This is a genomic window from Chryseobacterium sp. SIMBA_028 (assembly GCF_046535285.1).
Taxonomy (GTDB): domain Bacteria; phylum Bacteroidota; class Bacteroidia; order Flavobacteriales; family Weeksellaceae; genus Chryseobacterium.
In genome coordinates this window covers 1-57,671 of the sequence record NZ_JAWRWZ010000004.1, presented here as the reverse complement: position 1 = coordinate 57,671, position 57,671 = coordinate 1, and the positions used below count along the sequence as shown (strand labels likewise).

53 protein-coding genes (1 of these 53 running past the window's edge) are annotated in these 57,671 nt (G+C 36.2%); 14 read left to right on the top strand and 39 right to left on the bottom strand.

Going from position 1 to position 57,671, the window contains the following annotated elements; all coding sequences use genetic code 11:
- From SCA31_RS06165 to SCA31_RS06145, 5 genes are all read left to right on the top strand, one after another.
- Positions 1–577 carry the 3' portion of a rhomboid family intramembrane serine protease gene (locus SCA31_RS06165; protein ID WP_410696054.1) on the top strand. 152 nt of this gene lie to the left of the window's left edge, so 577 of the gene's 729 nt are visible here — the last part of the coding sequence; the start codon falls outside the window, past its left edge; its stop codon occupies positions 575–577.
- 9 nt (positions 578–586) lie between these two features.
- Positions 587–1,576 (top strand): endonuclease/exonuclease/phosphatase family protein, encoded by a 990-nt coding sequence (locus SCA31_RS06160; protein ID WP_410696052.1) that lies wholly within the window; start codon positions 587–589, stop codon positions 1,574–1,576.
- Between the two features lie 74 nt (positions 1,577–1,650).
- On the top strand, positions 1,651–2,622 hold the full coding sequence (locus tag SCA31_RS06155; protein WP_410696050.1) for an endonuclease/exonuclease/phosphatase family protein: 972 nt from the start codon (positions 1,651–1,653) through the stop codon (positions 2,620–2,622).
- Positions 2,623–2,626: 4 nt separating this feature from the next.
- Complete coding sequence (locus SCA31_RS06150) at positions 2,627–2,989, top strand: hypothetical protein (RefSeq protein ID WP_410696048.1); 363 nt, start codon at positions 2,627–2,629, stop codon at positions 2,987–2,989.
- 24 nt (positions 2,990–3,013) lie between these two features.
- The gene (locus SCA31_RS06145; RefSeq protein ID WP_410696046.1) at positions 3,014–3,460 is read left to right on the top strand and encodes a hypothetical protein; all 447 of its coding nucleotides are present in this window, start codon (positions 3,014–3,016) and stop codon (positions 3,458–3,460) included.
- Between the two features lie 100 nt (positions 3,461–3,560).
- On the opposite strand, the gene SCA31_RS06140 is transcribed toward SCA31_RS06145, so the two are convergent.
- The 16 genes from SCA31_RS06140 to mraZ all read right to left on the bottom strand — a co-directional run bounded on the left by SCA31_RS06140 (position 3,561) and on the right by mraZ (position 22,962).
- Positions 3,561–5,075, bottom strand: a complete 1,515-nt coding sequence (locus tag SCA31_RS06140) for a GH3 auxin-responsive promoter family protein (protein WP_410696044.1) — start codon at positions 5,073–5,075, stop codon at positions 3,561–3,563.
- Between the two features lie 106 nt (positions 5,076–5,181).
- Entirely contained in the window at positions 5,182–5,592 is a 411-nt protein-coding gene (locus tag SCA31_RS06135) for a BrxA/BrxB family bacilliredoxin (protein ID WP_410696042.1), read from the bottom strand.
- A 458-nt stretch (positions 5,593–6,050) separates the two neighbouring features.
- Positions 6,051–6,497 carry a GatB/YqeY domain-containing protein gene (locus tag SCA31_RS06130; RefSeq protein WP_410696040.1) on the bottom strand — a complete coding sequence of 149 codons (447 nt, stop codon included), beginning with the start codon at positions 6,495–6,497 and terminating at the stop codon, positions 6,051–6,053.
- Positions 6,498–6,592: 95 nt separating this feature from the next.
- Positions 6,593–8,506, bottom strand: coding sequence for a cell division protein FtsZ (gene ftsZ / locus SCA31_RS06125; protein ID WP_410696038.1), 1,914 nt, complete (start codon positions 8,504–8,506; stop codon positions 6,593–6,595).
- A 78-nt stretch (positions 8,507–8,584) separates the two neighbouring features.
- The gene (ftsA, locus tag SCA31_RS06120) at positions 8,585–9,970 is read right to left on the bottom strand and encodes a cell division protein FtsA (RefSeq protein ID WP_410696037.1); all 1,386 of its coding nucleotides are present in this window, start codon (positions 9,968–9,970) and stop codon (positions 8,585–8,587) included.
- 87 nt (positions 9,971–10,057) lie between these two features.
- A complete protein-coding gene (locus tag SCA31_RS06115; protein WP_410696035.1) occupies positions 10,058–11,035 on the bottom strand; it encodes a cell division protein FtsQ/DivIB in 978 nt (325 codons plus the stop codon).
- Positions 11,036–11,100: 65 nt separating this feature from the next.
- Positions 11,101–12,459 (bottom strand): UDP-N-acetylmuramate--L-alanine ligase, encoded by a 1,359-nt coding sequence (murC, locus tag SCA31_RS06110; RefSeq protein ID WP_410696359.1) that lies wholly within the window; start codon positions 12,457–12,459, stop codon positions 11,101–11,103.
- Between the two features lie 75 nt (positions 12,460–12,534).
- On the bottom strand, positions 12,535–13,632 hold the full coding sequence (murG, locus tag SCA31_RS06105; protein ID WP_410696033.1) for an undecaprenyldiphospho-muramoylpentapeptide beta-N-acetylglucosaminyltransferase: 1,098 nt from the start codon (positions 13,630–13,632) through the stop codon (positions 12,535–12,537).
- A 31-nt stretch (positions 13,633–13,663) separates the two neighbouring features.
- Positions 13,664–14,902: an FtsW/RodA/SpoVE family cell cycle protein gene (locus SCA31_RS06100; RefSeq protein WP_410696032.1), complete on the bottom strand. Its 1,239-nt coding sequence runs from the start codon at positions 14,900–14,902 to the stop codon at positions 13,664–13,666.
- Positions 14,903–14,959: 57 nt separating this feature from the next.
- Entirely contained in the window at positions 14,960–16,285 is a 1,326-nt protein-coding gene (murD, locus tag SCA31_RS06095) for a UDP-N-acetylmuramoyl-L-alanine--D-glutamate ligase (RefSeq protein ID WP_076352803.1), read from the bottom strand.
- Between the two features lie 86 nt (positions 16,286–16,371).
- Complete coding sequence (gene mraY, locus SCA31_RS06090) at positions 16,372–17,613, bottom strand: phospho-N-acetylmuramoyl-pentapeptide-transferase (protein WP_410696030.1); 1,242 nt, start codon at positions 17,611–17,613, stop codon at positions 16,372–16,374.
- A gap of 44 nt (positions 17,614–17,657) precedes the next feature.
- The gene (locus SCA31_RS06085; RefSeq protein ID WP_410696029.1) at positions 17,658–19,118 is read right to left on the bottom strand and encodes a UDP-N-acetylmuramoyl-L-alanyl-D-glutamate--2,6-diaminopimelate ligase; all 1,461 of its coding nucleotides are present in this window, start codon (positions 19,116–19,118) and stop codon (positions 17,658–17,660) included.
- A 64-nt stretch (positions 19,119–19,182) separates the two neighbouring features.
- On the bottom strand, positions 19,183–21,174 hold the full coding sequence (locus SCA31_RS06080; RefSeq protein ID WP_410696027.1) for a penicillin-binding transpeptidase domain-containing protein: 1,992 nt from the start codon (positions 21,172–21,174) through the stop codon (positions 19,183–19,185).
- Positions 21,158–21,523 carry an FtsL-like putative cell division protein gene (locus SCA31_RS06075; RefSeq protein ID WP_106917715.1) on the bottom strand — a complete coding sequence of 122 codons (366 nt, stop codon included), beginning with the start codon at positions 21,521–21,523 and terminating at the stop codon, positions 21,158–21,160. The genes SCA31_RS06080 and SCA31_RS06075 overlap by 17 nt, the downstream gene beginning before the upstream one ends.
- A 40-nt stretch (positions 21,524–21,563) precedes the next feature.
- Positions 21,564–22,457, bottom strand: a complete 894-nt coding sequence (gene rsmH, locus SCA31_RS06070; protein ID WP_410696025.1) for a 16S rRNA (cytosine(1402)-N(4))-methyltransferase RsmH — start codon at positions 22,455–22,457, stop codon at positions 21,564–21,566.
- Positions 22,458–22,503: 46 nt separating this feature from the next.
- Positions 22,504–22,962: a division/cell wall cluster transcriptional repressor MraZ gene (gene mraZ, locus SCA31_RS06065; RefSeq protein WP_410696023.1), complete on the bottom strand. Its 459-nt coding sequence runs from the start codon at positions 22,960–22,962 to the stop codon at positions 22,504–22,506.
- A gap of 272 nt (positions 22,963–23,234) precedes the next feature.
- On the opposite strand from mraZ, the gene SCA31_RS06060 reads away from it, so the two are divergent.
- The 3 genes from SCA31_RS06060 to SCA31_RS06050 all read left to right on the top strand — a co-directional run bounded on the left by SCA31_RS06060 (position 23,235) and on the right by SCA31_RS06050 (position 25,128).
- A complete protein-coding gene (locus SCA31_RS06060; RefSeq protein WP_076352796.1) occupies positions 23,235–23,996 on the top strand; it encodes an alpha/beta fold hydrolase in 762 nt (253 codons plus the stop codon).
- 63 nt (positions 23,997–24,059) lie between these two features.
- Entirely contained in the window at positions 24,060–24,686 is a 627-nt protein-coding gene (yihA, locus tag SCA31_RS06055; protein ID WP_106917712.1) for a ribosome biogenesis GTP-binding protein YihA/YsxC, read from the top strand.
- The gene (locus SCA31_RS06050) at positions 24,676–25,128 is read left to right on the top strand and encodes a GNAT family N-acetyltransferase (protein WP_410696021.1); all 453 of its coding nucleotides are present in this window, start codon (positions 24,676–24,678) and stop codon (positions 25,126–25,128) included. The genes yihA and SCA31_RS06050 overlap by 11 nt, the downstream gene beginning before the upstream one ends.
- Before the next feature lie 43 nt (positions 25,129–25,171).
- On the opposite strand, the gene SCA31_RS06045 is transcribed toward SCA31_RS06050, so the two are convergent.
- From SCA31_RS06045 to SCA31_RS06025, 5 genes are all read right to left on the bottom strand, one after another.
- The gene (locus SCA31_RS06045) at positions 25,172–25,333 is read right to left on the bottom strand and encodes a hypothetical protein (RefSeq protein ID WP_410696019.1); all 162 of its coding nucleotides are present in this window, start codon (positions 25,331–25,333) and stop codon (positions 25,172–25,174) included.
- Between the two features lie 191 nt (positions 25,334–25,524).
- Positions 25,525–25,683, bottom strand: coding sequence for a hypothetical protein (locus SCA31_RS06040; protein WP_410696017.1), 159 nt, complete (start codon positions 25,681–25,683; stop codon positions 25,525–25,527).
- 310 nt (positions 25,684–25,993) lie between these two features.
- Positions 25,994–26,305 (bottom strand): hypothetical protein, encoded by a 312-nt coding sequence (locus SCA31_RS06035; RefSeq protein WP_410696016.1) that lies wholly within the window; start codon positions 26,303–26,305, stop codon positions 25,994–25,996.
- Between the two features lie 67 nt (positions 26,306–26,372).
- On the bottom strand, positions 26,373–27,440 hold the full coding sequence (locus tag SCA31_RS06030; protein ID WP_410696014.1) for a type I restriction endonuclease: 1,068 nt from the start codon (positions 27,438–27,440) through the stop codon (positions 26,373–26,375).
- Positions 27,441–27,450: 10 nt separating this feature from the next.
- On the bottom strand, positions 27,451–27,783 hold the full coding sequence (locus SCA31_RS06025; RefSeq protein ID WP_410696012.1) for a YegP family protein: 333 nt from the start codon (positions 27,781–27,783) through the stop codon (positions 27,451–27,453).
- Positions 27,784–27,943: 160 nt separating this feature from the next.
- Between SCA31_RS06025 and SCA31_RS06020 the strand changes: the two genes are divergently transcribed.
- Positions 27,944–29,356 (top strand): glycosyl hydrolase family 28-related protein, encoded by a 1,413-nt coding sequence (locus tag SCA31_RS06020; RefSeq protein WP_410696010.1) that lies wholly within the window; start codon positions 27,944–27,946, stop codon positions 29,354–29,356.
- A gap of 89 nt (positions 29,357–29,445) precedes the next feature.
- Here the strand turns inward: SCA31_RS06020 and yidD are convergent, their stop codons facing one another.
- The 7 genes from yidD to SCA31_RS05985 form a co-directional block, all read right to left on the bottom strand.
- Positions 29,446–29,754, bottom strand: a complete 309-nt coding sequence (gene yidD, locus SCA31_RS06015; protein WP_410696008.1) for a membrane protein insertion efficiency factor YidD — start codon at positions 29,752–29,754, stop codon at positions 29,446–29,448.
- Positions 29,726–29,995 carry a hypothetical protein gene (locus SCA31_RS06010; protein WP_410696006.1) on the bottom strand — a complete coding sequence of 90 codons (270 nt, stop codon included), beginning with the start codon at positions 29,993–29,995 and terminating at the stop codon, positions 29,726–29,728. The genes yidD and SCA31_RS06010 overlap by 29 nt, the downstream gene beginning before the upstream one ends.
- Before the next feature lie 147 nt (positions 29,996–30,142).
- Positions 30,143–30,295 (bottom strand): hypothetical protein, encoded by a 153-nt coding sequence (locus SCA31_RS06005; RefSeq protein ID WP_410696004.1) that lies wholly within the window; start codon positions 30,293–30,295, stop codon positions 30,143–30,145.
- Positions 30,296–30,312: 17 nt separating this feature from the next.
- Entirely contained in the window at positions 30,313–32,031 is a 1,719-nt protein-coding gene (locus SCA31_RS06000) for a hypothetical protein (RefSeq protein ID WP_410696003.1), read from the bottom strand.
- A gap of 69 nt (positions 32,032–32,100) precedes the next feature.
- Positions 32,101–32,766 carry a response regulator gene (locus SCA31_RS05995; protein WP_410696001.1) on the bottom strand — a complete coding sequence of 222 codons (666 nt, stop codon included), beginning with the start codon at positions 32,764–32,766 and terminating at the stop codon, positions 32,101–32,103.
- 12 nt (positions 32,767–32,778) lie between these two features.
- Positions 32,779–34,419, bottom strand: coding sequence for an ATP-binding protein (locus SCA31_RS05990; protein WP_410695999.1), 1,641 nt, complete (start codon positions 34,417–34,419; stop codon positions 32,779–32,781).
- Positions 34,420–34,473: 54 nt separating this feature from the next.
- The gene (locus SCA31_RS05985; RefSeq protein WP_410695997.1) at positions 34,474–34,653 is read right to left on the bottom strand and encodes a hypothetical protein; all 180 of its coding nucleotides are present in this window, start codon (positions 34,651–34,653) and stop codon (positions 34,474–34,476) included.
- 381 nt (positions 34,654–35,034) lie between these two features.
- Here SCA31_RS05985 and SCA31_RS05980 point away from each other — a divergent pair, with 381 nt between their 5' ends.
- On the top strand, positions 35,035–35,871 hold the full coding sequence (locus SCA31_RS05980) for a hypothetical protein (protein WP_410695996.1): 837 nt from the start codon (positions 35,035–35,037) through the stop codon (positions 35,869–35,871).
- 40 nt (positions 35,872–35,911) lie between these two features.
- On the opposite strand, the gene msrA is transcribed toward SCA31_RS05980, so the two are convergent.
- The 10 genes from msrA to SCA31_RS05930 all read right to left on the bottom strand — a co-directional run bounded on the left by msrA (position 35,912) and on the right by SCA31_RS05930 (position 51,590).
- Complete coding sequence (gene msrA, locus SCA31_RS05975; protein WP_410695995.1) at positions 35,912–36,466, bottom strand: peptide-methionine (S)-S-oxide reductase MsrA; 555 nt, start codon at positions 36,464–36,466, stop codon at positions 35,912–35,914.
- Positions 36,467–36,741: 275 nt separating this feature from the next.
- Positions 36,742–37,710 (bottom strand): ROK family protein, encoded by a 969-nt coding sequence (locus tag SCA31_RS05970; protein WP_410695994.1) that lies wholly within the window; start codon positions 37,708–37,710, stop codon positions 36,742–36,744.
- Between the two features lie 81 nt (positions 37,711–37,791).
- The gene (locus SCA31_RS05965; RefSeq protein ID WP_410695993.1) at positions 37,792–39,000 is read right to left on the bottom strand and encodes a PepSY-associated TM helix domain-containing protein; all 1,209 of its coding nucleotides are present in this window, start codon (positions 38,998–39,000) and stop codon (positions 37,792–37,794) included.
- A gap of 51 nt (positions 39,001–39,051) precedes the next feature.
- A complete protein-coding gene (locus SCA31_RS05960; RefSeq protein ID WP_410695992.1) occupies positions 39,052–41,166 on the bottom strand; it encodes a TonB-dependent receptor in 2,115 nt (704 codons plus the stop codon).
- Positions 41,166–42,368 (bottom strand): PepSY-associated TM helix domain-containing protein, encoded by a 1,203-nt coding sequence (locus SCA31_RS05955; RefSeq protein WP_410695991.1) that lies wholly within the window; start codon positions 42,366–42,368, stop codon positions 41,166–41,168. The genes SCA31_RS05960 and SCA31_RS05955 overlap by 1 nt, the downstream gene beginning before the upstream one ends.
- Before the next feature lie 39 nt (positions 42,369–42,407).
- On the bottom strand, positions 42,408–44,621 hold the full coding sequence (locus tag SCA31_RS05950) for a TonB-dependent siderophore receptor (protein WP_410695990.1): 2,214 nt from the start codon (positions 44,619–44,621) through the stop codon (positions 42,408–42,410).
- A 35-nt stretch (positions 44,622–44,656) separates the two neighbouring features.
- The gene (locus SCA31_RS05945; RefSeq protein WP_410695989.1) at positions 44,657–46,852 is read right to left on the bottom strand and encodes a TonB-dependent siderophore receptor; all 2,196 of its coding nucleotides are present in this window, start codon (positions 46,850–46,852) and stop codon (positions 44,657–44,659) included.
- Positions 46,853–47,002: 150 nt separating this feature from the next.
- Entirely contained in the window at positions 47,003–50,077 is a 3,075-nt protein-coding gene (gene secA, locus SCA31_RS05940; protein WP_410695988.1) for a preprotein translocase subunit SecA, read from the bottom strand.
- 126 nt (positions 50,078–50,203) lie between these two features.
- On the bottom strand, positions 50,204–50,425 hold the full coding sequence (locus SCA31_RS05935; RefSeq protein WP_002662059.1) for a DUF2795 domain-containing protein: 222 nt from the start codon (positions 50,423–50,425) through the stop codon (positions 50,204–50,206).
- A gap of 136 nt (positions 50,426–50,561) precedes the next feature.
- Complete coding sequence (locus tag SCA31_RS05930) at positions 50,562–51,590, bottom strand: GDP-mannose 4,6-dehydratase (protein ID WP_410695987.1); 1,029 nt, start codon at positions 51,588–51,590, stop codon at positions 50,562–50,564.
- An 89-nt stretch (positions 51,591–51,679) separates the two neighbouring features.
- On the opposite strand from SCA31_RS05930, the gene SCA31_RS05925 reads away from it, so the two are divergent.
- Both SCA31_RS05925 and SCA31_RS05920 read left to right on the top strand, forming a co-directional pair.
- Positions 51,680–52,477, top strand: coding sequence for a DUF2797 domain-containing protein (locus SCA31_RS05925; RefSeq protein ID WP_410695985.1), 798 nt, complete (start codon positions 51,680–51,682; stop codon positions 52,475–52,477).
- 34 nt (positions 52,478–52,511) lie between these two features.
- Positions 52,512–55,178 carry a hypothetical protein gene (locus SCA31_RS05920; protein ID WP_410695984.1) on the top strand — a complete coding sequence of 889 codons (2,667 nt, stop codon included), beginning with the start codon at positions 52,512–52,514 and terminating at the stop codon, positions 55,176–55,178.
- A gap of 128 nt (positions 55,179–55,306) precedes the next feature.
- On the opposite strand, the gene SCA31_RS05915 is transcribed toward SCA31_RS05920, so the two are convergent.
- Entirely contained in the window at positions 55,307–55,657 is a 351-nt protein-coding gene (locus SCA31_RS05915; RefSeq protein WP_410695982.1) for a hypothetical protein, read from the bottom strand.
- A gap of 174 nt (positions 55,658–55,831) precedes the next feature.
- On the opposite strand from SCA31_RS05915, the gene SCA31_RS05910 reads away from it, so the two are divergent.
- Together SCA31_RS05910 and SCA31_RS05905 are read left to right on the top strand one after the other, a co-directional pair.
- A complete protein-coding gene (locus tag SCA31_RS05910; protein ID WP_076352774.1) occupies positions 55,832–56,026 on the top strand; it encodes a hypothetical protein in 195 nt (64 codons plus the stop codon).
- Positions 56,027–56,147: 121 nt separating this feature from the next.
- A complete protein-coding gene (locus tag SCA31_RS05905) occupies positions 56,148–57,194 on the top strand; it encodes a PA0069 family radical SAM protein (protein WP_410695980.1) in 1,047 nt (348 codons plus the stop codon).
- Positions 57,195–57,671: the final 477 nt, after the last annotated feature.

Below are 57,671 nucleotides of genomic sequence, written 5' to 3'. Positions count from 1 at the left end.
CCATATGTTTATGCATGGAAGCATTATGCATATTTTATTTAACATGCTGACTTTATACAGTTTTGGACCTGTTCTTGAGCAAACATTAGGTGAAAGAAGATATCTGATCATGTATTTTTTAAGTGGTTTAGGCGCTTTTTTCCTTTTTAATCTTTGGAACTTTGTGGAAGTCCAACAGCTTTCCAATGAATTGCAGGAACTAGGTTTCAATGTAGGAGCTTATCTTTCCGGTGCCAGTGTAGAGTTTAGTGGAAATACAGCCGCTGTTCTTAAACAGAAAGAATTGTTAGAGAGTTTAAAGGGTATTGTGGCGACACCTATGGTTGGGGCTTCCGGAGCTATCTTTGGAGTAGTGGCTGCTTTTGCAACATTATATCCTGATTCCAAGATTATGATGATGTTTATTCCTATTCCCATAAAGGTAAAATACCTGATGCCTATTGTCATTGTTGTTTCCGTATACTTGGGAATTTCAGGTAACGGAGGAGGAATTGCTCACCTCGCACACGTTGGTGGAGCTTTGGTAGGGTGGATTTTAGCAAGAAGCTGGAAGAAACATTTATATAGATTCAATTAATTTTTTTTTGTGAAGATTTTCCGACTTATACTCTTGATCCTGCATCTGGGAATCCTTTTTCTATTGCTGGGAACCTTATTAAACGCCTATATTCCGCCTAAAATATTTCCGTGGTTTAATTTGCTTTCCCTAGGCTTTCCAATTCTGATCGTTTCTTACATTGTATTAACCGTTTTCTGGGTTTTCAGTTGGAAAAAAAGAGCTTTTGTCTTCATGTTTGCAGGACTAGCTTTTATAAACCCAGTAAAACGATGGGTTAATTTTTCTTCCGATAAAAAAGAAGAGGGAGATATAAAAATGGTTTCTTTTAATACTAAAAATGGCATTTTAGGACGTCTGGAAGTAGAAAAATATCTTAGATCTCAGAATGCAGATGTGATCCTCTTACAAGAAGATGCTGGAGATGGTTATGATTTTGAGGGATATAAAAAAGTAAGTCCTCTAAGTGGATTTTCTGTTTTTTCCAAGCATAAAGTAATCGGGGAGAAAATAATAGAATCGAATGATAAAGAAAGGGTTCCTGCTATTCAGGTTGATATCGAAATAAAAGGGAAAGTCTATAGATTTATTGATGTATACCTTCATCCGTTTCAATTTGAAAGAGAAATGGTAAGCCTTAACGGAAACACAGAGGATAATGAACAAAAAGTAAAAGACGTTGTAAAAAGGCTTATTCCAACCTTTAAAAAACATCAGGATCAGATTGGATTTATCAGAAGCGCTATTGAAAGCTCCCCATATCCTGTTATTGTAGCTGGAGATTTCAATTCTGTTCCTAATTCTTATGAATATTATCATTTGTCAGAGGGTCTTGATGATGCATTCTTAACAGCGGGAAGAGGAAGCGCAACCAGCTTTCACGATTATAAATTTCCTATAAGGATTGACTATGTTTTTTCTTCAAAATCATTAAAGGCTATTTCCTATGTCGTTGACCGTTCTGTCAGTCTTTCAGATCATTATCCTGTCATTTCAAAATTTTCAGTAAGCGACAAATAATCATAAAAATAGTTAATGTTTGACTGCTTGGTAGGGTTTTTGCTTAAAAACATCCGTACCAAGACCGTTTTTTCATGAAGTCGAATCAGATATTACTATTTATACATATTGCCGTTGCCGTTTTGCTCTTATGCACGTTGGGAAATGCATGGGTTCCTCCTAACCTTTTGGGGAATCTTAATCTTCTTTCTCTTGGTTTTCCCTATCTGATATTGGCACACTTACTTCTTACACTAATCTGGGCTTTTAAAAAACAAAAAATTGCGATTGCCTTTGCCTTGGGTACTTTGGTTTTTTACAACCCAATAAGACGGTGGATCAATTTTTCTCCCAAAACAGAGAACATAAAAACAATACGTGATATCAAGGTTTTAACCTTTAATGTAAAATATGGTGACTACGGATGGGATAAGGTTAAAAACTATATCAAAGAACAGGATCCGGATATTATTTTGGTACAGGAAAAGGATACTAACCGTGCCTTAAGACAGGATCTTGTAAAATATCCCTCAGTCATTCTTAAAACAAAACATAAGATTGTAAGACAAGCAGAGATCATTGAGGATAATTCACGAGGAAATTCATTCTATGCAGACGTGGATATCAATGGGAAAATTATAAGAATTGTGAATGTTTATCTTGAGCCTTTCCGACTTCATAAAACCATGTTTACAAAATTAGATGGTCTGGGAATAGGAAATGTTTCAACACTTCTTTCCCGTATGATTCCTACGTTCCAAGCTCATGAAGATCAGATCAAAAAGATTAGAAAGGTTATTGACTTTTCACCTTATCCTGTAATTTTAGCAGGAGATTTTAATTCTGTCCCCAATTCCTATGAGTATTACAGCCTGGGAAGAGATCTTCAGGATGCGTTTTTAACAGCAGGAAAAGGGAGTGCAAGTAGTTTTCATGATTATAAAGTTCCTTTAAGAATTGATTATATCTTCAGTTCAAAATCAATCATTCCCTTGAGTTATAAAGTAGATCAATCTGTGAAATTATCGGATCATTATCCTGTAATTGCAGAATTTCTGCTAAATTAGTTCCATGAAAAATTTACTGCCTGCAATTTTTATTTTTATCATTCTGCTTACAGCATGCTCAAAGAAAGAAACGCCCGACGTTAATGCTGAGCAGGAAATTAAAGTTCGTTATGATACCACTGCAGTGGATTCCTTTTCAACAGGAGCTGTTTCAGTGGATATTGCCCGTAAGATCAGAATGTCATCTCCTGAATACTTAGACTCTGTAAAGCAGGTTAAAAAGGCTCAGGAAGAAGAAAAAAAGCTTAAGGCAGAGCTAGAGAAAGAGACTAAAGAGAAGGCAGGGGAAGAAAAGAAAAAAACCGATGCGGAAAAAAAGAAGAAAACTTCTGAAGCTACTCCAGTAAAAGAAACCAAAACAGAATAAAAAAACATTCCTAAAATATACAATATGAAAAAACAAATTCTTGCAGCAGTAGTGATTTCTATATTCACTGTTGCTTGTACAAAATCAACAACAAAAACAGAGCAGGTAGAAAATACTGATGGAACAGTTACTACCACAACTACAACAGTTTCAGAAACATCTCCTCACATTGTTGACTCGGCAAAAGTGAATGAAGCTAAGGAGAATGTAAATGAAAAATTAGATCAGGCCGGAAATAAGATTGACAATGCGGCCCAAAAGGCTAAAGATAAAATTGATGCCACTGCGGATAAAACCAAACAGGATCTTAATAAAGCAGGGCAGGACATTAAAACGGAGGCCAACAAAGTAGGAAAAGATATTAAAAGCGGAGCTCAGGAAGCAGGAAAAGATGCAAAAGATGCCGCAAGAAAAGGAGCCGCAAAAGTAGAAGATGCTGCTAAAAAATTAAAAGAAGATTTAAGCAAATAAGATAAACCCGCAGTTAAATTTTAACTGCGGGTTTTATTTTTTTAATAAGGGTAATCTATCAATAAAAAGAAATTAAACGTTTTTAAGACTGTAATAACTTTTATTTATTAAGCTCTAACAACGGTTCTATATATTCCCTGTCATTACTTAATCTTGGTACCTTGTTCTGGCCGCCAAGTTTTCCCTTGGATTCCAGCCAATGGTAGAATAAATTATCTTTTGCAATATGTACAATAGGTCTTCTCAGGGCCATATTGTTGTACCTTTTTGCTTCGTAATCCGAATTGATGATCTTTAAATGTTGATCAAAAGCATCAATAAAGTTATCCAGATTGTCCGGATATTGGCTGAACTCAAAGATCCATTCGTGAGCACCCCCTTCATTGTTTTTCATAAAGACCGGAGCCCCAGTAAAGTCAGTAATCTGTGCCCCTGTACTCTCACAAGCTTTTGAAAGGGCGGCTTCTACATTGGTAATCATCAGTTCTTCCCCAAAAGCATTGATGTAATGCTTGGTTCTTCCCGTTATTTTTATTCTGAAAGGGTTTGTTGATGTAAATACAACAGTATCTCCAATCAGGTATCTCCATAGCCCACCGTTAGTCGTGATAACCATAGCATAGTTTTTGCCAACTTCTACATCTTCCAGACTTACAACCTTTGGATTTGAAAAATGAAACTGATCCATTGGGATAAACTCATAGAATATACCATAATCCAACATCAGAAGCATCTCGTCACTATTGGACCTGTCCTGTATTCCAAAGAATCCCTCCGATGCGTTGTAGATTTCGTAATAATTGATGTTTTTTCCGATGATTTGCTTGTATTGTTCCTTATAGGGCTTAAAGCTGATTCCACCATGGAAAAAGACCTCCAAATTAGGCCACAGTTCAGAAATACTCCCTACACTGGTTTCCTTTAATACTCGTTGTAAAAGAACCATCATCCAGCTAGGTACTCCCAAAATACTCCCTACATCCTCATTTTTTACTTCCGAAGTAATCGCTTTCAATTTGCTTTCCCATTCTCCCATCAAAGAAACTTTCTTGCTTGGAGTGGTGGTTATTTCTACCCAAAATGGGAGATTATCAATTAAAATAGCAGATAAGTCGCCAAATTTTGTGTTAAAATCAGCATACAGTTCCGAACTTCCGCCTAGGCGTAAATTTTTATAATTAAAAAGTTGATTTTCAGGGTGATTATTGGCATAGATGGAAACCATATCTTTTCCAGCTTTCATGTGACAATATTCAAGACTTTCAGCTGAAATAGGAATAAATTTGCTTCTTGCATTAGTTGTTCCCGATGATTTAGCAAAATGTTTAATCAGTCCAGGCCAGCTTACGTCCTTGTGCCCCTGACGTGCCCTTTCAATATAAGGCTCAAAATCTTCATAGGTAACGATGGGAACCTTATTTTTAAAATCCTGATAACTTGAAATAGAATTGAATCCATGCAGTTTGCCATATTCTGTATCCTCTGCATGAAACAGTTGAGAAAACAATATACCTTTCTGTGTTTCAATGGGATGATCCATGAAATTTTGAATCTGGTCTATCCTTTGACGGATGAACCAGTTGACCACAGTATTGAAAAGTGCCTTGGTTGCCATTCCAACAAATATAATGATATTTGAATGTTTAGAGAATTTTTTTGTAAGGTTAAATAAAAAAACCGTTACAAAATTTGTAACGGTTTAATATTGAGTTTATTGTTTCTTAACAGTACTCGTCATAAGCTGCCTGAAGGTTTGCTGCAATAGCTCCCGCAGGGTTTCCTTCGATGTGGTGTCTTTCCAACATGTGAACCAATTCACCATCCTTGAAAAGTGCTACACAAGGTGAGCTTGGAGGAAAAGGAGCAAGGTGTTTTCTTGCCTCAGCTACAGCTTCTGTATCAAATCCTGCAAATACAGTTGTTAAATGATCAGGTTTTTTATCTCCAGTCAAAGAGTAAACTACTCCTGGTCTTGCAGCTCCTGCAGCGCATCCGCATACGGAGTTGATCACCAATAATGTAGTTCCAGACTGCTTTAACGCCTCTTCTACCTGTGCAGGAGATGTTAAATCTTGAAAACCTTTATCTGTAAGTTCAGCCTTCATGGGCATTACTAAATCTGTTGGATACATATATTTTGTTTTTTTTATCGCTACAAAGTTAAACATTTCTTTACGTTTGTTCAATACATAAAAACTATCAATGGATTAGTCAATATAAAATTAATTGAATATTAATAATATAACAATATTCATAAAAATGTGAATTAAAATTAGGAATAATAAAATATAATTATTAAATTTGAAATGATTCTGAAAAACAAACGACCATGAAAAAAACATTTAAGGCTTTCCCTCAAGCAATCAGCCACTTATTCTCTACTCAAATAGGGTAATAAGCTATCTTTTTTTTCAATTTTATTCAAAACAGAATAACACACTGGAATACCCACAAAAATGAAGCCCGAGACTCAAAAGTCCCGGGCTTCTTTAATCAAATCGATATGCAAAGGTTGTATATCCTTAGTTAGGGTGTGAGATACGTGCTTGCGAGGTTCAGAATGATTCTGAAGCCCGAAACCCGAACCGCATTATGAAAGGAGCTTCTTAACCATCTCGGAAATACTTTTTCCGTCTGATTTTCCGGCTAATGCTTTTGAGGCTGCTCCCATTACCTTTCCTAAATCCTTAATGGATTCAGCACCGGTTTCAGAAATTATAGTTTTAATTTCTGTTTCTAATTCTTCTGCTGAAAGTTGTTTTGGTAAAAACTTCTCAATTACTTTCATTTGAGCTTCTTCTACTTCAGCAAGGTCTTGTCTCCCTTGAGCAGAGAACTGTTCAAAAGAGTCTTTACGCTGCTTAATCATTCTCTGAAGAATAGCAATTTCCTGCTCTGCAGAAACTTCAGCACCTCTGGCTTCGGTTTTTAAAAGAAGAATTTGAGACTTTACAGCACGCAGAGAATCCAAGGCAACTCTGTCCTTTTCTCTCATGGCTGTTTTTATTGCGTCACTTATTATATTTTCTAAACTCATTTTAATTAATTTACCAATGGAATAGTATATCAATGTACCAATTATAAAATGAACAGAATAGTTACATTATTAAATTGGTACATTGTTATTTTATTTTAGTCTACGTCTTTATTCAAGAATCTATTTTCTCTAATCTGCATAGAACCATTGTTGTCAGACATATAAGTATTGATATTCTGGTCTGATGCATTGGTTCCGTCAATCGAAATATTTTTTCTTTTGAAAGCAGGAATAGACTCGAATTCGCTTGTGCTGTCAAAGCTTTGATAGCGAGAATTGAATTCTTTTAGTTTATTTCTTCTTTCTATTACTCTGTCCTGATCAATCGTTTTATTCACGAATGTGAATTCAGATTCTTCAGTTTTTGGAGTTTCTATTTCTGTTTTGGTTTCAAAAGAAGGTCTTGTTTCAGTCCTAGGCTCTTCTTTTTGGTAGAATGTCTCTATCTTTTGAGCAGGTTCTACAACAGCACTTACCGGAGCATTAAACTCAGCTTTAGGCTGTCCAAAATCTGTCTTAGGCTCATTTCTAACAGGTTCGTTTACAAAGAAGCTGAATTCAACAGGTTTTTCTTGTGAAGAAGAATTGTTGAATGTATTCCCTGATTGAGGCTCATCTTTTTTATTTTCAAAATCAAATGAGAAAGACTGAATTTCCAAATCATTTGGATCTTCGTCTTCATCATCAATAGAGAATAGGCTGAAAGCATCCTGCCCCTCTTCGTCTTCATTTCTCCATTCCTGTTCAGGTGTATTTACTGTATTTTCCTCTTTATCAAAGAATTTTATTTCAGTTCTGATTTCCTCCTCTTCAATAATCATTTTTTTTTCAGTAGATGCCATATTGAACTTGGGAGTATCATGGTCTTCATCATCTAATCTGAAAAGATTTTTTCCTCCAAAATCATGTGTCGTTTCAGGAGTTGATGCTCTTTCTTCTCTTGTTTTAAAAGGAGAAGATTTTGGAGTTTCAAAACTGTCATTAAGACTGATTCTGATTTTTTCTGTAGGACCAGAGAATTTCTTATTATCATTAGAAAATCCGGTAGCGATAACAAGAACGCTTACTGCATCTCCTAATTCTTCATCAGCACCCACTCCAAAAATGATGTCTGCAGTATTTCCTGCTTCTTTCTGGATGTGGTCCATAATGATACCAATTTCGTCCATTGTTACCTCTTCTGCACCACTTCTGATTAGCAATAGTACATTTTTAGCACCTGTAATTTTATTGTCATTCAACAATGGAGAATCAAGAGCCTTTCTTACTGCCTCTTCTGCCTTGTTTTCGCCTGAAGCTGTTCCTGTAGACATCAGCGCTGTACCAGAGTTCTGAAGTACAGATTTAGCATCTCTAAAGTCAATGTTTACATCAAAGTAACCTGTAATAACCTCTGCCATTCCTTTGGCTGCATTGGCTAATACTTCATCCGCTTTTGAGAATCCCTGCTTAAATCCAAGGTTTCCGAATTGCTGTCTTAATTTATCGTTATTGATTACAATTAATGAATCAACGTTGTTTTTTAATTTTTCAAGACCGTTTTCTGCCTGTTCCAGTCTTCTTTTTCCTTCAAAGCTGAAAGGAACCGTAACGATACCTACTGTTAAGATCCCCATATCCTTTGCTACTTTAGCAATGACAGGAGCCGCTCCGGTACCGGTACCACCACCCATTCCGGCAGTAATGAACACCATTTTTGTGTTCTGTCCCATAGCTGCCTTAATATCTTCAATACTTTCGATTGCTGATTTTTCTCCTACTTCAGGATCGGCACCAGCTCCAAGACCTTCCGTGATGGAAGTTCCTAACTGAACTTTATTGGCAACGGGGTTATTATCTAGAGTTTGAGCATCTGTATTACATACCACGAAGTCAACTCCATGAATTCCTTTTTCGTACATGTGCTTTAGGGCGTTGTTTCCACCGCCTCCTACACCGATTACTTTTATGATGGATGAATTCCCTTTTGGTAGATCAAATGAAAATCCTTGTGTACCTATATTTTCCATAACTATACTTTTAATAATTGATGAATGATGAGTGATGTTTGATAAGTCAATTACCGGTTATCATCTATCATTTATACTTTATTCTACTTCTTCAAAGAATTTTTTTACTTTTTCCATAAGCGACTGTCCAAAGGTCAATTTCGCTCTTCTATTTTCCTGTTTCTGATCGGAAACAGGTTGTTCCTGAACGGGTGCTGTTTGCTGAATTGGCTGAACAGTTTCTGCCTGTACGGATGTAGTCTCAGGTTTAGGCTGCTCATTTACAACTTGTTCCACTTCTTCGTCAATATTCAGCCTCTTGTCTCTGATCTTTAAACTCTCCATCAGTAATCCAATAGACGTAGCAAATTCAGGGCCTTTCAGGTACTGATTCTTATCGTTGGCAATATATTCATTTGCAAAACCGATTCTGCTATCAAAACCTGTTGTATAATTGGCTAGCTGACGAAGGTGTTTCAGGTTTGAACCACCACCAGTCAATACGATTCCTGCAATCAGTTTTTTCTTTTGCTCAAAAGCTCCATAAGCTTTCAATTCTGTGTTGACCATTTCCAAAACTTCTTCTACTCTTGCATTGATAATCTGAGCAAGGGTTTTTAAAGAAATTTCTTTGTCTGGACGGCCGTGAAGCCCCGGAATTGTTACAAAAGTACTGTCTTTTTCTAATTCTGGCACAGCCGAACCGAATTTTACTTTCAATTGTTCAGCATGTTTTTCAATAATAGAACAACCTTCTTTGATATCTTCGGTAATAATTCCGCCCCCGTAAGGAATAACACAGGTATGACGGATGATATTATCTTTAAAGATAGCAATATCTGTGGTACCACCACCAATATCAACTATTGCTACTCCTGCTTCTTTTTCTTCTTTGGTAAGAACGGCTTCAGAAGATGCTAAGGGCTCCAAGGTAAGGGCCTCCATTTCTAGTCCGGCTTCACGAACGCATCTTGCTATATTTCTGATGCTTCCCATCTGCCCAACTACAACGTGGAAGTTAGCTTCTAAACGCTTACCGTGCATTCCTACAGGTTCTTGAATCTCACCTTCGGAATCTACTTTATATTCTTGTGGAAGGACATGGATAATTTCTTCTCCAGGAAGCATAACCAGCTTCTTGACCTGATCTTTTAACGCTTCAATGTCATCATCTGTAATGAACTTATCTGGATGTTCACGCATAATATAATCGGAATGCTGCAGAGAACGAATATGTTTTCCTGCAATACCTACCGTAACTTTGCGGATAGGAACTCCAGCACTGGATTGTGCTTCGGAAACTGCGGCCTTGATTGAATTAATAGTTTGTGAAATATTATTCACAATACCTTTATGAACACCAAGACTTTTAGCTTTTCCTACACCGAGAACTTCTATTTTCCCGTGTGCATTCCTTCTTCCGACAATCGCGACTATCTTTGTTGTCCCGATGTCCAGACCTACTGAATACTCTTGATTTTCCATTTTTATATCGATTTGATTTTTTTCTACTTTTTCTCTATAATTTAGGATTATATCCTACTTTGTGTTAAACTGTTCCTTTGAACTTTTTTATTCTATTTTCACCTTTGATTTCGACTTTGGCTTGGACTGTGCCGGGGCCGTTGTTTTTTTATCTGTTTTTTTTATTTCCTTTTGTTGTGTTTTCGGTTTTGTGCTTTCTTTCGGTTTTGCCGAAGCTGTACTTGTTTTTTTTACTTCTGTTGCCTTTGGCTTGGCTTCCGTTTTTTTTGTGGTTGCCATTGAGTTCGGAACTTTAGCCAATTCCTGTTTCCCTGCTTTCAGGATACTGTCGTTTTCCTTGAAATAAGGGTTTAGGGTGGTTACAATCTGGTTTTGATATTTTACAGAAACCATATTGTACTTTTGAGGATCCTGATATACCAGATATTTTTCTACAAAGGTTTTAAATCCTTTTACTTTAAAATCAATATTATCCAAATCCCCGATCTCTACCCTGTAATTTCCCTCGCTTGTCAGAAGATTGTAGCTTTCTTTATATTTTGAAATTCCAATGAAGAATTTCTTGCTGAAATCATCTTTGTCAATTTTTCCGACCAATTCTGCCAGTTTCTCATATTCCTCTGGCTGTACATTTCCTGTAACCAGCATACATGGATGCGAATATGTTTTTGAAATAGGAAATTCAACTCCTTTCTCATCCACATAGAAATCTTTTCCGTCTTTATTGAGTCTGAAAACGGGAACTCTCTGCTTGATATCCAGATTCAGTTTTCCGTTTAAGTTTAAGTAGACATTAGCACTGTCTACGGCAGGAAGAGAATTGATCTTTTTTTCTAAAGCGGGAATATTAAGCTCCCCAACTTTTCCTGATGGGTTTTCCTTTTTTACAATCTCCCTAATATCCTTTTCATCAACGAAGTAAACCGGAGTTTTTTCATTCATTTTTACAGAAATCTTATTGTCAGTAATCTGCAGGCGGCCGAATCTCTTCAATGAGAAACTCAGCAACAATCCTAAGATGATTACCGTGACAACAATTTTTAATATTCTGTACTTATTTTTCATACATTTTTTGTATTCATGTATTTATGTAAAACGTATTCATGAATACGTAAACACATTATTATTTTTTATAATTTACTCATCCATTCACAAATAGGATCATACAGGGTATCAATGTTTCCTGCACCTACTGTAAGGAGGATATCAAAATCTTTTTCTTTTATTTTTTCAAAAGCATCGGATAAATTCGATACTTCTTTTTTATCTAATTTTACTTTTTCCAACAGCCAGGTTGAAGTTATTCCTTCAAAATTCTCCTGAAGTTCTCTTGCCGGATAGATATCCATTAAAATCAATTCTTCTGCCTTGCTAAGACTTTCTGCAAATCCATCCGCAAAATCTCTTGTTCTACTGAACAAATGGGGTTGGAAAACAACTAATAATTTTTTATCCGGATAAAAAGTTTTGATAGAACCTACTACAGCATTAATCTCTGTTGGATGGTGGGCATAGTCATCAATGTAAATTTTACCGTTTTCGTAAATATGCTTGGTATATCTTCTCTTAATTCCTTTAAAATTGGCGATTGCTTTTTTCAGCGTATCAAAATCTGCGCCCAAATTGTGTAAAATAGCCAATGCTACTGTTGCATTTTCTACATTATGGATTCCCGGGATTTCCCAAACAAAATCTTTTATAGTTTCTGTTGGAGTATGGAAGTCAAAATAAATCTTATCATGATCCATACGCAGGTTGTCTGAGTAATAGTCTGCCTTTTCATTCACGGCGTAGGTTTGATGCCCTCTGCCAATTTCAACTCCTTTTCTTACAAATAGCTTTTTATCTTCCGGAACAAGTGCTGCAAATTGTTTGAACCCTTCTTCAATGTGGCTCTTATCACCGTAAATATCCAAATGGTCCGCATCAGTAGAGGTCACTACTGCCCAATCCGGAGAAAGGTTCAGGAAGCTTCTGTCATATTCATCTGCTTCTACTACGGAGTAAGTGGAACCATTGTATAGAAAGTTTGATTTAAAGTTTTCAGAAATACCTCCTAAAAAGCATGAAAAAGGCAAATTAACTTCTTTGCATAAGTGAGAAACCAGGGTAGAGGTTGTTGTTTTTCCGTGGGTTCCTGCTACAGCAATACAGTCTGTGTTTTCTGTGATTAATCCTAACACTTTTGCCCGTTTTAAGATCTCAAACTGATTGTCATTGAAGTGGTCTAAAATTCCAAGCGTTTTGATAGCGGGAGTGTAGATTATCAATGTATTTTCTTTTTGAAGAGAAGTGATTTTTTCGTCAATAAGATCTTCGAATACAATATCAATTCCTTCGTTCATTAGATTTTGAGTAAGCTTGGTATTGGTCTTATCATAGCCCAGTACATTTTTTCCGGATGCATGGAAATAACGCGCTAATGCACTCATTCCAATACCTCCGATTCCAACGAAGTAAAAATTTTGATATGTTTCTAAATTGCTCATTCTTTTTGCTTGTATTGATGTATTCATGTAAAAAGTATTTATGTTTTCCATTAATACATTTTACAATTTTACTTTTTACATTAATTTAAATATCTCGTCTACAATCTCTTTTGCTGCATTTGGCTTGGCAAAATATTTCAGATTGTCGGACATTTCCTTTCTTACACTTTCTTTTTCGCAGATTTCTGATAATGTATTCCAAAATTTTTCCTGCATTTCAGAGTCTTTTACCATTCTGGCTGCATTTTTTTCAACCAGGTTCATGGCATTTTTAGTTTGATGATCTTCTGCAGCAAAAGGGAAAGGAACCAATAACACTGGTTTTTGGGCTACTGCCAGCTCTGAAATGGCAATGGCTCCAGCTCTTGAAACGATGATATCGGCTGCGGAATAAGCCAGTTCCATGTCTTTGATAAATTCAAGGATCTGAATATTTCTGGTTTCCGTATCTTTTGTTTCTTCTAAAATATCTTGATAATCAAGCTTTCCTGTTTGCCAGATGAGTTGATAATTTTTGTCTAAAATTTCTTTTAAATGAGATTTCCAGGCGTTATTCAACGTTCTGGAACCTAAAGATCCACCTACAGAAAGAATCGTAAGCTTGTCTTTATTTAATCCCATTTTTTCTTTTGCCTGGATGGTTTCCTGCATTCCTGAAATAATGTTTTCACGAATAGGATTGCCCAGAAACTTAATTTTTTCTGCCGGAAAACCTTCTACTTTTGGATAGGCTGTAAAAACAGCTCTTGCTTTTTTACTTAGGATTTTATTGGTTACTCCTGCATGAGCGTTCTGTTCCTGAATAAAAATTGGAATTCCCAATTTACTTGCCTCATACAAAGCAGGCCCACTTGCAAAACCACCTGTTCCAACGGCAAAATCCGGAGCAAAGTTTTTAATGATCTTTTTTGACTTTGATAAACTTTTCAGAATCTTGAAAGGTAACCCCAAATTGGATAATAGGTTTCCTCTGTCAATTCCGGCGATATCTATCCCTTCTATTTTGTAGCCAGCTTGAGGAACTTTTTCCATTTCCATTTTTCCGTTGGCTCCAATGAACAAAAATTCTGCATCAGGAAATCTTTTCTTGATTTCATCAGCGATAGCGATGGCAGGGAAGATATGTCCTCCTGTTCCTCCGCCTGATAATAATATTTTTAGTTTTTTGCTCATTTAAATAATGGGATTCTGTCCTACTTTTTGGTTATGCGATATCGTTTATTTCTGCTATACTTTGTTTTTTGCCCATTCCTTCTTCATCATAAATTTGAATTCTTGAGCTTATATTTAAGATAATTCCTAACTGTAAATAAGTTACCAGCATGGAGGTTCCTCCGTAACTGATTAATGGTAAAGGTTGTCCTGTTACCGGGATCAGATTAACAGCAACGGCAATATTTACCGCTAGTTGTATAAAGATCATTACCCCGAGACTGAGTACGAGCAACGATCCGAAGAATGCCGGCATTTTACTGGCGATCATTACGATCCGTATCATCATAATCAGATAGAGGCTTATCAAAAAAGTGGCTCCGATTACTCCATATTCTTCTACAATTACAGCGAAGATAAAGTCGGAGGCAGACTGAGGAAGCATTTGCTTTAATGCACTTTTTCCAGGTCCCATTCCGGTAATTCCCCCGTGTACGATGGCTGCCTTGGCTTGCATTACCTGGTAATTCTTGGCTTTTACGCTTTCATCATCAGTATCTGCTGATTTTGCTTTGCTTGATGTAAATGTTTCAATACGGCTCATCCATGTATGAACACGGTTTCCACCAATCATATTGGTATTCAATGCAATTAGTAAGAACAATACAATGGCTATAAATGATGCCGAAATGAAGCCTGCAATGTATTTCCAGTGAAGCTGTCCTATAACTAGAACAATCACGGAAACCATTAAGATCATTAATGCTGTAGATCCATTATCTTTTGCAACCAGAACAAACACGAGAAGAATAGGTCCGAAGATATACATGATATTCTCTATAGGAAGTCTTTCTCTTGTGATCTTTTTGGTTAAATATCTACACAAATAGATGATTAGCATCAGGAATGCAAAAGACGATGGCTGGAAAGAGATGGGTGTTCCCGGAATCTTCAGCCATCTGGAAGCACTGGCTCCATCAATGGTTTGGCCGGTAAACATGGTAACAACCAATAAAACGATCATAAGGCCAAGCAGAATACTGCTGAGCTTTCCGATGTATTCATATTTTACGGTTCCTACGAGTCTCATGATTCCTAATCCTAAGACTACAAAGAACATGTGTTTAATAACATGGCCTGTAGTGGTTCCGTTATTAACAATATATTCCAGATTTGAACTTGCAGAATAAACAGGGAAAATAGAGAAAATGGAGATCACAAGAATGACCATCCAAAGTACTTTATCGCCCTTTAGAAATTCAACTCTGCTTTCTGTGTTCTGCTCGTCCATATTTTTTGTATTGATGCATGAGGTACAAAGTAAAATATACTTTTTACATCCGACATTTTATTTTAATACTTGTTCTTTAAACTGACGCCCTCTGTCTTCATAGCTTTTGAATAAATCAAAGCTTGCACAACATGGTGATAGTAAAACAGTTTCACCATTTTTGGCCAATGATTTGGATATTTTTACAGCTTCTTCCATGCTTGAGGTATCATAAATAAATTCCTTTTTTCCTTTGAAGAAATCTATAATTTTTTTATTGTCAATTCCCAGGCAAACAATTGCCTTTACTTTTCTTTTAACTAAATCCTCAATCTCGGTATAGTCATTTCCTTTGTCTAATCCACCCACGATCCATACGGTTGGGGTTTTCATGCTTTCCAGGGCATAATAGGTTGCGTTCACATTGGTCGCCTTACTGTCGTTGATGTATTTAACACCCTCTATTTCAGTTACAAACTCCAGCCTGTGTTCTACTGCCTGAAAGGTCATTAGAGAATGTCTAATGCTTTCATTGTTGATTTTCAATATCTTACCAGCTATTGATGCTGCTAAGCTATTCGCTACATTATGGTTTCCAAGTAGGGATAATTCTTCAACTTTCATGGAGAATTCATCCTTCATTTTTACCACAATTTGATCTTCATTGACAAAACCTCCTTCTTCCAGCTTCTCTTTTGTAGAGAAAGGGATCATTTTAGCCTTTATCTCTAGTTTTTCAAGAAGATTTTTACTCATCTCATCATCTTTGTTGTAGATGAAGAAATTGTCATTCTCCTGATTTTCAGTTATTCTGAACTTTGCAAGGGCATATTCTTCATAGTTGTAGTTGTACTGATCCAGGTGATCCTGGGATAGATTCAACAATAAAGAGATATAAGGTCTAAAATTCTGAATATCATCTAATTGGAAAGAACTTACTTCCAATACATAATATTCATGGTTTTCATCTGCAACCTGTTTTGCAAAGCTGTATCCTATATTTCCTCCTAATCCTACATTTAATCCATCGTTTTTCAGGATGTAGTAGATCAGGGAAGTAGTGGTTGTTTTTCCGTTACTTCCTGTAATGGCAATAATCTTTGCATCTGTAAATTCAGAGGCAAATTCAATTTCTGAGGAAAGTCTTATGCCTTTCTCATGAATTTTATAGATAATTTCAGCCTTTTTTGGAATTCCCGGGCTTTTTACAATCCAATCTGCATTTAAGATTCTTTCCTCGTCGTGGTTTCCTTCCTCAAATTCAATTTCATTTTCTGCAAGAAACTGTTTATAGTTATCCTTAATGGCTCCTTTATCTGAAAGAAATACTTCCAGACCTTTCTTTTTAGCCAAATAAGCAGCTCCACATCCGCTTTCTCCTCCTCCTAAAACAACTATTTTCATATTTAATCTTTTTTGTAAAATGTAAAATGTAAAACGTACAATGCATTTGGTGTCCTTACATCAGCACTTTCTACTTTTTACAAAAATTATCTCATTTTTAGTGTGATCAGACAAACAATTGCCAGTATTACTCCGATGATAATCATTCTGTTAACGATTTTGCTTTCATGAAATCCGTCTTTCTGATAATGATGGTGTAATGGTGACATTTTGAATAGTCTATTATTTTGGGCGTATTCTAACCCGTATTTTCTTTTTCTGTATTTGAAAACGACAACCTGTAGCATTACGGACAGGTTTTCAATTAAAAAGATTCCACATAGCACAGGAATCAGCAGTTCCTTTCTTAAGATAATCGCTAAAACAGCAATGACTCCTCCCAGCATTAAGCTTCCGGTATCTCCCATGAAAACTTGTGCAGGATAGGTATTGTACCAGAAAAATCCAATTACAGCACCTACCATAGCTACGGCAAAAATGGTGGTTTCTCCCATATTGGGAAGGAACATGATATTGAGGTAGTCTGCAAAGATGATGTTCCCGGAAAGATAGGCGAACAGGGCAAGGGTGAGCAGTATAATGGCACTGGTTCCTGCGGCGAGGCCATCTATTCCGTCGGTGATATTAGCTCCGTTTGAAACCGCTGTTACAATGAAGATAACGATGGGTATAAAGACAATCCATGCCCATTCGTGGGCATCTTTTTCATTCATCCAAAACAGAATTCCGCTATAATCGAATTCATTGTTCTTTGTAAAGGGAACGGTAGAAACTGTAATTTTTTCTGTAGGCATAAAGTTTTGCTCTACATTGTTTCTGTTTACCACTTTTGCATCTGCATACTTTCTTTTAACAGTGATGTCCGGGTGGAAATACATTGTAATTCCGACAATTAACCCCAAACCAACTTGTCCCACTATTTTAAACTTACCACTAAGTCCGTCTTTGTTTTTCTTGATTTTCTTTAAATAATCATCCAAAAACCCAATAGCACCCATCCAAAACATGGAAACAAGTAACAAAACAATATAAACATTGGTGATTCTTGTAAACAGCAATACCGGAATAATGGTTGCCAAAATGATGATAAGACCTCCCATGGTAGGTGTTCCTTCTTTTTGCTTTTGTCCGTCTAGCCCAAGGTCACGTACTAATTCACCCATCTGCTTTGTTCTAAGGTAATTGATCACTCTTTTACCATAAACAAGTGCAATAATTAAAGAGAACAGTACAGCCATTCCGGCACGGAAGGAGATGTATTTCAACATTCCTAATCCCGGAACGTGAATTCCATGGTCAGTTAGATATTCGTATAGATAGTATAGCATGTTTCTTTTTAATTTAAATCTTTAAATGAGTTCAATCTTTCAATCTATTTAGACATTAATCTCCAAAGCTCATTGATTGTTTCTTTGTCATCAAAATGATGCTTTACACCATTTATCTCCTGATAGGTTTCGTGGCCTTTTCCGGCTACTAAAACAATATCTTTAGGTTCTGCAAACTTTATGGCCATTTTTATGGCTTCTTTTCTGTCCGGAATTGAAGTGTATTTGCTGAAGTTTTGAGGCTCAACTCCTGCTTCAATCTCCTTAATAATTTGTGCGGGATCTTCTGTTCTCGGATTATCTGAAGTGATGATGGCCAAAGTTGATTTTTTGGTGGCAATATTTCCCATTTCAGGTCTTTTGGAGTGATCTCTGTCTCCTCCACATCCGAAAACGGTGATTAATCTTTCGTTTTTTGTTCTGATATCATTGATGCTGTCCAGAATGTTTTCCAACGCATCCGGAGTGTGAGCATAATCTACGATAAAGAAAATTCCTCCGTCTGACTTGAATGTCTCAAATCTTCCCGAAACTCTTTTCAACTTGCTGATAGCCTGAAGAATTTCATCTTGTTCAAATCCAAGCTCAACAGCAATTCCGAAGACCAGTAATAAGTTGTAAACATTGAATTTCCCTGTCAATGTTGTCCAAAGTTCTTTTCCATTGAAATTTACCAACATTCCGTTGAAGTCAACTTCCAGTAGTTTTCCATGGTAATCAGCCATTGTTTTCAAAGCATAAGACTTCTTTTTAGCCTTTGTGTTTTGAAGCATAACATTTCCGTTTTTGTCATCTACATTGGTGATGGCAACAGCGGTATCTTCCAGTCCATCGAAGAATCTTTTCTTTGTTTTTAAATATTCTTCAAAGGTTTTATGATAATCTAAATGATCGTGGGTAAGGTTTGTAAAGCCCGCTACCTTGAAGTGAAGTCCTTCAATTCTGTTTTGAGCAATTCCATGAGAGCTTACTTCCATGAAAGCAAATTCGCATCCTTTCTCAACAGCTTCAGCTAAGATTTTGTTGATGGTAATCACATCCGGAGTGGTGTGAGTCGCTGGAATAATTTCTTCCCCGATTCTGATTTCAACAGTTGAAAGCAATGCAGATGTGTAGCCAAGATTGGTAAAAACATCAAAAAGCAGAGTCGAAACAGAGGTTTTTCCGTTGGTTCCTGTAACTCCTATCAGCTTAAGTTTTTGAGATGGATTTCCGTAGAAGTTAGAGGCAAGATGACCTAAAGTCTTAGCTGAATCTTTTACCTTCACATAGGTTGCGTTTTCTGCTAATGTCTCGGGAAATTCTTCACATACAATGGTTGTTGCTCCTTTTTCAATAGAAGATGCAATGAATGTATGTCCATCCACAACCGTTCCTCTCATAGCGATGTAAAGAGAGTTCTCCGAAACCTTTCTGCTGTCGAATACCAATTCGGAAACCTCACGGTTATTATCACCGTGAATTTCTATTACTGGAATTCTGTTTACTAATTCTGTTACTGTCATTGTTATCAATAGGATTTCGTCCTATTTTTGTTAAATCGTCCTTTTTGGACAGGTTCTTCTAATTTTAATTCTGCAGAGATAAATATATTCTCTGGTTCTTACTGATGGTAGTGCCCTCCAACGGGAATTGTTCTTTTATTCTTCCAACTCCTTTGTAATCAACCCGGTAGCCTAAGTTTTCCAATTGTGGGATAACGTTCTTCCCGATTAACCCTACCACACTAGGCATCTGTTTATTATTAACTGCTACCTTCACATTAGGTTCAACCATTTTGCTAAGGTTTACCTTTTTGTCTACAAGCATTTCTTTTTCAATATTCTGAGGTGTTTTCAGGAATGTTTTTCCTGCAATTTCCTTAAATACCGGTGCTGCTACAGGCCCTCCGTAAAATCCGATTGAAGTATTAGGCTCGCTTACCATTACATAGCATGTATATTTTGGAGCATCTGCGGGATAAAATCCGGCAAATGATGCACGATACTTCATAGGGCCGGGAAGCCAGTATTCAAACCTGGCGGTTCCTGTTTTTCCTGCCATTTTCAGATTCGGGGTGAAGATGCTTCGTCCCGTTCCTTTTTCTACAGCTTTAGTTAGGGCGCTTGTCATCATTTTAATAGCCTTTTCCGAGGCCATTTTATTCACCATTACTTCAGGTTTTGCATTGTACATTACCTTTCCGTCTTTCATGATTTTGTCGATGAATAATGGCTTAAGCATTTTACCTCCATTGGCAACTCCATTGTAAAACGTTGTTAGTTGCAGCAGGTTAACGTTTGAAGAGTAGCCATATGAGATGGAGGCTAGAGTAGCGGCATTCCATCTTTTGTTTTCTGGAGTTACAATCTTTGGCTTTGTGATCCCTGGAAGTTCAATGTCCATTTTGTCGAATAATTTCCAACGTTTTAAATGGTCAAGGAAGATCTGTGGTTTCTCTGCATAATATTTTGTAATCAGTTTGGAGGTTCCTACGTTGCTGGATTTAGCCAGTACATCACTAATGTCATAGGTTCCACCACCGTGGCCGTCAGAAATTCTCTGCTTGGCATATGTCCAAACTCCATTTCCTACGTTTACGGTTGTATTTTCATCGATGAACCCATCATCCATTGCTGCCAAAAGGGAAATGGTCTTGAATGTGGATCCTGGTTCGATATTGTCTTTTAGCGCATAGTTGTAAGAATCTTCGTATTCGCCATCGTCTGTTCTTCTTAGATTAACCAAAGCACGCACCTTTCCGGTCTCAACTTCCATGACGATTACAGTGCCGTGTTTTGCTTCGTAATGAATCAGTTGTTTCTCCAGTGCAGAATGGGCAATATCTTGAATTCTAAGGTCTAATGTGGTATATACATCTTCTCCGTCTACGGGTTCCTGAACTTTCCAGAAGTCAATGGGCTTCCATTGTGAAGAATTGATTCTCTGTTCTAATCTTTTTCCATCAGTACCGGTTAAATACTTTGAAAAAGCACCCTCCAAACCGGATCTTAGTTCTCCGTTATCGATACCAATGGTTCCGGCCCCAATTTCTGAGGTGGCAAGTTCTCTTTTGTAATTTCTGTCAACAATAAATCCGCCCTTGTTTTTACCCCTTTTGAAGATTGGGAAATTTCGGATTCTGTCGTACTGATCAAAATCAAGTCCTTTTACCAGGGTATAGTATTGGTTTTTCTTTTTCTTCTGTTCGTCGAACTTTTGTCTGAACTCTCCTCTGGATTTTCCGAACATTTTGCTCAAAGAATCCGTTAAAGCCCCGATGTTGTTGCTGTAGATCGTATCTTTCATCGTTTTGAAATCAAGATAGATATCGTAGCGCATTACGGTTGTTGCCAAAATGGAGCCGTCGGAAGCAAATAAATTACCACGGGCAGCCTTTAAAGTGGCTTCCCGATAGTTTTTATTGATGTAATCATCCTTAATCTCCTGAACATTGGTGTTCTGAAGAATTACAATCCTTGCCAGGAACATTACAAACACGCACAAAGCTACCACTGCAAAGAGGTAGCCCCATCGTAAAGTTTTTTTACGCTTATTGTCGTATTCATTTTGCTTTTGCATCTGTACTGTCCAGTTTTATTAGCAATTTATGAGGATGATTTTCCAGGGTCATTAATGAGTCCCGGGCAACCTCTTTCCCCAACTCTGATTCCATTTTTACCTTGATCAGCTTACTTTGAGCGTAAGCATTTCTCGATTTATATTCTTCTGTTTCTTCCTTTAAGGCATTTACAATTCTAATTTTCTTGTTGACGAGGTGATTACTGTAAATCATGGCCATCATCAAGATAAACAACAAGAGAAAATACTTGTAATGTATTTTGATCTCATCACGATTCAGAAAGTTTCCTTTTATAATATCTATAAAAGTGAGTCTCTTCTGTGGGCGATTTGTTGTTCTTTTTGCCAATTTTTATTTCAATTTGCTTCGCAGTGAATTCACTGTTGCTTTATAGTTTTATTCCGGTTCTCATTTTTGCACTTCTTGCTCTTGAGTTTTCTTCAATTTCCTTATCATCAGGGATAATCGCTTTACTCTTTATCAATTCAAATGCCTTTTTATAATTTCCGTAGATATCTCTTGCGGGTTCTCCCTCAAACATTCCGTTTTTCAGGAATCTTTTTACCAATCTGTCCTCTAATGAGTGATAAGATATTACTACCAATCTTCCCTCAGGTTTTAAAACATTATAAGCCTGAACAAGCATTTCTTTTAATACTTCAAGCTCTTGATTTACCTCTATTCTTACTGCCTGAAAAAGCTGAGCATAGAATTTATTAACCTTATGAGGAGGAATATAGCTGAAAAGCTTTTTTAAGTCCTCTGTGGTTTCAATTGTTTTTGTTTTTCTATGATGAGCAATTTCTCTTGCCAGTTTTCTTGCTTCTCTTAACTCTCCATAGTGATAAAAAATATCGGCAAGCTCTTCTTCTCCATATTCATTAATCACTCTTTTGGCATCAAGATTCTGCATCACATTCATTCTCATATCCAAAGGAGCGTTGCTTCTTGTAGAGAAACCACGGTCTGCCTCATCAAACTGATGCGATGAAACTCCAAGGTCTGCCAAAACGCCATCCACCTGGGGTACTCCATACATTAGCAATGAGTTTTCCAGAAATCTGAAATTCTGATTTACCAATGTAAACCTAGGGTCATCAATTGTATTTTTAAGCGCATCGAGATCCTGGTCAAAGCTGAACAATCTTCCTTTGTCAGAAAGTCTGCTCAAAATCTCCCTTGAGTGTCCGCCACCTCCAAAGGTGCAGTCCACATATATTCCGTCAGGATTCGTCACCAAATCATCAACACTCTGCTTCAACAAAACGGGGTTATGATACATGCTTAATTGTGTTTTTTGTTTAATATAATCTTAATAACTGATACCGCTATTCTTCATCGAAAGAGCCCATCACATCCTCGGCAAGGCTGGCAAAATCAGTTTCATTGGTAGAGATCACTTTTTCGTAGGCATCTTTATCCCAAATTTCGAAAAGCTCTCCTGCGCTGGTGATCACCGTATCTTTCTGAAGATTTGCAAAACTCATCAAGTCTTTGGAAATCTGTAATCTTCCTGCGTTGTCCAATTCTACTGTTTTTACTCCTGCCGTAAACATTCGTATGAAATCAGCATTCTTTTTAATGAACCTGTTCAGTTTATTAATTTTGCCCATCAGTTTATCCCATGCATTCATTGGATAGACCTCCAGACAAGGTTGGAACACAGATCTTTTGACTACAAATGCTTTGTCCTCGAAGTTTTCCATCTGTTTGATTAAAGATGAGGGAACTTTTAGGCGGCCTTTGTCGTCAATTTTACACTCATATGTTCCAATGAAATTTTTCATTTGGGACAAATTTATATAATAATTTCCAAAATTTCCCACTTTTTCCCACTTTTTGACTCAATGTTAATAAGTTTTATTAAAGATTGAGTTCCAAGAATGTAATTTACTGATATGTAGAGGGTTGTTAAAACTGTTATTTAAGCCATAATAAAGCAGTTTTTAAAAAAAAAGTTAAAAAGAGGAATATTGTATTATTTTTATCTTAAATTAGGGTAATCAAAATATTTTTGAGGTTTAATTTGTATTTTTGCAAGGCTTTATTAAGGCGTTTTATGATATTTAGTACAAAAAAAGAAAAGAAATACTCCTATATAGAGGCAGGGGAAGGACATCCATTAGTGCTGTTGCACGGGTTAATGGGTGGTTTGAGCAATTTCGATAAGATGGTAGATTTTTTTTCAGAGAGAGGATATAAGGTTTATGTTCCTCAGCTGCCAATCTATGATTTGCCAGTACTCAATACGAATCTTACCACTTTAGCAAAATATATCATCAAGTTTATAGAGAGCCATATTTCTGGCCCTGTAACGATAGTAGGAAACTCGATGGGAGGACACGTGGGACTTATTCTTACGTTGGCAAGACCGGATCTGGTAAAGAATCTTGTTTTAACAGGAAGTTCTGGTTTATACGAAAGAACTTTTGGGGACAGTTTTCCAAGGAAAAACGATAAGTCTTACATAAGAAAGAAGACTGAAGAGGTTTTCTATGATCCTAAAGTGGCTACTGAAGATCTTGTAGATGAAGTTTTTGGGGTGGTAAATGATAGAATGAAAGGAATAAAAACAGTAATGCTGGCCAGAAGTGCCATTAAGCACAATATGCTGAATGATCTTCCTAAGATTTTGACTCCTACTTGTCTGATTTGGGGAAAGCAGGATAACGTTACTCCTCCGGAAGTAGCGGAAGACATGCATAAGTTTATTCCTAATTCGGATCTATTCTGGATTGATCATTGTGGCCATGCTGCCATGATGGAGAAACCGGATGATTTTAATGAAATCCTGTACAACTGGATAAAAGATAAAGTTTAAATACATAATAAATGACCATTAAGAGCTTTTCTTAGTGGTTTATTTTTCTAAAATATTTTCAAAATGGTTATTAAGACAGCAACGTTCGTAAAAAGTAGTGGAAAATGGCAGGATTGCCCGGAACCTACTATGCCTGAATATGCTTTTATCGGAAGATCCAATGTAGGAAAGTCTTCGCTGATCAATGCAATGATGAATCATAAGGATTTGGCTAAAACTTCGGGAACTCCGGGAAAAACTCAGCTGATCAATCATTTTCTAGTGAATGAAAACTGGTACCTTACCGATTTACCCGGATATGGATATGCAAAGGTTTCAAAGTCCATTCGAAAAGACTTTGAAAAGTTGATTACGAATTATATTCTGAACAGAAGAAATCTGGTCAACCTTTTTGTGTTGGTAGATTCGAGACACAATCCACAGAAAATTGATTTGGAATTTATCCAATGGTGTGGAGAAAGTGGTGTTCCTTTTTCAATTGTCTTTACTAAGTCGGATAAGTTAAAACCAAGCGAGGTTATTAAAAACTTTGAAAATTATAAGAAAGAACTTCATAAGACATGGGAAGATCTTCCTGAGTTGTATGTTACCTCAGCTGAAAAAAAACTGGGAGGTGATGAGATTCTAAATTTCATAGAAAAGACCAATGATTTTTTAACCCAAAATAGTGTAAGTTTTGATGAGGAATAATATAATCTGGAAAATAAAAACCTTTGATGAGTTTACCGTTCCGGAGCTGTATTCAATTTTGAAGGCCCGTATAGATGTTTTCGTTATTGAGCAGAATTGTCCCTATCCTGATTTAGATAATTATGATCAGAAAGCAGTTCATATCTGGGCAGAAGAAGATGGAGAAGTTCTTGCCTATTGCCGTGTTTTCAATAAGGGAATAAAATATGATGAAACCTCTATTGGAAGAGTTTTAACGACTGAAAAGGCGAGAGGTAAAAGTTTGGGTAAACTATTAATACAATATGCTGTAGAAACCATCGAAAATAAATTTCATACTTCTGAAATCAGAATTTCGGCGCAGGATTATTTATTGAGATTCTATAGTGGATTTGGTTTTGAAGATACCGGAAATAAATACTTGGAAGACGATATTCCGCATACGGAAATGATAAGAAGATAAATTAAAGCAGGCTATCCTACATTTGGATAGCCTGTTTTATTTTTTATTTCTTTGGAGGTGTTTGGGTTGTTTCTCCACCGGTATCAAGATTTTCAGTAAGGCTTATACTGCTTTGTGTTGTCATTGGTATTTGATTGATGCTAGTTGTGTTTGTACTGCTATTTGGGAAAGAAAATCCGAATAACATGAGTATAAAGTGAATCATAAGTTATTATTTTTTAGGTGGAAGTATAGGAAGCGTTTCTCCTCCGGTATCTATTGATTCTTCAAAGGTTATATTCCCTTTCGCTGTTGTTAAAGTTTGATTATTATCGACTGTATTTGTATTATATGGAAATATTAGTCCGAATAACATTATTAGAAATTGTATCATGATATTGATTTTTAAATTATCATCTATTTTTTAGGAGGAAGTACAGGTATTGTGTCTCCACCAGTATCCATTCCTTCTCCTGATATCAGATTGTTTTGTATTGTTATTTGAGTTGGGTGGGTAGTGGTTGTACTGTTATTAGGAAATGTTATTCCTAATAGGATTAATAGAAATTGAATCATTTTATTTAATTAGTAAGGTTGAGTAAATGGCGGTGGTGTCTGGCCCGTATTGCCACCAGTACTTCCACCGTTTCCGTGCCCATTTCCACCGTTTCCATCTCCTAGTTCTAGACTATTGTGGATCGTTACCGAGGCTTGATTACGATTTTGAGTATTTTCTTTGCTTGGGAATATTAGCCCAATAAGAAATAATAAGAGTTTAATCATAGTATTAAAGTTTTTATAATTGAAGTCCGCCGAAAATACAAAAAAAGCGAAAGTAATCTTCGCTTTTTTTAGTTAATATATATGGAGTGTTTTTTTAGAAAAGTTAGTTGCAGCCTGAGCAATACGACCTGTCTACATATTGCTTGCTGTTTCCTGAGTAATAATAACAGCCGCCTCTTGATCCAACATATAATTGATTCCCGTTATAGGTGCAGCCTCTATTTTTTGAATAAGATCCTAAAGATGAATAATTTGATCTTGTAGATTTGCTTCTGCTGCTTTTTTTAGTCTTTCCTTTTCTTGGTTTTTTAGTAAGGAGTTCCTTGATGGAAGAAGAGCTGGTGGTAGATGCGGAAAAGTTTGTTGGTAATAATAACCCAAGACCTAAAAGTCCCGTGAAGAGTAATTTTTTCATAGTATTTGTTTTTTAGTTATATGAGATAGTTTTCATGGTTATTAGTTTTGTTGTTTCTAATGCATAATTAATAGTTTTCCAGCGTTTTGTGAAGCTCTTCTCTGAAATGGTATATTTCATCGAGGTTATTAAGCAATACCTTTTCTCCGGAATCCTTTCCATTATGAAAAGTTTCAATGTATTTATTGGCTGTGTTGAAGTGTAGTCTGCATAATGGTTTTCTATTGTTGTCATCCAGTAAAATTCCAAAATAGGAGAGGGTGTCTCTATAGGCAATACGCGCAGCAGGAACTTTTTCCCTCATGATGGCCTTTACAATTTGGAATCCTTCAAGTTCTTCTTCGGTAGTGACAATTTTAGAATCATTGTTTTCATCAATAGATGGAGGTGTTTTTACATCCTCATCCTGTTTTTCAATTTGCTCATTAATGCTTAAAGCAGATTTCAACCTGAAACTTATCGATTCATTGATGGAGGTCGTAAGGGCTTTCTTGGTATACTCCTTAAAAGAAATCATTCTGTTTGCTGTTATAGGCTTTTCAAAAAACCTGCTCACCAAAAGCTTTACAATTTCATCAGAAGGGGTTTCTATTTCCTTTTCAAATTCTTTTCTTATTGCCTTGATGTATTTTAAAGCTTCTGCAGAATCAAGAATACTCTCAAGATTATAATCCTTTTTTGTAAAACTTTCAAGTATTTTGATTGAACTATCTTTTAAGTCTTCAATATCAATGGTAAAAAAGGGTTTTTCATCCATAATATTAGGCTTTTCAAGATCTGTGTAAAAATTATAAACAATACCATTGGTAAGAACCCCAAACCTTGTCTTGGAAACATGATAGTATCTGTGAAGCTGAGAATTGTGGGCATCAGCATTCTCTTTCCAGTGTTTACATTCTATAATAAAAATAGGTTCATCATTGTTTTTGATGACATAGTCTACCTTTTCTCCTTTTTTTGTTCCAATGTCACATACATGTTCAGGAACAACCTCTGTAGGATTAAATATGTCATACCCAAGAATCTGTATAAAAGGCATTACAAAGGCATTTTTAGTAGCTTCTTCGGTAGCAATCTGGTCTTTTAATCCTACAACTTTCTGTTGTAATTGCTCAAGTTTAATTTTAAGATCCATGGTTTTAATTTTAAAGGGTTTCATCAATTATTTCTGCTTCTGGAGCGTTGGCTTTTACAGAGGTAATTCCATTTTCCATTGCAGTATTTGAGCTATACAGCTGACTTTTACCAATAATTTCCCCATTTCTGGCTTTCAGTACAAAATAGTCTTTATTATTGACGGCCACTCTTCTGTCATACCTTGAGTCTTCCTGAGAATTAAGCTTTACAGACTCTATTCCTTTATGACAAGAAGCTTTCTGAATATAGCCTTCGCTGGTAAGAATAATTTCTCCGTTTTTAGCCCTAAGATTGAATTGATATTCATTATTTACTCTTTGAGTCATAACAAATTTTCCCATAGTTGTTTTTATTTATAGGCCAAAAGTATAACCCTTTATAGGCTATTCCTTACGGGAACCCGTAAAACGAAATCTTTCTTTGATATTGACATTTTATGCGTCAAGTATTGTCGTTACCGGTGAATATCTTCGCTGTGTTAACCTTATAAAAAATATTAATATGATTTTTACAGAAGATTTTTTCAGTCCTGGCAGTTCTTATCCATCTGATGACCTTGTTCAGCTTGTTGATAGCTATACAAAAGAAAACGTTAACTATCAAAAGTATAATGGCTCTGCTACGGTGATTGATGATGGGGTTGTATACAGGAAAAAAGGGAATGACTATTATGTTGATATCAATTTTTTAGCCAGTGGAAATGTAAATATTCAGAGATTTGGAGCTAAAGGAGATGATTTTACAGACAACAGTGTTGCCATCAGAAGAGCTTTGGATTTTTGTAGAATATATAGAGAACCAAAGGAGGTTCAATCTGCAAAAGATCCCAGTATTAAGTATAAACAATTTGACAAAGCTATAACAATATTTTTTCCGAATGGTATTTATCGGTATACTGATATTGGTAATATTGCAATGACCAATCTTACTATTCAGGGAGAGAGTTTTAGAGGTGTGGTTTTAAAATGTGTTCAAGGAGGAATTGCATTAAAGATTGATGCTTTTGAGAATGCTACAAAGAACACTCCATTTTGCCGAAATGTTAACTTAAGTAATATTGTTGTAGAAGGTCAATATAATACAACAGTATTGATATACGCTCAGGGGCTGTCTAGTTGTAATTGGGAGAATGTTGCGGTACGTGAAGCGGATAAAGATGTAGGGATAGGCTTCCATTTTAAAGGAGTTATGCTTTCCTGCTTCAAAAATTTACAATGTTCCACTGATATGGATCCTGTAATGCTATCTGGGATAGGAAATATTCCTTATCAAGGATTAAAGCTTGATCATGGACATAGGATGGAAGTAGGAATAGGAAATAGCAGTAACAACTCTTTCTATGATATCAAAATGGAGGGATTGCCTTTTGGAATCAACATTTTTATGGGTGACCAGAATATTTTTTATACCGGAACCCCAGAATCCTGTACGAAATATGGGGTAATGGTAACCAGAGAAAGCCGCTATAATGCATTTATAGGAAGTGCATTTGAGAATGATTTTTCGATTGCTGATGTTTTAGATGATGGAATTCATACGACCTATATCAATTGCTATGCCTCCAAAAAGGCTTTGTTTCAAGGCCAGGGAGCTACTGTTTTAGGAGGATTCTGGCAGGAAGTACAGATTGACAATTCTGCAGAAGCAACAACAATAGAAAATGTAACCATCAGATATTTCCAGCCACCGAGCGCAGGGATTATAGATAACGGGAGAATGACAACCATTCAGAATGTAAAAGATAAAGTTCTTGGCCAGTTTATTCCTAATAAATATAACTCTACCATACACCTAGATTCGGCCAACAGACCTCAAAATAACTCTGTAGGCTCTGAGATATTTGATACAAGTCTGTCAAAACCTATCTGGTTTAATGGAAACAATTGGACTGATGCATCAGGAAACATTGTTTAATGATATAAAATGTAAAAAAACGGCAACTATGAAAATGGTTGCCGTTTATCTATTTATGAAAGTCTTTTATAATTATCATTTATCATTTATCATTTATGATTTTCATTGTGATTTTTTTGATTAATAAATCTTTCTGAAATTTCTGACTCATGGAGTATTTCATTATTTGGTAATATAATCTGCAATTTTCCTGTTAACGGATTTGTAATGATATTAGCCCCGGCTCCACAGTTTTGATATCTATATTTAAATGCTTTTAACCCGGACAAGAAACCATAATTACTAGTTTTCATATAAACATATTTTGAGCAGCTTATTTTAAACAAACATTTTCTTCTTTTATGAGAAGGGATTACGACCCAATATAATCTAATTAGAAGGATAAGAAGATTTTTCATTTTCGTCTCTTATAAAAACAGCCATCTGATATGAAGCCATAAAACCCTTATTTACAGTAGAACCAAAACATCCTGTTATTGGTTGCACATATGTAGATACATTCTCTAGTCTTATGTATTTCCAACCAAGAGCTGTTTGTTCTTTTATTAAATCTTCCAGTTGAGTGGCAATGACTCCTGATCTTGATCTTTCGTTTTGTTGACTTACAGTTGCAACAAATGGGATAACTTTATGTTCCATTATTATTTTATTTATGGGTTAAAAATATAACTCATTAAATTCCAATTATTACGGGTACCCGTAAAACAAAAAAACCTTTCAAGTTTTTGAAAGGTTTATAAGGTAGTAATAAGGATTATAGATATTACAATTGAATTATCTTTTTAATTATGATCTGGGTTTTACGATCTGATTAGGGGGAAGAATATCCCAATCTGGGAATTTTGCGTTCTGTTTATCCTTTCTTGGAAAGTTTTCAGGTTGTTTGTCTTCCTTATTTCTTTCTTTATTGTTTTCGGTATTATTTTCCGGATTGTTCATCTTATTGAGTATTTGTGTTATGATGTAATTCTAGAGTTCGCTAAAAACTCTTCAGCCCGAATAGATTGAAGCATTGTTTTTACTTCTGAAGCTTTTGCGTCTTCCATATCGTATTTTGCTTTGAAGTCCTTCAGTTCTGTAAGGCATCCTCTTAATGCTTCATCGGACTTTATACGGGATTCATTAACTTTTTTTCTTACTTCTGTTTTCTGTGAACTTCCGGCCCAATACATTAATGCCAGAAATCCTGTACATACGGAAAAGATAAGATAGCCAAGAAATTTAGCCTTAGGATTGGTCAGATAACAAAATAAGCCAAATGCGTAAATGGGAATAGTGATCGCAACAATACAGCCGTTGCCGGATGAAGCTTTCTTTACCTCATCTTTTAAAATCTTATCCCAATGTTCTCCATGCACTTTCATCTGCTCTGCTTCATCGGTACTATCTGAAGATATTTTATAATTTTCAATAGTTAAATCTGCGGTGGTAACAGCGTTCATTCTGTATTCTGCCGTATAGGCCTCATGGGCCTCCACAATCCAAGGGCTGCTTATGGCTACTGCCAAAGGTTGAGTAGCGTGTGTTCCTCCTGCCAATTCCGGAATAAAAGCTACGTTGGTAAGCATCTGAAGAAAGTTTGTTTTTTCTTCAAATGCTTTCTCCAAAGCATAATCTGGTTTTACAGATCTTCTATCCTTTTTTTTATCTATAAGTTGCTGGTTGAGCTTTATTTTCTTTTGCAGTTCAAACTCTTCATCATCAAAATTAGTGATCAGTAATGACAGAATTTCATCTAACTGATTTTTTGACGTTTTTGAATAATCTACAGGAGTATTGAGGATATCTTTAAAGTAAGAAATCAGAAACTGGTGGAGTTTCACTTTTTTCATAGAAGACTTAAGGTCCGCCCAATTGGTACAGTATTTCTCAAGAAAAGGATACTCTTTATTGTCTAGGCTACCTTTAGACTGAAAAAATTGAAGCCATTCGTTTTTCTGCTCATTAATATACTGATCCGTTTGTGTTAAAAGATTAAGCCATCCATCCACAGTAGAAATAATCAGTTCCTGGGAAGATTGAGGAAATGATCCGGTTGCGGCGGCCTCCAGAACCATCACAAATTCGCGGTCAAGACGATAAGGGTCCTGATGCATGAGATACCTTTGTACCCATTGATGGCAGGCTTCATCTCTACCTAGTCTTCTCATAAGAAGCATGAAGAACAGGGTTGTTTTATAATCATCTCTCCTTAGTGCCTCATTCAGCGCTCTTTCAGTATCTTCTCGGTCATCACGAACCCAGGCTACAATAGCAACCATTGCAGGAGCCAGCCAATAATTGGGCGTTTTTATCATTAGGCTTTCAGCGGCATCCTGCATGATCTCATGTCTTACAATACCACTGTCTACAGCCTGTAAAATACCCAGTACAGTTCTTCGGATCTCCTCATAATAACCGAATTTGTTGCTAAGGTCTTGCTTTAAGCTTTCCTGCATATTTTCAGCAAGCTGAAGCTCCCTTTTTTCTTTATCTGCTTTGATAAAATCATCAATAATACCAGACATATCATTCATTCTTCCATCCAAAGCTTGTTGTTGGCTATTAATGTTACCTATTTCCGAATTGATATTACCTAATTGGGAGTTGAAAGAATTCAGATTATTATTAAGGTGATTGATATTATTGTTAATCCCTTTAAGATTATCATTAAGTAAAGAGTCTTCTTGTGACATTTCCTTGTGTTTTTAAAAGATATTAGTTTTATTATCCTAGCAAAAATATACAAATATCTTTTTAATGGACTAAATAAGTCCTAAATCTTTACAAAAAGCAACAAGTTGTTCATTGCTTGTAATCTGAAGTTCTTCTTTCAGGCTATTGAGTTTTTTTTCCACACTGCTTAGACTATTGGGCTTGATATTATTATTCTGGAGATAAGTGGGAATATTCTTTTGCAGTACTCCCTGTGAGAGAAGAGAAACCAGGATGATGTCGTAATCAGTAAATTCATAGCTGTTTAGTTTTTTTACATCCTGTCTAAGATCAAGGGACAGGTAGTTTTTATTGTCATAAACTGAAGCGATGGCTTTTTTCAGTTCTTTGGAGTCATTTCTGGCCTTACGAACGAAACCGTTGATTCCGTAATCTTTGAAAAGGGAATCTATAACACCAGATTTGTGTTCTGCAGAAAAAACTATAATCTTCAGTGAAGGGTGGATTTCCTTAATGGCTCTAATAAGTTCCTTACCATCTTTAATATTTTGTTCACGGTGATCTTCCTCATACTCAAGATCAGTAATCAATAAATCATGAAGGTGTTTTTCACGGATGGACTTTTGAACTTTAGCTAATGCATCATCGCAATAGGAAACATAATCTACATTGGAAATATTGAGATCTTCAAGTGTTTTTTGAACAGAGATACTGCTGCTTTCGTGGTCTTCGGCTATTAAAATTTTTTTGAACATTTTTTTCTTTTTTTAGGAAGTGGGAAATGAAATGTACACTTTCAGTCCCTTTTCTGTTTTGGTGTCAAAAATAACGGTACCCTTAATTTTCTCAATACGGGAAACCGTATTTGTTAATCCATTTTTATGAATAACCTCTCCCGGAATACCAATTCCATTGTCTGTGTACTGAATTTGTATAAGGTTATTGCTTCTTTCAAACTTAAAGGCAACAAGAGTAGCCTGGCTATGTTTTTTCATGTTCACTAAAAGTTCCCGTATTACCTGATAAACTTCGTTTTGGGTAGAATCATTCACGTCATTCCATATATTCAGACTATTTCCTGCCAGAAAGGTTTTTACAGTGTCATTTTTAAAAGAACCGATAAGGCCGGATATTTTTTCATGAAACTCAATCTTATCACTAGAATCAATTTTGTCATAGGAGATATCACGGGATTTTTCGTATACAAACTCAAGTTCATCAAGCGCTTTATCCTTATCAAAATTTTTCTGATTCTCAATCTTGGTCATTACCTGATAAATTCCATTGGCTACTACATCATGAACCTTTTTAGAGAGTTTGAGTTCGTTTTCTTTTATTTTTAGCTCGTTTTCTTTTTGTAATCTTTTCTTTCTTCTTTTATAGTAGAAAAAGCCCCCGATTAAAATACAGGATAATGCTCCTAGTCCTATATTTCGTTTAAAAATTTCAACTTCATTTTTTGCATTTTTTACCTTTAGCTGTTCAGATCCAAATCTTTCAAGAGCGAACTGGCTTTTAGATTTGTTGCGGGCTATCTGCAGGCTGTCATCCAAATCCTGGTACTTTTTGAAGAATAGTTTTGTGTTTTCTGGAGTTTCTAGAAGAATTATTTTTTGCAAAGCAGCTAATTTATCATCTGGAGTTTTAATTTTTGATGTAATCTGAAGCATTTTTTTTGCATAGAATAAAGACCTCTCCGGATTATGATCTTTGAAAAAGTCGGATAGATGAGAATAAGTTGCATTTAGTCCAGAAACATCATTTGTACTGTCTCGAATTTTTAAAGTCTTAAGTAATTCTGGTTCAGCGTTGTATTCTTTATTTTGTAAAAACTTTGTATAGGCTAAATTATCATAAGCCATTGAATATAAACTGGGGTGTTTTATCAAATTTGGATAAGACAATACGTTGTTAAAAGTAATAATTGCAGAATCAAACTTTTTTAAAAGAGTAAATGATATGGCTTGATTATTAAGTTGTGTTAATTTGTAGATTGAATCTTGAGAAAAAGTAGCCGCTTTATTAAAAAAAATAATTGCTTTGTTATAGTCTTTAAGCTTTTGGGAGGCTATTCCTAAATTATTATAGTTGGCGGAAAGTTCAGCAGAGTCTTTTTTTTCATCTAAATACTTAATTGCTGATAAAGCAGTTTCCTGGCTGCCATAATAATCTCCTTTCTCACATTGTATAATTCCCATAATGACCAGGCTATTTCCTGCAAAGGAATAATATCCCTTTTCAATCAATTCGTCCTTTGCCTTATTGAAGTAGGTAAAAGCACTATCACTTTGCGAAGCATCGTAAAAATCATAGGCCTTGTCATAGGTTGCCCTATCAATTTTAGAGATCTCTTTTCTATGGCAGGAGCAAAGAACAAGAATAAATAAGATGTGAATAAAGTTTTTCACGGTTTTCTTTCAAAAATAATAAAAAAAGCGAAAGAATTTCTTTCGCTTTGCTATTTACTTTCTTGGAGGCGGTGTTTGTCCGGTTTCTCCTGTCACGGGCCCTCCGTCCTCAGGAGCGAGTGGTACCGTTGAATAGGTTGTTATTGTACCAGAATCCTGGCTATTATGAGTTGTTGTATCTGCGTTATTATTGGTGAATGTTAAGCCTAGTAACATTAATATGAATTGGATCATCTTCTTAAAAATTTAAAAATTGAGCATTTCTGTAGTTGCCGGCGAAACTGATCACAGGTAGAGCTACACGATTAAAAAATTTGAAGCGCTTCTAAATTTTTGGGAAGTGAACCTTCAAAAACGGAGGAGAAACATCTGCTTCCCAACCCGGAGTTTTACCTCCGTTTTATCTGGTGATTTTGAAATCAGTTTTGTAAATTTGTTTTTGTAATGTTTTGTTTGTCACTGATTTCTGAAGCAAAGATGCGACAAACAGTGACGCAGGTGTTAGTCACGCTTTGGACATTGAAGGACACGGAATGGACACGGGGGGCTTTATGGGAATCCGTAATGTGGTACGATTGGGAATCACCTATTTTGTAACGACCGAAAAAACGATATATGACCAAGAAAAAACTACTAATTCATGAGGTGTTCAAGAAAGCACAAAAAGATTTTCCGGCCGCGAGTACAAAGAGCGGGCTATCTTCTGCGCTCTCTGATTATTTTGAGGAGAGCTTGAAATTTATGATTAACGAAAGATCGTTTGTTAGATATCATAATGCATCCATACGTGACAATAGAGACCCTGATATAAAAGATGTTGTAATTCTTGATAAACTTAGTCAGTATCTAGGCTGTACAGACTTTACTGATTTCTCCAGAACATTTGTAAAGAATGAAGAAGCCAATAAAACAACGGTGAAAATAAGAGTGGATGAAGATGAAGAGTCGTTAACAGAAAAGCTTTCTAACATTATTATCAATATAACCAATGAACAGCATTTCAAGATGCCGGAGTTTGTAAAGCAGAATGGATTGGGGATTGTTGGAATTTTCCTTATTGGAAGTGTATTGATTGGTAATTATTCTTTAGGAGGCAAAAGCAAGAATAGCAGTACGCCATTAAGTTTTTTCGGTGGTTTTGCCAATGAGCAAAACTGTATGTTTTGGGAAAAGAATGAATATAAGGTGATGGATTGTGAGGACAGGAATCCTCACAGGAGTGCTGTTCCTAAGGATACGGTGCAGCTGAGGTATTTTAAAAGGATCACAAGAAAGGATACTCTTACGGTAGATAATGCGCTTGGAAAGACATGGTACTCAAAATTCAATGGAAATGTAGAGTTTTTTACAATGGATGGGATAGATCCGGATAACGGAAGAGAACTAAGAGCGTCAACGGTTTATATTATTGAGAAATATGCGGGCGTGCCGGTTTCATCATATGGAGAATAAAAAAAGCGAAAGAATTTCTTTCGCTTTTTTTATTACTGTATTATTCTGCATTTAGCATTCCCAATTCTCCAAAATACTTTTTAAATTTTAGGATCTTAGGACCTACTACAGCACTGCAATAAGGCTGTGTTGGGTTTTCATTATAATATCCCTGATGATATTGTTCAGCAGGCCAGAATTTTTCAATTTGAGCTAATTCTGTGACATATTTTCCAGACCATCTTCCTGATTCTTCAGATCTTTTTAAAGCTTCTTCAGCCTTTTGTTTTTCAGCCTCATCTTTATAGAAAATAACCGAGCGGTATTGGGTTCCGATATCATTACCTTGTCTGTTCAGCTGGGTAGGATCGTGCAGGAAGAAAAATACATCCATTAATTGCTTATAGGAAATGATGGTAGGATCGTAAGTGATTTGTACCACTTCTGCATGATCTGTTTCTCCTGTACACACTTCTTCATACGTGGGGTTTTCCTTATGCCCACCTGAATATCCTGAAATAGCAGATTGTACCCCTTTCAAGATATTGAAGCAACTTTCTACACACCAGAAGCATCCGCCGCCAAAAGTGATTTGCTCTAAATTATTGTTGTCCATTGTTGGTAATTATATTGTTGTATGGTCTTTTCCAGATCCGGAAAAAGCTGATCAAAAATATGAAAAACTTTTTCATTTAAGCATCATTTTGGCTTATAAACGCAAATTATAATGATAGATGTGACAAATGATTTTAAACACAAATAATACGAATATTTTCACACATAAGCACAAGAAAAATAGAACGTAATCATCTGCGAAAATTTGTGCAATTTGTGGAAAAAAAGAAAGCACCCTAAAATAAGGATGCTCTATATTATTAAAAAGGGTTTCAGTTATTTTTCCCAAACCAAGGCGCTTGCTCCCAAGATGGCTGCATCTGCCTCGTCCAGTTCACTGAATACTAGTTTTACTTTATTTCTAAAGATAGGAAGAAGGTTTCTCTCCATATGAAGCTTGGTAGGCTTTAGGATAAAATCTCCAGCCTTGATCACTCCACCAAATAGAAGAATAGCCTGTGGTGAAGAAAACATTACAAAATTAGCTAATGCTTCACCCAATTTTTGTCCCGTATATCTGAAAACCTCAGTAGCAATCGGGTCTTCTTTCATGGCACATTCATACACTGTTTTAGAATTAATTTCGTCTTCAGGGTATTGATTTAACATGGATTCAGGAAACTCCGCTCTCATTTTCTTGGCAGTGATGGTAATTCCTGTAGCAGAAGCATAGGCTTCCAGGCTTCCTTCGGATCCTGTACTCCAGTGCTTTCTTCCGCCCGGCTTTACAATAGTGTGTCCCAGTTCTCCGGCAAAACCATCATGTCCATAGATCAGGTTTCCGTTGGCGATGATTCCACTACCAACTCCTGTTCCCAGAGTAATCATAATGAAGTCTTTCATTCCACGTGCAGCTCCGAAGAGCATTTCTCCCAAGGCTGCAGCATTTGCGTCATTGGTTATGGTACAAGGCAAATTGAATTTTGCCGTCATCAGTTCAGCAAAAGGAATAACACCTTTCCAGGGCAGGTTAGGAGCCAGCTCTATGGTTCCTTTGTAGTAGTTCGCATTGGGTGCGCCTACCCCAATTCCGTCGAAGTGCTTTTCTGTACCATGTTTTTCCATCAAAGGATATACACTATCGTACAATGCATCGATAAAATCTTCTACTTTATCATAGGCATCGGTTTTAAGGTTTCCTTTATCCAGAACTTCTCCACGGTGGTTTACAATTCCGAACTTAGTATTGGTTCCGCCGATGTCAACTCCAAGGGCAACTTGTTTTGATAAATCTATTAATGACATTTCTATTATTAAATTCTAGGGACTAAAATTATAAAAAAGATTGTATTAATAGATTATTAACCAAGTATTATTTAAAAAAGTTTAAGCAGCTTTTACCGGCTTCTTCTTTCTTCTGCCCCACCAGATCAGAAATCCGGTAACAGGAAGTGAAGCACAGATAAGACTTACAATAAAGGCGATAATCTTTGTAGGAAGCCCTAAAATAGCTCCCACGTGTATGTCATAATTGGCATTTACAACCTTTTCACCAAAATTTTTGTCTTTTGGATCGTGGGTGTGAAGAAGCTCTCCGGAATTTTCATCAAAGATCAGGCTGCTGCTTTTGTGATACGAATAGGTAAGATGCTTTACATACACCTCAAAGTTAGGATGCTCATGGTCATCCATATGCTCATGTCCTAAATCGATTGCAAAACCATAAGAATCAGGATATTTTGTCTGCACTGTATTGATGACTTTATCCAGTGTTCCCTCCGTTCTCAGCTCAATAGGAGCTTTAGTTTTAATATGGGAGAAGTCAGGGTATTTGGTTTCTCCACCCGAAAACAGGACATAGATCATTGCCTGAACTACAAAGAATGCATAAAAAAGACCGGTAATGGAAAAGATAAGCGCAAAGATGGAAGCGTAGAAACCCAATACATTATGAAGATCATAGTTCTTTCTTTTCCAGCTTTTAATATTTTTCCATTTAAAAGAAAAGCGTTGCTTTCTTGCGGCCTTGTTCTTAGGCCACCATAGAATAATCCCGGAAATCAGCATGATGATGAAGATGATAACAGGTATTCCCACTACATATGTTCCCCAATCCTGCTTCAAAAGATAGCTCCAGTGAATCATTTTTACAATATTGAAGAACCCGTTTTTCTCATCATAAACACGAAGCACCTTTCCGGTATAGGGGTTTACGTAAGCTTGTTTATAAACAGGAAATTCATCAAAATAATTCCAGGCATCCGTATTGTGTTCATACCAGAAGAACATGTATGACATTTTTTTGTCGATAGGAATATTAACCCAATGGATGGGGTATTTTTCCTTTACCTGATCGGCAACGGCCTTTTCCATAACCCTGATGGGCAGGATCTGTTTCTGGTCGATATTTTGTTCATGATGATAGATAACATCTTTTCGGGTAATGTTTTCTACTTCATCCTTAAAAACGTACAATGCTCCGGTAATAGAGATAATAAAGATAAGAAATCCTATTCCCAACCCGAACCATAAATGCAGTTTGGCAGACCATTTCTTAAAAAATCCCGGTTTCTTTTTATGATGATTTTTCTTCATATTGTAGTAAAAAGTAAAGCAAAGATATGCTTTGCTTTTTATTTAGTTTAATTAAAATTTATATTCAATCATGAATGTTCCTCTCAATCCAAGAGCGTTTGTGAAATCACTGTCTCTTGCTGTCCACCATGAAATAGCAGGCTGATATACTTTGTTGAAAATGTTTTCAACACCCAATGATAGCCTCCAGTTGTTGTTTACTTCATAGCTTGATTTGAAATTGAAAACAGTATACTCAGGAACATCTCCCTCTCCATACCCAAATAATCCTGTTTTAGCATTAGGCTCAAATCTGTTTTGTTGGAAAGAGTGAAGCATATCAAGACCGATGGATAAAGCCGGAATAGGTTTTGCCTGAACATACGCCAACACTTTAGGGGCAGAAATTCTGCTGTTGTTGATCTTTGCAGAATAATCACCATCATCCTTTACGGAAGTAATTCCTTCCATCCAGCTGTAGCTTCCTCCAAACTGAATCCATTTTGTAGGGGTAAAATGTAAAAATCCTTCGACTCCGTATACAATTTCAGGAGATCTCTGAATCATTAACGCTCTGTCCGGACTTTGTACAAATGAAGCTCCCAGTTTTGAGGTACTCACATAAGATGTCAATTCATAGTTAAGCCAGTTAGAAAGCTGTCCTGTAGCCCCCAATTCATAGTTGTTAACGATTATTGGCTTAGTTTCCAGGCTTTTTATGGTTTCAGAGGTTGAGGTTCTTAAAATTCTCCCTAACTCATTGATCGAGTAAGCTTGAGAGAAGCTCGCAAAAAGGTTGATGTATGGCTCAATGTTATAACGGACACCAATATTTGCTACCAGTGCATTATAGTTTAATTTTCCACCGGCTACAGGGATACTTTTGGTGAAAGTTCCATCACTTTTAAGGGTAGAAAGAGTATTGAAGTCATCTACATTAACTTTGATATTTTCGTAGCGAAGTCCTCCTTTGATGGTCAGTTTTTTAAACAGATCAATTTTAGCCAATAGGAAAGGGGCGATATTGGTCATGCTCATATTGGGTGTCCAAAAACGTCCGTCTTCCAGCTTCTGCACAGTTTCATCATTTAGGATATCCGCTCCGTAGATGATTTCTCCCTGAGAGTTTGTTGAGTTCCAAAGCTGGGTGTCAAAATTGAATCTTGCTCCTGCTTTTTTTGAAATCACATTAGACTGTCCACCATTGAAAAAGGTATCGCTGTATCCGTAGACGGTTTTGAAGTCCTGATAATAAAGATTGATATTCAAAGAAGTTCCTGCAAACAGGTTCTTATTGTCATAGCTCACACGGATGTTATGGTTTTTCGGAGTTCCCTGAGGTGTTGTTTCTAAACCTTTTCCCACCCCTTCACCAATGGTTGGAGTGATTCCATATTTTCCTGTTTTTAATCCTAAGCTAAGGTCTGATCTTGAAGAATAGCCAATATAGGAGGCTTCAATTCTTTGGTTCTCGTTGATATCATAACCTATTTTCAGCAACCCGTTGTAATTGTTCATCTTAGCGATGCTGTAGGTAGGGCTTATCATAACACCATCTCCATCTTTGGTATATCCTGTTCTTTCGTAGGCTAATGAAAGGGTGTAATCAAATTTATTGATCTTTCCGGATAAAAGCTGGCTGGCCCTTACTCCTAAAGTTCCCCCATAAGGTTGTCCTGTAAAACCAATCTGTGAAATCCCGGAGATTTTTTTATCTGTTTTGTTTCTTTTCGTAATATAATTGATGATTCCTCCGTCTGCACCATTTCCATAGATGGAAGATGCTCCTTTGATTACTTCAATTCTTTCAATAGCTGATGGGTCTATTGTCCTTAAATCTCGGGCTCCGTTACGAAGTGGGGTAGACTGTGGAACTCCATCAATTAAAACCAAAACCTGGCGCCCTCTTAAGGTTTGCCCCGAATTGGAAGTCTGTCCCGAATTGGTTCCTAAACTGGGAACGGTGTACTGGAGGATACTGGTAATATCCGAATTAACTGTCAATTGAGACTGTATCTGCTTTTCTCCTACTATTGTAATAGAGCTTGGAACTTCTTTTATGTTTTCCTTTTTTCTGGAGGCAGTCATGACAACTTCGTCTACATTTTTAGTTTGTAAACTATCCTTCACCTGGGCAAAAACGGTAGTGGTTCCTAAGCAGGCGGCTGATAAAAGCACTTTTTTCATTATATTTTCTTTCCTTGTTTCTTTCTTTTTCCCCACCAAACCAAGAATCCGGTTACAGGGAGTGATGTACATATGAGGCCGGCAATAAACCAAATGATTTTTCCAATGATTCCGAAGTAAGATCCTGTATGAATATCATAGTTGGCATTGGCATATTTTTCGGCGGTGCTCAGTTTTTGATGAGGTTTATTGGCTAAAAGTTTTCCTGAATATTTATCAAATGAGAGTAAGCTTCTTTCGCTGAATCTTCCTTCCTGTCCGTAGATGGTTACCGGAAGGTTTTTCAGCTCTTTTCCTTTTTTATTCTTTCCGTTTAGAGTAATTCTGAAGCTGGATGATTTTGCATACAATTTTTCAGTTTGTACCGCAGCCAGATCAAAAACAGCTTCATTCTTTGCCATCAGAGAATCCGGTGATTTTTTTTCTTTTTCCTTTGGAAGTTCCCATGAGCCGGATAAGGCAAGTGTAAACGTATTTTTTACGTAGGGGTATGCAAAGTAGATCCCCGTAACACTCATTATTAAGGCAATGAAAGAGGCATAAAATCCTAGTACATTGTGAATGTCATAGTTTTTGCGTTTCCAGTTTTTTACATTTTTCCAATTGAACCAAAAGCGCCCTTTTCTGGCATTTTTGGTTTTCGGCCACCATAAAATAATTCCTGTAATCAGCATAGCGATAAAAAGAACGGTTGGAATTCCTACGGTATATGGTCCCCATTCTGAGTTGAGCAGAAGTCCCCAGTGGATATATTTCAGAATATTGAATACATCATATTTTTCATCGTATACGGCAAGAATTTGTCCGGTATACTGATTCACATAGACCTGCTTGTTGATCAGTACCTGCTGAAAATAGTTCCACCCTTTTTTACTCTTTTCATAATATAAAAAACGGTAGGACTTTTCTTTGTCTAAAGATATTTCCACAGAGTTTATAGGAGCTTTCTCATTAAGTTCCAGGCTTACTTTTTCCCGAAGAATATTGATGGATAATGGTTTCTTTCCTAAATCTTCCTTTTTTACATAAATAGCTTCTTTTCGAAGGTTATTTTGGATTTCATCCTTAAAAACATATAAAGTCCCTGAAAGAGAGACTATGAAGACAATAATACCTACGGACAAACCAAACCACAAGTGCAGTTTGGCAGACCATTTCTTTGTTGGAGAAACTTTCTTTTTATGATGACGTTTATTTTTCATAGCAAAAAGTTAACCCCCGAGAGGGTTAACCTTTATTTTTTAGAATTTATATCCAATTGATATTCTGAAATTTCTAGGCGCATCTGCCTGATAATAATAATAGCCGGCATATGGTGAACCTGAGTATAAATACCTGTTGAAGATATTAAATACGTTCAGATTTACTCTGAATTTTGAGTTCTCCCAAGAAGTTCCTGCATCAAATTTTACATAGTCAGCCATTTGTAGGGTATTTGTACTTCCCCAATTCCAGCTGCTTCTGTCTGCCATGTAGGTTCCCCCGAAACTTAATCCAAATCCTTCAAGGATATTATCACTAAAAGTATAATTCAACCAACCGTTAGCTGTGTGTTTTGCATAGCCCGGAACTCTGTCTCCTTTTTTAGCGCTGGCTGTTGTTTCTGTATATTTGTTTTCTGTAAATGCATAATTGAAAATAGCATTGAATCCTTTTACAATCTCTCCTTTAAGATCAAATTCTACTCCCTGAACTCTGGTTTTCCCCAGTAGAATAGAGTATTTTCCATTTGGGTTATCTGTAAGATCAGGATCTCCTGTAATTTCATTATTTTTATTGATATTATATAATGAAAGGGTAGTATTCCATTTTCCTGCAAACCAATCCCTCTTAAACCCTACTTCAATATTACTGCCTGTTAATGGAGAAGCCGTTGTTCCATTTCTGAATAGCCCCGCCTGTGGTACGAATGACTGATCATATAATGCATATGCAGAAGTATTTTGATCAATAGAGTAGCTTAATCCGATACGAGGGGTAATTCTGTTGGCTTCAGCTTTTGTTCCGTAATTAACTTCTTTTACGTTGGTGTAACGAGCTGCTAATGTAAGTCTTAAGGCATCATTGAAGAAGCCTAGCTCATCTTGTAGATATAAACCTGTATATCTTTGATCTATTGTGCTTCCCGCACCGGCTCTTACAGAAAGAGGAGTGCTCTTATCAAAAGTCTTGTAGGCCGTAGTATTATTAGGCCCGGAATAAGCTTGGTTACCCGGAATATTAATGTCATAGTTACTGGTGTCAATATTATACCAATATCTGTAATCTTTATCTTTATTGTTTACTGCGTCATAATCCCCATTGGCATTATATTTATCTAAATTGTATCCTTGTGACCAGTCTGCCATATATTTTTTGCTTCCTAGGTCAAGACCTGCTAAGATCTTATGAGAAACACTTCCTGTCTTTACAAATCCGTTCAGAAAAACCTGCCCGAATTTCATTGTATTGTCCGCTTCCCAGTAATTTAAACGACGAATCATATAGTTACCCTCGAACATACTTGGCCAAAGATCGCTCCCTATTGTGTATTCATTCACATATGTCAATTGGGAAGTTAATTTCCAGTTTTCGTTGAATTTATGCTGTAAATTAACGTTGATGGTATTGTTATCAACTTTTGTTGGATCAATACCAGCATCTGTAAGGGTGTATCCTACTGGTTTTGCTTTGTAGCCCTGAAAGCTGAAAACATAAGCAGAACCTACTTCAGACATTTTTGCCTTTTGATAGATATATTCTGCCGTTAAAGTAGTTTTATCACTAAGTTCTACTTTCAATGATGGATTAATGATATACCTGTCATTGAATTCATAGTCTCTGAAACTGTTCTTATTCTGAGCCATTAAATTCAATCTGAAAGCTACTTTATTGGTGATTTTAGTATCTATATCGGCTTCACCTCTGTACATATTGAAACTTCCAAGTGTTATTCTTGCTGTTCCATTAAGAGCGTTTCCGGTTGGTTTTTTAGTAACGATATTATAAATTCCGCTTGGTTCACCATTTGACATCAAGAAACCCGATGGGCCTTTGATAAACTCAATATGATCCACATAGCTCATATCTTCGCTTAAAGGTCCCCAGGTTGAAGTTACATTAACTCCGTTCATGAAAGCAGCAGCTCTGGCTCCTCTCATATTTACCCTTGTATACATATCTCCCCAGTGTTCCAGTCTTTGAGCTCCGGCTACGTTTCTTAGAACACCGTCACTTAAAGTAGTAACCTGTTGGTCTTCTAAGGCTTTGTTGGTAATAATTGAAATATTCTGAGGAATTTTGATAAGCGCTTCATCCAGTCGAAGAGAAGAAGAACCTTGTTTTTCTACATATCTTTTATAATATCTTCCGTTGACAACGACTTCTTCAATATCATTAGATTTAATCGTGTCTTTTTCCTGAGCAAAAATTAACATGGATGTTAATAATGCAGCTCCTATCGTCAGTTTTTTCATTGTTTATATAAGGGGTAGTAAATTATTGTAACAGTTTAGAATTTATAAGTAAGAGTTCCTATAGCGTTGATTAGTCGCTGCGGATTTGCTGTTGTATACCCAATCCAGTAATGTTGGTTGGTAAAGTTGTCTACTTTCACCCCAATTCTGAATTTTCCGGTGTCATAAAATGCGCTGGCATTCAGAACAACATATGATGGTAAAGTGAATACTTCGTTAGTTTTGTCTGTTGTATTGAAAGTATTTACAATTTTATTTTCGCTAGCATAGTTTCCGCCAACTCCGAAACCAAGACCCTTAAGCGTTCCGTCTAAAAACTGATAACTTGCATAAAGATTAGCCAAATAAGGAGATCCTGATGTATTCGGTCTTCTGTTCAGAACAGATTCGTCAGATTGTGTATATTTTGAATCATTGTAGCTAAAGCCGGCAATTGCTGTAAAGCCTTTTAGCAAATAAGCGTTAATTTCAAGCTCAACACCTCTGCTTACAATTGTTCCATCTTGTACCTGTGCATTTGGGGCTTCTACAGACGGGATATTTCTTAAAACATCTTTTACCCTGATGTTATAATAACTGAAAGTAGATGATACTTTTCCGTTAAATAGATTGGTCTTAATCCCTCCTTCCATTTGGTTAGCTTGTTCAGGAACCGGTGTTCTTGTAACCTTGGAGGCATCTACAAAATAATTAAGATTTTTGAAACTGTTTTGGTAATTTCCAAAAACAGAAACCTTATCTTTTATAAGCTCATATACGATCCCTAATTTGGGAGAGAAGAACGTTTGATTTAATTTTTTGTTTTGCTCAGGATCAATTGTATTTGGTTTGTTAATGTAATTATCAACGCGCAATGCCATTAATACATTTAGGTTATTGGTGATGTTCAGTACATTTGAAATATAAACAGCATAGTTCTCCTGAATTCCTTTTATAAGGTATGGTTTTTCATTTCCTGCCATGGCATTGTATTGTGCCTGTAATGCAGTACCATTAAAATTAGTATAATCAAAACCTGGCTGATGCAATGGAACAGGAATTGAGTTCCCCCCTGCATCTTTATCAAAGCCATTAACATCATAGAAATTCTGATCATTGTTTACTCTTAAATAATCAAATCCTAATACCACTCTGTTTCTTAAGTTCCCAATACGGAAGTCTCCATTAAAGTTTTGTTGGAAATTGAATGATTTTTTTCTGCTGTCTCGTGTAGATTGGTCGCTTCTGTACATACTGCTTGCATCATCTCCGGAAAAATATAAATAAGGCATAAAACCGTTAGAATAGCTGGATGATGTACTGAAATTGGTGGAAGAAGTAATAGAATTTGAAATCTGGTAATTCACTTGTCCGAAGAAGTTGATACTCCTTCCTGTATTGGTAAGATCTTTTCCTAAATATGAATTTTTATAATCAAGGTTAAGGTCTTTTACATTGTTTACCTTTTGCAGATACTTACCAGAGTAAAAGAAAAACGTCTGATCACCCATATTTTTCATTTGAAAAAGTTCCATATCAAGGTTGATGCTCAGGCGGTCTGTAGGTTTATAGCTTAGACTTGGAGCAATTGCTAAATTTCTTCTGAACCCCTCTGTTTGAAAAGTTCCCTCGTTTGTATAAGCAGAATTTAAACGAAACAATAATTTTTTATCTTGAGTAAGAGGAGTATTGATATCTACTGCAGCTCTGTAGGTATCATAACTACCTCCGGATACACTGATGTTTCCTCCAAAAGTTTGATACGGTTTCTTGGTAACCCTGTTGATTACACCGCCATAGCTTGAAAGCAAACTTCCGAATAATGTTCCCGATGGACCTTTTAGAACCTCCAGTTTTTCTAGATTAACAGCATCAATAGTACCTGTTACAGCACCTAGAACACCATTTCTTAAAGAATTTGCAGAGACAAAACCTCTTAAACTTACATAGGCCCCACCATCGCCGGCTCTACCATTGGATGTCCACATGGGTTGTAGACCGGGAATATTCTTTACAGCGTCATCTGCAGTATAAATTCCTTGATTTTCTAAAATGACTTTATCTATGCTTGAGAAAGACTGCGGGTTTTCAATAGCCTTTAGAGGTATCTTATTTGAATATTCACTATCTTTCTTTATATAAGAGTTAATAAGAACTACTTCTTCTATGCTTTTGGTATTGGTAGAATCTTTTTCTTGAGCAAAAGCCAATATAGGACCAAGCATTGAAGCACAGATCAGTACATTTTTCATGAAGTCAAATTTTCTGCAAATATATTATTTTTAAGTATTCTAAATAAATAAAATATTTGATATTTATCATGAAAATAGTATATACTGAATAACAAAAAACCGCTTTGGCAATGCCAGAGCGGTTTTTTAATCATATTGGTAATTGTTTTCTTACGCTGGAATTTCTCCTTTGTATAAGAAAGAAACAATTTCTTTGTTTAGTTTATCCATCATTTCGCTGAATAAGTGGAAAGATTCTTGTTTGTAAATAACAAGTGGATCTTTCTGCTCATAAACAGCACCCTGAGAAGATCTTCTTAGATCATCCATTTCACGAAGGTGAAGCTTCCAGTTTTCATCGATGATTGATAAAGTGATGTTCTTTTCAAAATCATTGATTAAGCTTTCACATTGAGTATCGTATGCCTCTTTCAAATCAGCCACAATAGTCATTGTTTTGTGCCCATCTGTGAAAGGAACCTGAATCATCTTAAACATTGAACCTTGGTTTTGATATACATTCTCAATGATTGGGAATGATTTTTCCTTCAACAGGTTCAGCTTCATCTTATAGTCTTCCTGAGCGGCGTTGAATAGGATATTAGTTAAATCCTGAACCGTTTTATTATTAAAATCATTCATAGAAACCGGAGATTCCATTGTGAATGTTTTAATGATTTCGTATTCAAAATCCTTATAATTTCCAGTAGCTTTTCCTTTCGCAACGATAGAATTAGCAACATCGAAAATCATGTTTGTAATATCATATTTCAAGTGGTCTCCGAATAGAGCATTCTTTCTTCTCTTGTAGATTACGTCACGCTGCTTGTTCATTACGTCATCATACTCAAGAAGTCTCTTTCTTGTTCCGAAGTTGTTTTCCTCTACTTTTTTCTGAGCTCTTTCAATAGACTTACTGATCATGGAGTGCTGAATAACTTCACCTTCCTTATGACCCATTCTGTCCATCATTTTAGCAATTCTTTCAGAACCGAATAAACGCATCAGATTGTCTTCAAGAGAAACATAGAACTGAGAACTTCCTGGGTCTCCCTGACGTCCCGCTCTACCTCTCAACTGTCTGTCAACACGTCTTGAATCGTGTCTTTCTGTACCGATAATAGCAAGACCTCCTGCTTCTTTTACTTCTTTAGAAAGCTTAATATCCGTACCACGACCTGCCATGTTGGTTGCAATAGTTACCACTCCCGGTTGTCCTGCTCCTGCCACAATCTCAGCTTCTTTCTTGTGAAGCTTCGCGTTCAGTACCTGGTGCGGAATTTTTCTCAATTGAAGTGCTTTTGAAAGCAACTGAGAAATTTCAACAGAGGTAGTACCTACCAGTACAGGTCTTTTTGCTGCGGTTAATCTTTCAATTTCCTCAATTACAGCGTTATATTTTTCTCTATTAGTTTTGAAAACTAAATCTTGTTTATCATTTCTTAAAATAGGACGGTTGGTTGGAATTACCACAACATCTAATTTGTAGATTTCCCAAAGCTCACCTGCCTCCGTTTCAGCAGTACCTGTCATCCCCGCAAGCTTATTGTACATACGGAAGTAATTCTGAAGAGTAACGGTTGCAAAAGTTTGCGTTGCAGCCTCAATCTTTACGTTTTCCTTAGCTTCAATAGCCTGGTGAAGACCGTCTGAATAACGACGTCCCTCCATGATACGTCCTGTTTGCTCATCAACAATTTTTACCTCACCATCAATCACTACATACTCATCATCTTTTTCAAATAATGTATAAGCTTTCAATAGCTGGCTCATGGTATGAACACGTTCTGATTTTTCAGCAAAATCAGAGAAAAGTCTTTCTTTAGCCTCGAATTCCTCTTCTTTAGATAAGTTTTTAGCTTCTACTTCAGCAATTTCAGTCCCAATATCAGGAAGAACGAAGAAGTTAGCATCAGAGTTCCCCTGAGACATGTACTCAACACCTTTGTCTGTAAGGTCAACCTGATTGTTCTTTTCTTCAATCACGAAGTAAAGATCCTTATCTACAATCGGCATATCACGGTTGTTATCCTGCATGTATTGCGCCTCAACTTTCTGAAGCAATGCTCTGTTTCCGCTTTCCGATAAGAATTTGATTAATTGTCTGTTTTTAGGAAGACCTCTGTACGCCTGAAGCAATTTAAATCCTCCTTCTTTGGTGTTTCCTGCAGCGATTAATTTTTTCGCTTCATTGAAGATGACAGAAACTGTTTTTTTCTGAACTTCAACAATTCTGTCGATTGACGGTTTCAGAACATCAAACTCCTGTCTGTCTCCCTGAGGAACCGGACCGGAAATGATTAATGGTGTTCTCGCATCATCTACCAATACAGAATCCACCTCGTCTACGATAGCAAAGTTCAATTCTCTTTGTACCAATTCTGTAGGTGAAGTCACCATGTTATCTCTCAAATAATCGAAACCAAATTCGTTGTTGGTTCCATAGGTAATATCTGAGTTGTATGCTTTTCTTCTTCCGTCTGAGTTCGGCTGGTGGTTGTCAATACAGTCAATGGACATCCCATGAAACTGATAAAGAGGTCCCATCCACGCGGAGTCTCTTTTTGCAAGGTAGTCGTTCACTGTTACAACGTGAACCCCTCTTTCAGGAAGTGAATTTAAGTAAATAGGTAATGTTCCTACCAAGGTTTTACCCTCACCGGTTGCCATCTCGGCAATTTTACCACTGTGAAGAATAATACCTCCGATAAACTGAACGTCATAGTGGACCATATCCCAAACTACAGGAGTTCCGGCAGCGTCCCATGAGTTTTTCCAAACAGCTGTGTCTCCTTGAATTTCAACGAAATCTTTTCCTGCAGCAGCAAGTTCTCTATCCCAGTCACTTGCAGTTACGCGAATTTCTCCATTCTGCGCCCATCTTCTTGCGGTTTCTTTTATCAATGCAAAAGCTTCCGGAAGAACCTGAACAAGAACTTTTTCTTCAATTTCGTATGATTCTTTCTTTAAAGACTCAATTGTTGAGAAAAGAGCTTCTTTCTCGTCAACGTTTGTTGAGTTTTTTATCTGCTCTTTAATCTGTTCTATTTGAGCTGTGATCTTACTGGTTGCAGATTTTATATTCTCTTTAAACTCAGCAGTTTTTTGTCTCAAACCATCATCCGACAATTGTTGGATGTTTGGTTCTACAGCCTTGATTTTTGTTACAACTTTTTTTACTTCTTTTAGGTCCTGCGCTTTTTTGTCTCCCAAAAACCCTTTAAGAACTTTGTTTAAAAAACTCATAAATTTTTTGCTTTATGCTTAATGCAAGATGCTTTAAGCGTTTTAAATGACACGCTTATCGTGTAAGTTAATATATAAAAAAGGGCAAAAAAGCTCTAAGCACGCAGCCTAAAGCTTATCGCTTTATTAATATTCGTCCTCGTTCCAAAGGAAATCCTCGTCCGTAGGATAGTCACTCCATACTTCCTCAATAGATTCATAAATTTCTCCTTCATCTTCGATTGCCTGAAGGTTTTCAACTACTTCCATAGGAGCACCAGTTCTGATTGCGTAGTCAATAAGCTCTGCTTTTGTCATTGGCCAAGGTGCGTCACTTAGATATGAAGCTAATTCTAATGTCCAGTACATAATTTTCTAATTTTTTGCAAAAGTATAAAAATAGGTTGTATAATAAACTTTTTTATACTTGATTTTCAATTCTTTTTATAATTTTTTCTTATAAATGACTGTCACCAACTGCATGGCAGCCATGTCAGTAATTTACTTAATGTCGTTTTCTCAAAAACCATTCCACAAATTTTTTTATGCCATTTTGGAAGTCTGTAGAGGGTTGATAGCCTATTAAAACCTTTGCTTTTGTAATATCTGCATTCGTTTTTGTGACATCACCCGGCTGCATTGGCAGATTTTTTCTGACAGCAGTCATGCTCATCGCATTTTCTATGGTGGCAACCATGTCGTTTAAGGTGATCACCTGATTTTCCCCAAGATTAAGAATTTCATAAACGTCAGAATTCTTTTCCAGATAAAGAATAGACTTGGTCACGCCATCAATAATATCATCAACATACGTATAATCTCTTGCTGTATTTCCATCTCCGTAAAATGGAATCTCCATTCCCTCAGAAATAAGTTGAGTAAATTTGTGTATGGCAAGATCAGGGCGTTGTCTTGGTCCATATACCGTAAAGAATCTTAGCTGGATCATATCAATATGATAAAGCTTATGATATACATGTCCTAGAATTTCCCCGCATTTCTTGGTTGCAGCATAAGGTGAAATAGGATGGTCTACATTATCTGTTTCTGCAAACGGAGTCTTTTCATTATTGCCATAAACACTTGATGAAGAAGCGCAAATGAATTTTTTAATATTAAGATCCCTGCATAATTCCCATAGATTCATGGTGCCGCGAACATTCACTTCTTCATATTCCAAAGGCCTTTCGATAGAAGGACGCACACCTGCCAATGCTGCCAGATGGATCACCATATCAATAGAGTGGCTCTTAAAAATATTCTCAAGTCCTTTTTTATCTCTAATATCTTGATAATAAAGGGTGTAATTATGAGAGTGGGAGAGAGAGGCTAAACGCTTGATATCAGTCTCTTTATCGGAGAACTCAAAATCCGAAATTTTACCAATTGACTCTAAAGTATTTTTAATTTTTATCTGATAGTTGTAGAAATTATCAAAATTGTCAATGTTTATGACAGAATGTCCATTTCTTAATAATCGTTCAATTAAATGGGAACCAATGAACCCGCTGCCTCCTGTTATAAGATAAATCATCTGTGGTTTTTATTTACACAAAAATATAAATTTTACTTTTTGAAAAATATAATCATTAAATTTACGTAAAAAAGTAATATAAATATAATATGCAGTTTCAAGGGCAAATATTAAAAATGACAAGCTACGATGGAAAACCTATCCAATATTATCTCAATCTTTCAGAGGATTTGATCCACATGAATGAGCTGTTTGGAAAGGAGTTAAGCATTAAACATATAGGATTCCAGTGTGTAAACTGTGGCGAGAATAAACCTATTTACAGAATGGGATTCTGCAAGAGTTGCTTTTTTGAAAGTCCCTATGCAAGTGATACTATTATCCGTCCGGAGCTTTCCACGGCGCATTTAGGGGTAGCAGAACGTGATCTGGAAGTGGAAAAACAAATTCAGCTTCAGCCTCACACCGTTTACTTGGCTTATACTGGTGATGTAAAGGTGGGAGTAACCAGAAATACTCAGATCCCGACAAGATGGATTGATCAGGGCGCTACTTTTGCATTACCCATTGCAAGAACAGAAAACCGTTATGAAGCAGGGATGATAGAAGTGGCCCTAAAGGATCATTTACCAGATAAAACGAACTGGAGAAAGATGCTTCAGGATGACTTGGAAGGAGAAATAGATCTTGCAGATTTCAGACAGAAGATTAAAGAATATTTTCCTGAAGATTTTCAGAAGTTCTACAGCGAGGGAGAGGAAGTATGGATGTTTGATTATCCTTTTGAAAAACCAGAGAAAGTAACTTCATTTACTTTAGATAAGAAACCTGAATTTACAGGAAAGCTTATCGGCATTAAAGGTCAGTACCTTGGATTTGAAGGTGGGAACTTCATCAATGTGAGAGGACATGAGGGCTATGTAATTGAACTGACAATAAAGAATTAATCTTAATTTAAGATGTAATAAACCAAATCACAATATGAAAAAATGGGTTAAAAGACTATTAATAAGCTTCGGGATTCTGGCAGGATTACTTCTTGCTGCAAATTTCGGACTGAACATGTGGCTGAAAACCCAGCTTCCGAACTATATAAAGGATAATACAGACTATAAAGTTTCCTATAAAAATCTGGATGTGGATCTAGGAACAGGGAATATCCTTGCAATAGGTATTTCCGTTAATAGTAAAGATCCACAAAATACCAATGTTTTAGGTCTTCAGGGGACGGTTGATACCCTAAGGATAAGCCGATTCGGAATCTATGATGCTATTTTTAACAAAAAAATAAGCTCTTCAGATCTCTTGTTGGCAAAACCCAATCTGAATGTAATTCTTGCCCAGCCTATTGATCATAAAACAGGTAAGAAAAAGAACCCGTTTTTATTCGAAAATATAAGGATCAATGACGGATCTGTAGCTGTTTTCAGGCATACCAAACAGAAATTACTCTCTGTACAAAAACTGAATCTATTTATAGAAAACTTACAGCTGACGGAAGAGTCTATAGAGAATAAATTACCCATTGTCTTTGATAGGTACAGTATAAAAGGAGAAAATTTCTTCTTTAGGCCGGATAATGTATATGCCGTTACCATTCGATCGATCAATACTGCTAACGGACAAATGTCAGTTGAAAATTTAAAGCTGATTCCACTGTTGTCCCTTGGGCAGTTTAAAAAATATTATCCTAAGAAAACTCAGCTGTTTGAATTTTCTATTCCTGAAATGAACTTCAAGGAGGTGATTCTAAATAAAAATAAAATTTCTCTGGCCGATGCAGAATTTCAGAATCCTATTTTTACGGTTCATAATACTGGAGTAAAAAACGCTAAAAAAACAGGGAAACCATTAAACCTTGAGATTAACTTAGAGAATATAAAACTAAATAATGCTATTGCTCAAGTCAATAAACCCGATGGAAGCAAACTTTTATCTGCTGGAAACCTGAATTTGAATATCAATAAGCTGGTATTTAACAAAGAGACCTCAGAACAGGTTATTCCAATAGGATATAAGGATTTTACGTTCTCAGGAAAAGATATTATATATTCCAATCATCAGAGCATTAGCATTGGAAGTGTTGCATTGAAGCCTACCAATGGAGAACTTAGGAATATTTCATTCTCTCCAAATGCTGTGGCTAATGGAAAAACAACATTGGATTTAAAATCCAATCACATTGCCTTTAATATCAATAAACTGGAGTTCATCAATAAGAAGCTGAATCTGGATATCAAGGATTTTCTTGTTGAAAATCTAAATGGAACCATCAAGGCTGGAGAAAATAAGCCGAAGAAAAACGGTGATTCAGGCATCATAGAATCTATCATCATAAGAAAGGCTTCTTTAAAAAACTCAAATGTTATTTATGATAAAGGAAAAGAACCACTGGCGTTTCGCGATTTGAATGCTACGATAAATGGCATTGAAATAGGACCAAAAACCAATCGTCAGGGGCTTTCTTTTAAGGTAAAGGATTATTTTCTAACCACTCGTAACTTTGCCTACAGAACTCAGTTTTATAACATCAGCCTTGGCCTTTTAAAACTTAATAAAAATAAAGTTCAGATCAATAATTTTGCAATGAAACCTCTCGTTTCGAGAGCCCAGTTTATCAAAATGATACCTGTAGAAAGAGATTTGTATGATTTAAAGATGGCACAAGTAACTGCTGAGGGAGATTGGGATCTGTTTTCCAACAATAAATCCATCAATGCTTCTCATGTTACAATTCAATCTGCAAATGCCAATATTTTCAGAAGCAAGATTCCCAAAGATGATCCAAAGGTGAAAGCTTTGTATTCAAAGATGCTTAGATCCATTAAAATTCCTATGAATATTAATAATATGGATCTGAAAAACTCTGTTTTAGTCTACGAGGAAGATACTCCTGAAAGCACTGGCCCGGGGAAACTAACTTTCAGCAACTTTAATATGAACGTTAAAAACCTGAATTCTGCCAAGGCAAAAGGAAAACCTACTAAGGTTGATATTAAAATTAATTGCTCATTCATGAACCTGGCACCACTTTCCGTTAACTGGAGCTTTGATGTTGCGGATCACAATGATACTTTCGCTATTTCAGGTAAAACTACTAATCTTCCGGTAAACGGGATCAATCCATTTATAAGACCTTATCTTCACGTGACAGCTACTGCAGGAACTATCCAGGAGATGCTTTTTAATTTTAAGGGAAATCCGGCTGGTTTACATGGAACATTCAACTTAAAGCATAAAGACTTAAAGATTGCTGTTTTAAACAAGAATAATAATGAGAAAAAAGGCTTCTTAACGGCAGTTGCAAATGTTTTCTTAAAGTCAAACTCAGGAAGCTTCCCGGAATCAGTTGCCGTAGAGAATGTAGAGCGTGATCCTACAAAATCCTTTTTTAATTTATTTTGGAAAGGAATTGAACAGGGGCTGAAGAAAACACTGATTGGCAAGAACGTTGAAAAGACAGAGGCTAAAGTGAAGAATGCCGTTTCTTCAGTAAAGGAAATGAAGCAATCGGTAAAAAATATTAAACAGGAAATAAAAGATTCTAAGAATAAAAAGCCTACTCCTAAGACGCCGGAAGAAGATGAGAAAAAGAAAGGATTTTTTAATAAAGTCTTTAAAAAGAAAGACGAGGCTGAAGCAAAATAATCTTTTAAACCATTAAAATGTATTAATCCTTAACTTATCATATCAATGATTAATAATATGAAATTGAGTTTTGTTTTTTAATCAAAACAGTCTTAATGGTTTAAAAAATTAATATTTGTATTCTCAATTTAATAATTGAATTCATCACTATCCAGAACAGGAATATTTCTCAGGAATTCATCAAATTTTTCACCAGGATAATTACTGTCAGCACCATAGGAATCAATGATCATTCCACGATTTCCGGCACTATCTTTTAATACATATAATACAGCACTGTCATCCGGATTACTGTCCCCTTCAAAACGATAGGTCTTTAGGATGACCAATTCAGAGGGCTGGTAGACTTTATCCGAGTTCTCAAATTTCATTTCACAGTTCTCATTCATTCTAAACTCTCTCTTAATACCCCTCTCAGAGAGCGTTTGCATGACTTGGCTTAAGGTTGTCATTCTGTCGCTGTTTTCTGAATTTTCCATAATAATATTTTTGTTAATAAGTGCAATAATTAAACCATTGCTTTTCTAAAGATAAGAAAAATAATGAATTAGGGTTTTCTTAAAAATGGAGGTTAATGTTAACAAAATTTATAATTCAGAAAAATAAAATAGGTACACTTTTTGCAATGGTAACAATAATAAATCAAAGAAAATATGAAAAAAGAAGTTGGAGTTTTACTGGCAGGAGGAGTTGGTCTTTTGGCAGTATTAAGCTTAATAGGATTAAAAAAGATTTTAACTAAAAAAGACAAAAAATATAGTGATACCTATTCGGATTATCACAGACACTTTGATGAAAAGAACCACGACGATGAAACACACGGAGTGGAATTTTATGCGCTGAAGTAGTAAAAAAATATATTTAATTATGTTTAATCCAACGCTTTTGAAAGTGTTGGATTTTTTTGTGGAAAACTTTAATGTTAAAGTTCATTATTTTATAATAATTCCATTCTAATTTTACATCAGAATGAAAAACGAAAACTTCATAAAAGGTCAGGGCGCTCAGCGAAACGTAGTCAATCGTTTCGACAGGTATACCTATGAGCCCGAAGATGAAGATTTGGAAACCATAAAGACCGTTTTCACCGAAGTGTTTCCGAAAACTATTGTTAATCAGGTTAAAAGTGAAGATCTTCCAATGGAATACTCTATGAATCCTTATCAAGGGTGTGAACATGGTTGTTCCTACTGTTTTGCCAGACCCACCCATGAATATTGGGGGTATAGTGCCGGAATTGATTTTGAACGAAAAATCATGGTGAAAAAAAATGCTCCAGAATTATTGGAAAAGTTTTTCCAAAAAAGAGGGTATAAAGCCGCGCCAATTTTACTGTCAGGTAATACAGATTGCTATCAGCCCGCTGAAAGACAATTTGAAATCACCAGAAAACTCCTGCAGGTTTGTCTTGATTACAGACATCCTGTAAATGTTCTGACAAAAAATGCACTGGTCTTAAGGGATCTTGATATTTTAAAACCAATGGCGGAGCAAAGCCTTGTTTCAGTTTCATTAAGTATTCCTACCATTAATGAGGATCTGAGGAGGAAAATGGAACCAAGAACAAGTTCGTCAAAAAATAAATTAAAGGCCATAGAAATTCTCTCTGAAAATAAAATTCCCGTACATGTCATGGTGGCGCCCATCATTCCTGGACTTAACAGTGATGAACCTTTAACTATTCTTAAAACGATTGCTGATGCCGGAGCTTCAAGTTTCGGTTACACTTTAGTTAGGTTAAATGATACGGTAGAACCTGTTTTTGTTAACTGGATTGAATCTCATTTTCCGGACAGGGCACAAAAAGTACTTAACCTGATCCGCTCCATGCGTGGAGGAAAGCTTGGAGATAAAAGATATTTTGAAAGGCAGAGAGGAGAGGGTAATATTGCAGACATGATCCATACAACCTTTAAAATAGGAAGAAAGAAGTTCTTTGACGGAAAGGAATTTCCCAAACTCTCCACCAGTAATTTCACAGGAACACGAGGTCAGCAGCTGAGATTGTTCGATTAATTTTCGTTTTCTCCCCAAATAAAGAATCTATATCTATATAATAGATAATAAAAGATTCACATATTCTCTATTTCTTAGTGTTCATCTTTTCAGGAGCTTTTTCCTGCTATTCATTCATACTCCTCGCTCCGGACCTTCCCATTCCCGGTCCACCAGCTTTCCCACCCCTGGGTAACCGTTCCTATCAGGGCTAGGGAGGAGGGCATCCACAAAAATACATACCCTTCCGCTTATATTCACTAGTGATGGGCTTTAGCCCATCTTAATATAAAACCCCATCGAATTCGGCCTTGGCCAAAACCTAGAGAAAGTATCCGTTCCCTAAAAACGTCATCCTTATATACTATATGTACATCCTCCATTGCCCATCCTATATATAATGACTGCAGGCACCCCGATGCCCCTTTTTCCCTTCATTCTGCAATCCCTGCCTCCCTTGTCCCGGGATGCCAAACATTTGTTTAAAATTTTAGTCCC

Coding starts and splice junctions, on each gene's coding strand:
- SCA31_RS06155 (WP_410696050.1), top strand. CDS start 1,651: ATGAAGTCGAATCAGATATTACTATTTATACATATTGCCGTTGCCGTT.
- SCA31_RS06150 (WP_410696048.1), top strand. CDS start 2,627: ATGAAAAATTTACTGCCTGCAATTTTTATTTTTATCATTCTGCTTACA.
- SCA31_RS06145 (WP_410696046.1), top strand. CDS start 3,014: ATGAAAAAACAAATTCTTGCAGCAGTAGTGATTTCTATATTCACTGTT.
- SCA31_RS06140 (WP_410696044.1), bottom strand. CDS start 5,075: ATGGCAACCAAGGCACTTTTCAATACTGTGGTCAACTGGTTCATCCGT.
- SCA31_RS06135 (WP_410696042.1), bottom strand. CDS start 5,592: ATGTATCCAACAGATTTAGTAATGCCCATGAAGGCTGAACTTACAGAT.
- SCA31_RS06130 (WP_410696040.1), bottom strand. CDS start 6,497: ATGAGTTTAGAAAATATAATAAGTGACGCAATAAAAACAGCCATGAGA.
- ftsZ (WP_410696038.1), bottom strand. CDS start 8,506: ATGGAAAATATAGGTACACAAGGATTTTCATTTGATCTACCAAAAGGG.
- ftsA (WP_410696037.1), bottom strand. CDS start 9,970: ATGGAAAATCAAGAGTATTCAGTAGGTCTGGACATCGGGACAACAAAG.
- SCA31_RS06115 (WP_410696035.1), bottom strand. CDS start 11,035: ATGAAAAATAAGTACAGAATATTAAAAATTGTTGTCACGGTAATCATC.
- murC (WP_410696359.1), bottom strand. CDS start 12,459: ATGAGCAATTTAGAAACATATCAAAATTTTTACTTCGTTGGAATCGGA.
- murG (WP_410696033.1), bottom strand. CDS start 13,632: ATGAGCAAAAAACTAAAAATATTATTATCAGGCGGAGGAACAGGAGGA.
- SCA31_RS06100 (WP_410696032.1), bottom strand. CDS start 14,902: ATGGACGAGCAGAACACAGAAAGCAGAGTTGAATTTCTAAAGGGCGAT.
- murD (WP_076352803.1), bottom strand. CDS start 16,285: ATGAAAATAGTTGTTTTAGGAGGAGGAGAAAGCGGATGTGGAGCTGCT.
- mraY (WP_410696030.1), bottom strand. CDS start 17,613: ATGCTATACTATCTATACGAATATCTAACTGACCATGGAATTCACGTT.
- SCA31_RS06085 (WP_410696029.1), bottom strand. CDS start 19,118: ATGACAGTAACAGAATTAGTAAACAGAATTCCAGTAATAGAAATTCAC.
- SCA31_RS06080 (WP_410696027.1), bottom strand. CDS start 21,174: ATGCAAAAGCAAAATGAATACGACAATAAGCGTAAAAAAACTTTACGA.
- rsmH (WP_410696025.1), bottom strand. CDS start 22,457: ATGTATCATAACCCCGTTTTGTTGAAGCAGAGTGTTGATGATTTGGTG.
- mraZ (WP_410696023.1), bottom strand. CDS start 22,962: ATGAAAAATTTCATTGGAACATATGAGTGTAAAATTGACGACAAAGGC.
- SCA31_RS06060 (WP_076352796.1), top strand. CDS start 23,235: ATGATATTTAGTACAAAAAAAGAAAAGAAATACTCCTATATAGAGGCA.
- yihA (WP_106917712.1), top strand. CDS start 24,060: ATGGTTATTAAGACAGCAACGTTCGTAAAAAGTAGTGGAAAATGGCAG.
- SCA31_RS06050 (WP_410696021.1), top strand. CDS start 24,676: ATGAGGAATAATATAATCTGGAAAATAAAAACCTTTGATGAGTTTACC.
- SCA31_RS06045 (WP_410696019.1), bottom strand. CDS start 25,333: ATGATTCACTTTATACTCATGTTATTCGGATTTTCTTTCCCAAATAGC.
- SCA31_RS06040 (WP_410696017.1), bottom strand. CDS start 25,683: ATGATTCAATTTCTATTAATCCTATTAGGAATAACATTTCCTAATAAC.
- SCA31_RS06035 (WP_410696016.1), bottom strand. CDS start 26,305: ATGAAAAAATTACTCTTCACGGGACTTTTAGGTCTTGGGTTATTATTA.
- SCA31_RS06030 (WP_410696014.1), bottom strand. CDS start 27,440: ATGGATCTTAAAATTAAACTTGAGCAATTACAACAGAAAGTTGTAGGA.
- SCA31_RS06025 (WP_410696012.1), bottom strand. CDS start 27,783: ATGGGAAAATTTGTTATGACTCAAAGAGTAAATAATGAATATCAATTC.
- SCA31_RS06020 (WP_410696010.1), top strand. CDS start 27,944: ATGATTTTTACAGAAGATTTTTTCAGTCCTGGCAGTTCTTATCCATCT.
- yidD (WP_410696008.1), bottom strand. CDS start 29,754: ATGAAAAATCTTCTTATCCTTCTAATTAGATTATATTGGGTCGTAATC.
- SCA31_RS06010 (WP_410696006.1), bottom strand. CDS start 29,995: ATGGAACATAAAGTTATCCCATTTGTTGCAACTGTAAGTCAACAAAAC.
- SCA31_RS06005 (WP_410696004.1), bottom strand. CDS start 30,295: ATGAACAATCCGGAAAATAATACCGAAAACAATAAAGAAAGAAATAAG.
- SCA31_RS06000 (WP_410696003.1), bottom strand. CDS start 32,031: ATGTCACAAGAAGACTCTTTACTTAATGATAATCTTAAAGGGATTAAC.
- SCA31_RS05995 (WP_410696001.1), bottom strand. CDS start 32,766: ATGTTCAAAAAAATTTTAATAGCCGAAGACCACGAAAGCAGCAGTATC.
- SCA31_RS05985 (WP_410695997.1), bottom strand. CDS start 34,653: ATGATCCAATTCATATTAATGTTACTAGGCTTAACATTCACCAATAAT.
- SCA31_RS05980 (WP_410695996.1), top strand. CDS start 35,035: ATGACCAAGAAAAAACTACTAATTCATGAGGTGTTCAAGAAAGCACAA.
- msrA (WP_410695995.1), bottom strand. CDS start 36,466: ATGGACAACAATAATTTAGAGCAAATCACTTTTGGCGGCGGATGCTTC.
- SCA31_RS05970 (WP_410695994.1), bottom strand. CDS start 37,710: ATGTCATTAATAGATTTATCAAAACAAGTTGCCCTTGGAGTTGACATC.
- SCA31_RS05965 (WP_410695993.1), bottom strand. CDS start 39,000: ATGAAGAAAAATCATCATAAAAAGAAACCGGGATTTTTTAAGAAATGG.
- SCA31_RS05960 (WP_410695992.1), bottom strand. CDS start 41,166: ATGAAAAAAGTGCTTTTATCAGCCGCCTGCTTAGGAACCACTACCGTT.
- SCA31_RS05955 (WP_410695991.1), bottom strand. CDS start 42,368: ATGAAAAATAAACGTCATCATAAAAAGAAAGTTTCTCCAACAAAGAAA.
- SCA31_RS05950 (WP_410695990.1), bottom strand. CDS start 44,621: ATGAAAAAACTGACGATAGGAGCTGCATTATTAACATCCATGTTAATT.
- SCA31_RS05945 (WP_410695989.1), bottom strand. CDS start 46,852: ATGAAAAATGTACTGATCTGTGCTTCAATGCTTGGTCCTATATTGGCT.
- secA (WP_410695988.1), bottom strand. CDS start 50,077: ATGAGTTTTTTAAACAAAGTTCTTAAAGGGTTTTTGGGAGACAAAAAA.
- SCA31_RS05935 (WP_002662059.1), bottom strand. CDS start 50,425: ATGTACTGGACATTAGAATTAGCTTCATATCTAAGTGACGCACCTTGG.
- SCA31_RS05930 (WP_410695987.1), bottom strand. CDS start 51,590: ATGATTTATCTTATAACAGGAGGCAGCGGGTTCATTGGTTCCCATTTA.
- SCA31_RS05925 (WP_410695985.1), top strand. CDS start 51,680: ATGCAGTTTCAAGGGCAAATATTAAAAATGACAAGCTACGATGGAAAA.
- SCA31_RS05920 (WP_410695984.1), top strand. CDS start 52,512: ATGAAAAAATGGGTTAAAAGACTATTAATAAGCTTCGGGATTCTGGCA.
- SCA31_RS05915 (WP_410695982.1), bottom strand. CDS start 55,657: ATGGAAAATTCAGAAAACAGCGACAGAATGACAACCTTAAGCCAAGTC.
- SCA31_RS05910 (WP_076352774.1), top strand. CDS start 55,832: ATGAAAAAAGAAGTTGGAGTTTTACTGGCAGGAGGAGTTGGTCTTTTG.
- SCA31_RS05905 (WP_410695980.1), top strand. CDS start 56,148: ATGAAAAACGAAAACTTCATAAAAGGTCAGGGCGCTCAGCGAAACGTA.